The 57,671-nt window shown below is 71.1% G+C and carries 49 protein-coding genes and 1 pseudogene (2 of these 50 only partly in view); 30 read left to right on the top strand and 20 right to left on the bottom strand.

The window, feature by feature from the left end:
• Positions 1-281 carry the 5' portion of a hypothetical protein gene (locus ACFY3C_RS02050; protein ID WP_390769353.1) on the bottom strand. The gene continues 118 nt to the left of window position 1, outside the view, so the window shows 281 of its 399 coding nt (coding positions 1-281); it begins with the start codon at positions 279-281; its stop codon lies off the left edge, out of view.
• Positions 282-688: 407 nt separating this feature from the next.
• Here ACFY3C_RS02050 and ACFY3C_RS02045 point away from each other — a divergent pair, with 407 nt between their 5' ends.
• Both ACFY3C_RS02045 and ACFY3C_RS02040 read left to right on the top strand, forming a co-directional pair.
• Positions 689-862 (top strand): hypothetical protein, encoded by a 174-nt coding sequence (locus ACFY3C_RS02045; RefSeq protein WP_386576849.1) that lies wholly within the window; start codon positions 689-691, stop codon positions 860-862.
• A gap of 57 nt (positions 863-919) precedes the next feature.
• Positions 920-1,423 carry a GNAT family N-acetyltransferase gene (locus tag ACFY3C_RS02040; protein ID WP_390769352.1) on the top strand — a complete coding sequence of 168 codons (504 nt, stop codon included), beginning with the start codon at positions 920-922 and terminating at the stop codon, positions 1,421-1,423.
• Positions 1,424-1,478: 55 nt separating this feature from the next.
• Here ACFY3C_RS02040 and ACFY3C_RS02035 read toward each other — a convergent pair whose 3' ends face one another.
• Both ACFY3C_RS02035 and ACFY3C_RS02030 read right to left on the bottom strand, forming a co-directional pair.
• A complete protein-coding gene (locus ACFY3C_RS02035) occupies positions 1,479-2,831 on the bottom strand; it encodes an amidase (protein ID WP_386576846.1) in 1,353 nt (450 codons plus the stop codon).
• Between the two features lie 107 nt (positions 2,832-2,938).
• Positions 2,939-3,373: an Lrp/AsnC family transcriptional regulator gene (locus tag ACFY3C_RS02030; RefSeq protein WP_390769351.1), complete on the bottom strand. Its 435-nt coding sequence runs from the start codon at positions 3,371-3,373 to the stop codon at positions 2,939-2,941.
• Positions 3,374-3,470: 97 nt separating this feature from the next.
• On the opposite strand from ACFY3C_RS02030, the gene ACFY3C_RS02025 reads away from it, so the two are divergent.
• Both ACFY3C_RS02025 and ACFY3C_RS02020 read left to right on the top strand, forming a co-directional pair.
• On the top strand, positions 3,471-4,403 hold the full coding sequence (locus tag ACFY3C_RS02025) for an SMP-30/gluconolactonase/LRE family protein (protein ID WP_390769350.1): 933 nt from the start codon (positions 3,471-3,473) through the stop codon (positions 4,401-4,403).
• Between the two features lie 103 nt (positions 4,404-4,506).
• Positions 4,507-4,733: pseudogene (locus ACFY3C_RS02020) on the top strand (NAD(+) synthase); the annotation flags it as partial.
• A 73-nt stretch (positions 4,734-4,806) separates the two neighbouring features.
• On the opposite strand, the gene ACFY3C_RS02015 reads toward ACFY3C_RS02020, so the two are convergent.
• Positions 4,807-5,865, bottom strand: coding sequence for a M12 family metallopeptidase (locus ACFY3C_RS02015; protein WP_390769349.1), 1,059 nt, complete (start codon positions 5,863-5,865; stop codon positions 4,807-4,809).
• Between the two features lie 195 nt (positions 5,866-6,060).
• Entirely contained in the window at positions 6,061-7,164 is a 1,104-nt protein-coding gene (locus ACFY3C_RS02010; RefSeq protein WP_390769348.1) for a LacI family DNA-binding transcriptional regulator, read from the bottom strand.
• A gap of 258 nt (positions 7,165-7,422) precedes the next feature.
• Here ACFY3C_RS02010 and ACFY3C_RS02005 point away from each other — a divergent pair, with 258 nt between their 5' ends.
• The 6 genes from ACFY3C_RS02005 to ACFY3C_RS01980 all read left to right on the top strand — a co-directional run bounded on the left by ACFY3C_RS02005 (position 7,423) and on the right by ACFY3C_RS01980 (position 16,951).
• Positions 7,423-8,712, top strand: coding sequence for an ABC transporter substrate-binding protein (locus tag ACFY3C_RS02005; protein WP_390769347.1), 1,290 nt, complete (start codon positions 7,423-7,425; stop codon positions 8,710-8,712).
• Positions 8,713-8,718: 6 nt separating this feature from the next.
• Positions 8,719-9,615, top strand: a complete 897-nt coding sequence (locus tag ACFY3C_RS02000; protein WP_390769346.1) for a carbohydrate ABC transporter permease — start codon at positions 8,719-8,721, stop codon at positions 9,613-9,615.
• Entirely contained in the window at positions 9,612-10,514 is a 903-nt protein-coding gene (locus ACFY3C_RS01995; RefSeq protein ID WP_390769345.1) for a carbohydrate ABC transporter permease, read from the top strand. The genes ACFY3C_RS02000 and ACFY3C_RS01995 overlap by 4 nt, the downstream gene beginning before the upstream one ends.
• 63 nt (positions 10,515-10,577) lie before the next feature.
• Positions 10,578-11,834 carry a glycosyl hydrolase gene (locus tag ACFY3C_RS01990; protein WP_390769344.1) on the top strand — a complete coding sequence of 419 codons (1,257 nt, stop codon included), beginning with the start codon at positions 10,578-10,580 and terminating at the stop codon, positions 11,832-11,834.
• Entirely contained in the window at positions 11,831-13,891 is a 2,061-nt protein-coding gene (locus ACFY3C_RS01985; protein WP_390769343.1) for an endo-beta-N-acetylglucosaminidase, read from the top strand. The genes ACFY3C_RS01990 and ACFY3C_RS01985 overlap by 4 nt, the downstream gene beginning before the upstream one ends.
• A gap of 30 nt (positions 13,892-13,921) precedes the next feature.
• Positions 13,922-16,951, top strand: coding sequence for an alpha-mannosidase (locus ACFY3C_RS01980; protein WP_390769342.1), 3,030 nt, complete (start codon positions 13,922-13,924; stop codon positions 16,949-16,951).
• A 48-nt stretch (positions 16,952-16,999) separates the two neighbouring features.
• Here the strand turns inward: ACFY3C_RS01980 and ACFY3C_RS01975 are convergent, their stop codons facing one another.
• Positions 17,000-17,698, bottom strand: coding sequence for a FadR/GntR family transcriptional regulator (locus tag ACFY3C_RS01975; protein WP_390769341.1), 699 nt, complete (start codon positions 17,696-17,698; stop codon positions 17,000-17,002).
• A gap of 164 nt (positions 17,699-17,862) precedes the next feature.
• Between ACFY3C_RS01975 and ACFY3C_RS01970 the strand changes: the two genes are divergently transcribed.
• Genes ACFY3C_RS01970 through ACFY3C_RS01935 form a run of 8 tightly spaced genes read left to right on the top strand, consistent with a single transcriptional unit; the run spans position 17,863 to position 25,721 of the window.
• Positions 17,863-18,936 (top strand): sugar ABC transporter substrate-binding protein, encoded by a 1,074-nt coding sequence (locus ACFY3C_RS01970; protein ID WP_390769340.1) that lies wholly within the window; start codon positions 17,863-17,865, stop codon positions 18,934-18,936.
• Positions 18,933-20,426 carry a sugar ABC transporter ATP-binding protein gene (locus tag ACFY3C_RS01965; protein ID WP_390769339.1) on the top strand — a complete coding sequence of 498 codons (1,494 nt, stop codon included), beginning with the start codon at positions 18,933-18,935 and terminating at the stop codon, positions 20,424-20,426. Before ACFY3C_RS01970 ends, ACFY3C_RS01965 begins: the two co-directional genes overlap by 4 nt.
• Positions 20,419-21,444 carry an ABC transporter permease gene (locus ACFY3C_RS01960; protein WP_386576832.1) on the top strand — a complete coding sequence of 342 codons (1,026 nt, stop codon included), beginning with the start codon at positions 20,419-20,421 and terminating at the stop codon, positions 21,442-21,444. Before ACFY3C_RS01965 ends, ACFY3C_RS01960 begins: the two co-directional genes overlap by 8 nt.
• Positions 21,445-21,480: 36 nt before the next feature.
• Positions 21,481-22,821 (top strand): L-fuconate dehydratase, encoded by a 1,341-nt coding sequence (locus ACFY3C_RS01955; protein ID WP_390769338.1) that lies wholly within the window; start codon positions 21,481-21,483, stop codon positions 22,819-22,821.
• Positions 22,818-23,573, top strand: a complete 756-nt coding sequence (locus ACFY3C_RS01950; protein ID WP_390769337.1) for an SDR family NAD(P)-dependent oxidoreductase — start codon at positions 22,818-22,820, stop codon at positions 23,571-23,573. The genes ACFY3C_RS01955 and ACFY3C_RS01950 overlap by 4 nt, the downstream gene beginning before the upstream one ends.
• Complete coding sequence (locus ACFY3C_RS01945) at positions 23,570-24,538, top strand: aldo/keto reductase (RefSeq protein WP_390769336.1); 969 nt, start codon at positions 23,570-23,572, stop codon at positions 24,536-24,538. Before ACFY3C_RS01950 ends, ACFY3C_RS01945 begins: the two co-directional genes overlap by 4 nt.
• Entirely contained in the window at positions 24,535-24,885 is a 351-nt protein-coding gene (locus ACFY3C_RS01940) for an L-rhamnose mutarotase (protein WP_390769335.1), read from the top strand. The genes ACFY3C_RS01945 and ACFY3C_RS01940 overlap by 4 nt, the downstream gene beginning before the upstream one ends.
• Positions 24,882-25,721: an amidohydrolase family protein gene (locus ACFY3C_RS01935; RefSeq protein ID WP_390769334.1), complete on the top strand. Its 840-nt coding sequence runs from the start codon at positions 24,882-24,884 to the stop codon at positions 25,719-25,721. The genes ACFY3C_RS01940 and ACFY3C_RS01935 overlap by 4 nt, the downstream gene beginning before the upstream one ends.
• Here ACFY3C_RS01935 and ACFY3C_RS01930 read toward each other — a convergent pair.
• A complete protein-coding gene (locus ACFY3C_RS01930; RefSeq protein ID WP_390769333.1) occupies positions 25,709-27,130 on the bottom strand; it encodes a lipase maturation factor family protein in 1,422 nt (473 codons plus the stop codon). The genes ACFY3C_RS01935 and ACFY3C_RS01930 overlap by 13 nt on opposite strands.
• 151 nt (positions 27,131-27,281) lie before the next feature.
• Here ACFY3C_RS01930 and ACFY3C_RS01925 point away from each other — a divergent pair, with 151 nt between their 5' ends.
• A complete protein-coding gene (locus tag ACFY3C_RS01925; RefSeq protein WP_390769332.1) occupies positions 27,282-29,369 on the top strand; it encodes a SpoIIE family protein phosphatase in 2,088 nt (695 codons plus the stop codon).
• A gap of 31 nt (positions 29,370-29,400) precedes the next feature.
• Positions 29,401-30,264, top strand: a complete 864-nt coding sequence (locus ACFY3C_RS01920; RefSeq protein ID WP_390769331.1) for an Fpg/Nei family DNA glycosylase — start codon at positions 29,401-29,403, stop codon at positions 30,262-30,264.
• Positions 30,265-30,273: 9 nt separating this feature from the next.
• Here ACFY3C_RS01920 and ACFY3C_RS01915 read toward each other — a convergent pair whose 3' ends face one another.
• From ACFY3C_RS01915 to ACFY3C_RS01895, 5 genes are all read right to left on the bottom strand, one after another.
• Positions 30,274-31,977: a caspase domain-containing protein gene (locus ACFY3C_RS01915; protein WP_390769330.1), complete on the bottom strand. Its 1,704-nt coding sequence runs from the start codon at positions 31,975-31,977 to the stop codon at positions 30,274-30,276.
• A gap of 2 nt (positions 31,978-31,979) precedes the next feature.
• The gene (locus ACFY3C_RS01910) at positions 31,980-32,369 is read right to left on the bottom strand and encodes a hypothetical protein (protein ID WP_386576821.1); all 390 of its coding nucleotides are present in this window, start codon (positions 32,367-32,369) and stop codon (positions 31,980-31,982) included.
• 144 nt (positions 32,370-32,513) lie between these two features.
• The gene (locus ACFY3C_RS01905) at positions 32,514-33,167 is read right to left on the bottom strand and encodes a zf-HC2 domain-containing protein (protein ID WP_390769329.1); all 654 of its coding nucleotides are present in this window, start codon (positions 33,165-33,167) and stop codon (positions 32,514-32,516) included.
• A 151-nt stretch (positions 33,168-33,318) separates the two neighbouring features.
• The gene (locus ACFY3C_RS01900) at positions 33,319-33,834 is read right to left on the bottom strand and encodes a hypothetical protein (RefSeq protein ID WP_386576819.1); all 516 of its coding nucleotides are present in this window, start codon (positions 33,832-33,834) and stop codon (positions 33,319-33,321) included.
• 151 nt (positions 33,835-33,985) lie between these two features.
• Positions 33,986-34,534 carry a sigma-70 family RNA polymerase sigma factor gene (locus ACFY3C_RS01895; RefSeq protein ID WP_386576818.1) on the bottom strand — a complete coding sequence of 183 codons (549 nt, stop codon included), beginning with the start codon at positions 34,532-34,534 and terminating at the stop codon, positions 33,986-33,988.
• Positions 34,535-34,779: 245 nt separating this feature from the next.
• On the opposite strand from ACFY3C_RS01895, the gene ACFY3C_RS01890 reads away from it, so the two are divergent.
• Positions 34,780-35,931 (top strand): CapA family protein, encoded by a 1,152-nt coding sequence (locus tag ACFY3C_RS01890; RefSeq protein WP_390769328.1) that lies wholly within the window; start codon positions 34,780-34,782, stop codon positions 35,929-35,931.
• Here the strand turns inward: ACFY3C_RS01890 and ACFY3C_RS01885 are convergent, their stop codons facing one another.
• Both ACFY3C_RS01885 and ACFY3C_RS01880 read right to left on the bottom strand, forming a co-directional pair.
• Positions 35,932-37,356, bottom strand: a complete 1,425-nt coding sequence (locus tag ACFY3C_RS01885) for an APC family permease (RefSeq protein WP_390769327.1) — start codon at positions 37,354-37,356, stop codon at positions 35,932-35,934.
• On the bottom strand, positions 37,334-38,374 hold the full coding sequence (locus ACFY3C_RS01880) for a LysR family transcriptional regulator (protein WP_390769326.1): 1,041 nt from the start codon (positions 38,372-38,374) through the stop codon (positions 37,334-37,336). Before ACFY3C_RS01880 ends, ACFY3C_RS01885 begins: the two co-directional genes overlap by 23 nt.
• Before the next feature lie 102 nt (positions 38,375-38,476).
• Between ACFY3C_RS01880 and ACFY3C_RS01875 the strand changes: the two genes are divergently transcribed.
• Positions 38,477-39,724: an MFS transporter gene (locus ACFY3C_RS01875; protein WP_390769325.1), complete on the top strand. Its 1,248-nt coding sequence runs from the start codon at positions 38,477-38,479 to the stop codon at positions 39,722-39,724.
• On the opposite strand, the gene ACFY3C_RS01870 is transcribed toward ACFY3C_RS01875, so the two are convergent.
• On the bottom strand, positions 39,660-40,130 hold the full coding sequence (locus tag ACFY3C_RS01870) for a universal stress protein (RefSeq protein ID WP_386576813.1): 471 nt from the start codon (positions 40,128-40,130) through the stop codon (positions 39,660-39,662). The two genes, ACFY3C_RS01875 and ACFY3C_RS01870, sit on opposite strands and share 65 nt — an antisense overlap.
• An 89-nt stretch (positions 40,131-40,219) precedes the next feature.
• Between ACFY3C_RS01870 and lysX the strand changes: the two genes are divergently transcribed.
• Positions 40,220-43,498, top strand: a complete 3,279-nt coding sequence (lysX, locus tag ACFY3C_RS01865) for a bifunctional lysylphosphatidylglycerol synthetase/lysine--tRNA ligase LysX (protein WP_390769324.1) — start codon at positions 40,220-40,222, stop codon at positions 43,496-43,498.
• On the opposite strand, the gene ACFY3C_RS01860 is transcribed toward lysX, so the two are convergent.
• Positions 43,443-44,900 (bottom strand): MFS transporter, encoded by a 1,458-nt coding sequence (locus ACFY3C_RS01860; RefSeq protein WP_390769323.1) that lies wholly within the window; start codon positions 44,898-44,900, stop codon positions 43,443-43,445. The genes lysX and ACFY3C_RS01860 overlap by 56 nt on opposite strands.
• Before the next feature lie 199 nt (positions 44,901-45,099).
• Between ACFY3C_RS01860 and ACFY3C_RS01855 the strand changes: the two genes are divergently transcribed.
• Positions 45,100-45,936, top strand: coding sequence for a polysaccharide deacetylase family protein (locus ACFY3C_RS01855; RefSeq protein WP_386576810.1), 837 nt, complete (start codon positions 45,100-45,102; stop codon positions 45,934-45,936).
• A 30-nt stretch (positions 45,937-45,966) separates the two neighbouring features.
• Here ACFY3C_RS01855 and ACFY3C_RS01850 read toward each other — a convergent pair whose 3' ends face one another.
• Positions 45,967-46,644 (bottom strand): class F sortase, encoded by a 678-nt coding sequence (locus ACFY3C_RS01850; RefSeq protein WP_390769538.1) that lies wholly within the window; start codon positions 46,642-46,644, stop codon positions 45,967-45,969.
• A 295-nt stretch (positions 46,645-46,939) separates the two neighbouring features.
• Between ACFY3C_RS01850 and ACFY3C_RS01845 the strand changes: the two genes are divergently transcribed.
• The gene (locus ACFY3C_RS01845) at positions 46,940-47,812 is read left to right on the top strand and encodes a hypothetical protein (RefSeq protein WP_390769322.1); all 873 of its coding nucleotides are present in this window, start codon (positions 46,940-46,942) and stop codon (positions 47,810-47,812) included.
• A 98-nt stretch (positions 47,813-47,910) separates the two neighbouring features.
• Here ACFY3C_RS01845 and ACFY3C_RS01840 read toward each other — a convergent pair whose 3' ends face one another.
• Together ACFY3C_RS01840 and ACFY3C_RS01835 are read right to left on the bottom strand one after the other, a co-directional pair.
• Positions 47,911-48,675 carry a DUF4239 domain-containing protein gene (locus ACFY3C_RS01840; protein ID WP_390769321.1) on the bottom strand — a complete coding sequence of 255 codons (765 nt, stop codon included), beginning with the start codon at positions 48,673-48,675 and terminating at the stop codon, positions 47,911-47,913.
• 31 nt (positions 48,676-48,706) lie between these two features.
• Positions 48,707-48,835, bottom strand: a complete 129-nt coding sequence (locus tag ACFY3C_RS01835) for a hypothetical protein (RefSeq protein ID WP_386576807.1) — start codon at positions 48,833-48,835, stop codon at positions 48,707-48,709.
• 736 nt (positions 48,836-49,571) lie between these two features.
• On the opposite strand from ACFY3C_RS01835, the gene ACFY3C_RS01830 reads away from it, so the two are divergent.
• The 3 genes from ACFY3C_RS01830 (at position 49,572) to ACFY3C_RS01820 (ending at position 53,753) form a co-directional block, all read left to right on the top strand.
• The gene (locus ACFY3C_RS01830) at positions 49,572-50,543 is read left to right on the top strand and encodes an SCO0930 family lipoprotein (RefSeq protein WP_386576805.1); all 972 of its coding nucleotides are present in this window, start codon (positions 49,572-49,574) and stop codon (positions 50,541-50,543) included.
• Between the two features lie 256 nt (positions 50,544-50,799).
• The gene (locus ACFY3C_RS01825; RefSeq protein WP_386576804.1) at positions 50,800-51,612 is read left to right on the top strand and encodes an SAM-dependent methyltransferase; all 813 of its coding nucleotides are present in this window, start codon (positions 50,800-50,802) and stop codon (positions 51,610-51,612) included.
• The gene (locus ACFY3C_RS01820) at positions 51,609-53,753 is read left to right on the top strand and encodes a putative bifunctional diguanylate cyclase/phosphodiesterase (RefSeq protein WP_390769320.1); all 2,145 of its coding nucleotides are present in this window, start codon (positions 51,609-51,611) and stop codon (positions 53,751-53,753) included. Before ACFY3C_RS01825 ends, ACFY3C_RS01820 begins: the two co-directional genes overlap by 4 nt.
• Positions 53,754-54,157: 404 nt before the next feature.
• Here the strand turns inward: ACFY3C_RS01820 and ACFY3C_RS01815 are convergent, their stop codons facing one another.
• Complete coding sequence (locus tag ACFY3C_RS01815) at positions 54,158-55,576, bottom strand: amino acid permease (protein ID WP_390769319.1); 1,419 nt, start codon at positions 55,574-55,576, stop codon at positions 54,158-54,160.
• A gap of 215 nt (positions 55,577-55,791) precedes the next feature.
• Between ACFY3C_RS01815 and ACFY3C_RS01810 the strand changes: the two genes are divergently transcribed.
• Together ACFY3C_RS01810 and ACFY3C_RS01805 are read left to right on the top strand one after the other, a co-directional pair.
• Entirely contained in the window at positions 55,792-56,526 is a 735-nt protein-coding gene (locus ACFY3C_RS01810) for a FadR/GntR family transcriptional regulator (RefSeq protein WP_390769318.1), read from the top strand.
• An 82-nt stretch (positions 56,527-56,608) separates the two neighbouring features.
• On the top strand, positions 56,609-57,671 hold the 5' portion of the coding sequence (locus ACFY3C_RS01805) for an APC family permease (protein WP_386576800.1). Its footprint extends 410 nt past the window's final position; 1,063 of the gene's 1,473 nt are visible here — the first part of the coding sequence; it begins with the start codon at positions 56,609-56,611; its stop codon lies off the right edge, out of view.

Genomic DNA, 57,671 nt, shown 5'->3' with positions numbered 1-57,671 from the left:
AGCAGATCGTCGTCGGCGGGTCCGGTGGGGTGGGAGTACCCGCGCACCAGGCGGAACACCCGCTCGCCGAGCAGCGGGCGCACCGCGGCGGCCGCGCCGCGGGCCCGCCCGGCCTCGTCGCCCGGGCTCGGCACCGGTCCGATGCCGTGCACCAGCCCCGCCACCTGGAGCTCCTTGTCGGCAGGACGGCTGCGGCGCAGCAGCGCGGCGGTTCGCAGCGCGTCCTGGTGCCGGCCGGCGTACAGCAGATCCATCAGCTCCTCGACACTGCGCAGCTCCATGCGTCAGTCCTTCCGGGAGACGGCCGTTGCCCTCCGCCAGCAGATCATGGCGACCTTGCGACCCGGCCAACGGCACCTGAACTGCGCCGCATGTCCGCCGAGTGGGTGAATCCCACCGGCGGGCGGGTGATGCGCGATGTGACAAATAGCGGCATATTGAGGGGCATTGGAGGGCAATCGACTTCCGATAGTTACACCTTGTTTGCACTCCCTATCGAGCGGACCCTCGCTCATTTGGTTAACCTGGAGGGCATGGACAGCAATACGGGGTCCCACCCACACCCCTGGTCCGAACCGGCGCCACCGCGTCCGACTGGCCTTCCATTCAGACCCGAGCGGGCGACGAGCATCGGAGCGCAAGCTGTCCGGTATGCCCCGAGGGTGACCCGACACATAAGGAGTGCGCGGTGACATCGGAGAAGACGAATCGCGACGAACGCCCCAAGGAACGCACGGAGCGCGGCCGCCGGCGGCCCGGAGAACTGGGCAGCCTCGACGTGTGGGCCCGCTCCGCCCCGATCCGCCTCGCGGGTTACGAGGACGACCTCGCCGAACCCCACATCCTGCCCAGCGTCGACTGACCCTCCGGGCCGGTTCGCCGCGATCGCCGCACGCATGGGCGTGGCAGACTCACGCCCATGCTGATCAGAGAAGCCGCGGCCGAGGACTGGCCGCACATCTGGCCTTTCTGGCACCGGATCGTCGCCGCCGCCGAGACCTACGCCTGGGACCCCGACACCTCCGAGCAGGCGGCCCGCGCCCTGTGGATGAGCCCGGCCAAGCGCGTCTACGTGGCCGAGGACCCCACCGGCGCCGTGGTCGGCTCGGCCTACCTCACCCCGAACTACGGCGGCCCCGCCGCGGGCGTCGCCAACGCGGGCTTCATGGTCGACCCCGACCACACCGGCCAGGGCATCGGCCGAGCCCTCGCCGAACACATCCTGGCCGAGGCGAAGACCCACGGCTACCACGCGATGGTCTTCAACGCCGTGGTGGAGACGAACCCCGCGGTCGGCCTGTGGCAGTCCCTCGGCTTCAGCATCCTCGCCACGATCCCGCAGGCGTTCGACCATCCCCGCCGGGGCAGGGTGGGGCTGCACATCATGTACAAGGCGCTCGACCAGCCGGGGAAGCGATCGTGACGCCCGGGCCGGGCGGTGTCATCCTCCGGGACCGCCGCGACGGGCGTGAGGTCCGCTACGCCTGATCCGCCAGGGGTGCCGTCCGCTGCCACGGGTGCAGGCTCTCCAGCTGCTCCGCCAACGTCAGGAGGTCTTCCTCCGTGCCCGGGCGGCCCACCAGTTGGACGGCGCAGGGGGCGCCGGAGGGGAGGGTACCGAGGGGGATCGACATCGCGGGCCAGCCCGTCAGGTTCCAGGGCGGGGTGAAGGGGGAGTAGGCGGAGTTGGCCGCGATGTTGCGCAGCCAGCCGCGCTTGTGCCAGGGGGCGGCCTTGGGGGAGCGGCGGGCCAGGGTCGGCGTGAGCAGGACGTCGTGCTCGGTGAAGAAGGGGGTCAGCCGGGCGCGGAGGCGTTCGCGCTGGTCGCCGGTGCGGACCGAGGCGAGGAAGCGGCGGCCCACGGCCGCGTGCACCCGGGTGCGCCGGGCCAGCCGCGCCGGGTCGAGGCCCTCCGCGTCCACCGCCGTACCCGCCGTCCAGTGCTGGAGCGAAGTGATGCTGAGCGAGAGCGGGTAGGGCGGCTCGGCCCGCCGGACCCGGTGCCCGGCCTTGGCCAGCACTTCGGCCGCCTGCCGGACCGCGGTCGTATACGGCTTGCTCACGCTCACCCCGGCGAGCGGGCTGCGCAGGGCGACGGCGATCCTGAGCGGTGTCCGCTCCTCGCGTCGTACGAACTCGGCGTCCGCGAGGACCGACAGCATCAGCCGCAGATCCTCGACCGTCGTGGCCAGCGGACCGTTCTCCGACATCCCGAACCAGTCGCCGTTGCCGATCCCGGCCGGCACCACGCCGTGCCCCGGCTTCAGCGTGACCAGCCCGCAGTTGGCCGCCGGGATGCGCAGCGAGCCCATCCCGTCGTTGCCGAGCGCGATCGGCACCAGGCCCGCCGCCACCGCGGCCGCGCTGCCGCCGGACGAGCCGCCCGCGCTGCGGGAGGTGTCCCACGGATTGCGGGCGATGCCGAACACGCCCTCGGTGGTGCCGAAGACGCACAGCTCGGGCACGTTCGTCAGACCCACGACCACCGCACCGGCCGCGCGCAGCCGGGCCACCGTCACATGGTCCTCGCCGGCCGGGGTGTCCGGGGTCGCGGCCGAGCCGTCGCGGTGGGACTCGCCGCGCACCGCCAGGTTGTCCTTCACTGCCACCGGCACACCGGCTAGCGGCAGTTCGGCCAGATCGGCACGGGACGCCACCGCGTCCGCCTCCGCGAGCGCGGCCTCCGCCCGTACCTTCCGGAACGCTCCGATCCGGCCGTCCAGCCGCTCGATTCGCGCGAGGTGCTCCGCCACCACCTCCCGTGGCGTGACCTCCTTCGCGCGTACGGCGGCGGCGATCTCGGCGGCGGTCCGGCCGGCCCAGCTGCTCACGGGCGCTCCTCGGCTACTCGTCGGTATCAATCAGCGTGTGTAGGGAGAACTGTGCACGGTCGGGGGCTGCACGTCGAGGGGGCGAAGTCCGCCAGCGGAGTGGCGCCTCACGGGGAGACAGGGCGCTCGAAGAAGGTCTCGAGCACCACGGTGGCCTGCGTGCCGCTGACTCCCTCGATCGCGTAGATACGGCGCAGCACGTCCTGGAGTTGCTGCGTGGTGGAGGTCCTGACCTTGACCAGGACCGAGGCGCTTCCGGCGATCACATGTGCTTCCTCTATCTCCGGAATGGCGGCGAACCGGTCACCGGAGTCGCCCACCCACCGGGTCGAGTCCACCATCACGAAGGCGAGCACGTTCCGCCCGATGGCAGCGGGATCGACCTCGGCGGCCGTCCGGCGGATGACCCCGCGCTCCCGGAGCTTGCGCACGCGTTCGTGGGTGGCCCCCGCGGACAGTCCGACGGCCTCGCCCAGCGCCGTATACGGCCTGGTGGCGTCCTCCTGGAGGAGGGCGAGCAACTGCCGATCGACTTCGTCCACGGCATCTCCTTCGGTAAAGAGCTTGATCTGCCGAACCTCATTCTGCATAGTTCTGATTCGGCAGATCAACATTCGGATCGATGGTGAGGGTGACGGCATGCCCGGCGAGCGACCGCAGTTGTACGAGACCCTCGATGACCGGTTCCGCACGGGCAGGTGTCAGGCGGGCGACTCGAAGCTGGAGGTCCTCTTCGAGGGCTGCCGCTGGGCCGAGGGCCCCGTCTACGTCCCGGCCGGGCGGTACCTGGTCTGGAGCGACATCCCCAACGACCGCCTGCTGCGCTGGGACGAGACCACCGGCAAGGTCGGCGTCTTCCGCTCACCGGCCGGCCACCCCAACGGCAACACCCTGGACAACCAGGGCCGCCTGATCACCTGCGAGCAGGGCAACCGCCGCGTCACCCGCACCGAGCACGACGGCTCGGTCACCGTGATCGCCGACCGCTTCCAGGGCCAGAGGCTCAACAGCCCGAACGACGCCGCGGTGCGCTCCGACGGCTCGATCTGGTTCTCCGACCCCGACTTCGGGATCATCACCGACTACGAGGGCCACCGCGCCGAGAGCGAGATCGGCGCCTGCAACGTCTACCGCGTGGACCCGGGCACCGGCGAGGTACGGCTGGTCGCCGACGGTTTCCGCGGCCCCAACGGCCTCGTCTTCTCGCCGGACGAGCGCCGGCTGTACGTCTCGGACAGCAGGGCCAACCACATCCGCGTCTTCGACGTCCAAGGCGACGGCACCCTGACCGGGGGCGAGGTCTTCGCCGAGTGCGGGATCGGCAACTTCGACAACATCCGCTTCGACGACGCGGGCCGGCTCTGGGCCGCCGCCATGGACGGCGGTGTGCACTGCTACGACCCGGGCGGCACGCTTCTCGGCCGCCTGCTGGTCCCCGACTCCGTCGCCAACATCCGCTTCGGCGGCGCCAAGCGGAACCGCATGTTCATCGCCGCCGACACCGCCCTCTACTCCCTCGTCATGTCGGTCACCGGCACACCACCGCTGCCGACCGCGATCCACGCGTCCTGATCCGCCCCCCTCAGAAGCCGGGAGTAACCGTGACCGGTCCGGCGCCCATATCCCCGTCCGTGCAGCGGGAGATCGCCCGGGACCGATCGAGCGGTGGATGGCCTTCCTCGCCATGCGGCTGCCGTACGGCACCCAGGCCGACGAGCGGGATGCGTGGCCGGCGCTGGAGTCATCCGGCCCGACCGGGTCCTGACCGTCGACGTGAAGCCCGCCGGCGACGCCGCGCTGGAGGCGGTGCCTGCCGGCAGCCTGGTCTTCCGCGACGCGCACCACCGGGACTTCGTGCACGGCAATATCAAGGTCCGGCAGCGCGTGATCGCCCAGGACGCGACCTGAAACGCCGGCAGGCCGCCGCACCGAGCACAAGCGCCGGCTGCCGATCGCTCCCTGAAGGAGCCGCAGCTCACCAATACATGAGCGCGATCGAGCCGCTGCCCCAGGTGGAGTACAGGCGGGCCCGAGCCACGTAGTTGTGGTCCTTGAGGAGTTTGACCGTGAGGCGGCCGTTGCGGTCCTGTCCGCTGTCGTCGTCGGCGGTGACGAACCGAAGCTCGCCGTCGACGCGCTCGAACAGGGCCAGGACGACGTCGCTGTTGCCGAACGTGCCGATCTCGTAGCTGCGGGTCTCCGTCGGAGCGATCTCGAAGTCGGCCTGTTCCCCGGTGGCGAGCTGCAGCGGGGTCGACTGGAACGCCTCGAGCCGGGCCGGCTGGGCGGCGAGCGGCGGGTACCACTGCAGGACGCGCTCCTTGTCCACCGCGGACAGGCTCAGTGTCTCGGGGATGCCGTTGCGGTAGGCCTCGGGGCGCACGATCAGTCCGGGTCCGAAGCTGTACTCCATGATGGAGTGGACATCCCATTCGGAGCCCGTGACCTCGTCCTTCGACAGCTTGCGCAGGATGTTCTCGAACGTGACCTCGTGCGGCCAGTTGTTGGGCGGTCCGCCGAGTTCCTGGTAGACCCCATCCGTGTTCCACTCGATGCCCGCGAACGGGTTCTGGTGCTCGTGGGCGAAGCCGATCGCGTGTCCGGTCTCGTGCAGCGCGGTGGCCTTGCCGTAGGGGGTGGTCAGGTCCCAGCCGAAGGTCATGGTGGCTTCGTTCGTGCCGATGAGCAGATTGTCCCGGCCGACGTACGACGCGGAGCCGTCGCGCTCCCGGAACGCGATACGGATCTCGGACTCGGTGGGATCGGCCACTTCCACGAACTCCAGCCCGATCCCGAGGTGCTTCCAGGCCTGGAAGGCGTGCCGGACCTCCTCCAGCTGCTCCGGGCCTCCGATGTCACCGCCCTGGTCGAGGAAGGCGTAGTGCAGGACCGTGCCGTTGATCCACTTGGCGCGGACCAGCAGGATCGCCCTCGACCGGCCCGGGCTGAGGTCCGGGCGCAACACGGGCTGGGTCTGGGGTGGTTGGACGCAGTAGCGAGGCGTGATCGTCCCGGTCGCGGACGGCGCGTTCATGACGGCTCCCCTTCATGTGCGTGTCTGTCACCACGAGGGCGAACGCGCACCCAGCCGTCGGCCGGCGGCCGGGCGAAGAAGGAGGACGGCGGCAGGATTCCGATCGCCACCACGGTGCTACGGTTCCTGGGGAAAAGCCCGGCCTGGATATCTCCAGCATCTTTCCGAACGCGAAGTTCCGCAAGTGTCGAATGGTTAGATACCGTAGGAAACCGGGCGGTTGAATGGTGAAGCACCGCCCTCTCGTGCCGTGCGCGCACTCCCCGTACTGCCCCGCCCCGTGAGCCGCGGCACCGGCACCCCCACCGCCCGCGCCGCCTCCCCGTCCAGCAGCGCCATCAGCTCGCGTGCCGCCGTGCGCCCGAACTCGGCGCTGTCCCGGGACAGGGCGGACAGCCGGGGAGTGACCATGCGGCACAGAGCCGAGTCCTCCCAGGACACGACCGACACATCCTGCGGGACGCGGAAACCGAGGTCGGCGGCCGCCGCGAGACCGGCCACGGCCATCACGTCGTTGTCGTAGATCAGCGCGGTCGGGGGAGGGGAGCCGCCGAGCCCGCCGAGCACCCGGCGGGTCACGGCGGCGCCCTCCGTGTCGGAGTAGTCGGTGGTCACCGAGCGGACCTCGGTGAGGCCGCGGCGCCCCGCTTCCGCGCGCAGCGTGGCGATACGACGCCGGGTGTGCGCCAGGGTGGGGAGGCCCGCGATGTGGACGATCCGCCGGTGGCCCAGCGCCGTCAGCTCGTCGACCACGGACGCCATCGCGCCGGCGTCGTCCGCCCACACCGTGGACAGGCCGGCGTGGCGCACGTCGGGGGCGCCGCCGATGACCACGGCGGGCAGGCCCAGTTCGTCCAGCAGGTCGGGGCGTGGGTCCTCGGCGCGCGGGTCGACCACCAGGACGCCGTCCACCCGGTGCTCCGCCCACCAGCGCCGATAGACCACGCACTCGTCGGCCACGTCCTGAGCCACCTGGAAAAGCAGGCCCAGATGGCGTTCGGCGAGCACTTCCTGGATGCCGGAGACGAGTTGCAGGAAGAAGGAGTCGACGCCCAGCGTGTCCGCCGGTCGGGCCAGGACGAAGCCGACCGTGGCCGCTCCCTCGCCGGAGAGGGCGCGGGCCGCCGTGCTGGGGCGCCAGCCGAGCTGCTCGGCGACCCGGCGGACCCGGGCGCGGGTGGTCTCGGAGACACCGGAGCGGCCGTTGAGGGCGAAGGAGACCGCGCTCTCGGAGACTCCGGCGCGGCGCGCGATGTCCTTCATCGTCGGTCGGCGCGCGGGTGATCGTTTCTCCGGCAACGCTGGGCCCTCCATTCCGTGCGGTCCGGTCCCGGCCAACTGCTAATGCGCTTGAGCGCACTTACCCTAAAGCGCATTAGCGACCGGCGGCAATAGGTCCAACGCACCGCTGTGAGCAGGGGTTTTGAGTCACTAATGACTTTAGCTGGGTCGAATCCATTGACTCCTCACGGAATCGCTGGGCACAGTCTGGCCCGGCACCTTCGGCCCCATCCCCCTGCATCCCGCTGCATCCCCCTGCAAAGGAGCCCAGCCGCCGTGCGCATCTCCCGCAGAACCTTCGCCGCCGCTGCCGTCGCCCTCGTCCTGCCGCTGAGTGCCTGCGGCTCGGGAGGGGACGACGGCGGCTCGACCGACGCCTCGGGCAAGGTCGAGGGCGACATCACCTTCCAGACCTGGAACCTGCGCGCCAACTTCAAGCCGTACTTCGAGGGCTTGATCGCGGACTTCGAGAAGAAGTACCCCGGCACCCATGTGAAGTGGATCGACCAGCCCGCCGAGGGCTACGCCGACAAGATCAGCGCCGACGCGGCCGGCGGCACCCTGCCGGACGTCGTCAACGTCTCCCCGGACCTGGTCGCCCCGCTCGCCAAGGCGGGCCTCGCCCTCGACCTCGACAAGGCTGCGGGCAAGTACACATCCGAATACCTGGACGGGGCCTGGGCCAGCCACCAGGTCCCGGGCCTGAACGGCACCTTCGCCTTCCCGTGGTACCTGAACACCGGCCCGCTCTTCTACAACAAGTCCCTGTTCGAGAAGGCCGGACTCGACCCCAGCACCCCGCCGAAGACCTACGACGAACTCTTCGCCGACGCCCTGCAGATGGCGAAGAAGAGCGACGGCAAGGTCGCCACGCTCGCCAACGTGCCCACCGTCGAGGACTTCGGCCGGTACGGTGTCCAGCTGATGAACAAGGAGGGGACCGGGTTCGCCTTCAACGACACCAAGGGAGTCGAACTTCTCAGCAAGTACAAGGAGTTGTACGACGCCAAGGCCCTCGACCCGCAGGCCCTGACCGCCACTCCGGAATCCTCCGGCAAGAAGTTCCTCACCGAGGCCGTCGCCATGAACCCCGGCAGCGCACTCGACCTCGGCAACTTCAAGAAGCAGGCCCCGAACCTGTACAAGAACATCGGCATCACCGACCAGATCACCAGCACCGGGCACGTCAACATGTACGTGATGGGCGTGATGGTCAACTCCCGCACCAAGCACACCCCGGCCGCGGTCGCCTTCGCGCACTTCGTCACCGACGCGCAGAACCAGATGTCCTTCGCCAAGAAGGTCGCCATCTTCCCGAGCACCGCGGGCTCCCTCGACGACCCGTACTTCATCAAGGAGGACGGCACCGACGAGACACGCGTCCGCATCGCCGCCGCCAAGTCCCTGAAGAACGCGGTCAATTACACGCCGGTGCTGTTCAGCGAGCAGATGAAGACCGCGCTGCGCAACGAGGTCGCCAAGGCCCTACAGGGCAAGGAGAGCCCCAAGACGGCTCTTGACAACGCTGTCAAGGCCTGCGACCAGCTCCTGAAGCAGCAGGGCTGAACCGGTATGGCCACTCCCACCGCGCCGCCCCGGGTGCGGCGGCAACTGCCCACCAGCCCCTGGCTGCTCGCCGCCCCGGGACTGCTCGTCACGGGCGCCTTCGTGCTGTACCCGTTCGTGTCCACCGTGGTGAACTCCTTCACCGACCGCCGCACCCTGATCCCGGGCCGTTTCGTCGGACTCGCCAACTTCCGCGAGCTGCTCCACGACGACATGTTCTGGACCGGCCTGCGCAACAGCACGCTGTACGTCGTCGGGGTCGTACCGGCCCTGGTGGTCCTGCCGCTGCTGCTCGCGCTGCTGGTGCAGAAGAACATCCCCGGCATCACCTTCTTCCGGTCCGCCTTCTACACCCCGGTCGTCGCCTCCATCGTGGTCGTCGGGCTGATCTGGGTGTGGCTGCTGGACGAACGCGGCCTGGTCAACTCCCTGCTGGAGACGGTGGGGATCGGGCGGGTCGGCTTCCTGAGTGACCAGTGGCTGCTCCTGCTGAGCGCCATGGCCGTGACGGTGTGGAAGGGCCTCGGCTACTACATGATCATTTATCTGGCCGCGCTGGCGAACGTACCGCGCGAGCTGCACGAGGCCGCAGCCGTGGACGGCGCCGGACCGGTCCGCCGCTTCCTCACGGTCACCGTGCCCGCCGTGCGCTCCACCATGGTGCTGGTCGCCGCGCTCTCCTCGGTCGCCGCGTTCAAGGTGTTCTCCGAGGTGTACCTGATGGCCGGCCCGAGCGGCGGCCCGGCCGGCGAGGACACCACCCTCGTCATGCTCGTCCAGCGCACCGGCACCGGCCTGACCGGCCGCGTCGGCTACGCCTCCGCCCTCTCCGTCGTCGTGTTCGTCGTCACCGTCGCCCTGATGCTGCTCGTCCTGCGCGCCGACCGGAGGGAGGAGACATGAGCGTCCTGGAGAAGGTACGACCCCGCCAGGAGCCCGCCGTCCGCGAGCCGCGCGTCACCGACGAGCACGGCCGCCGCATCCGGGCGTGGGAACTGGTCCTGCGCTACGCGCTGCTGCTCGCCGTGCTGGCGCTCACCGTCGGCCCGTTCCTGTGGCAGCTGTCCACGTCCCTCAAGGGCCCCACCGAGGACATCTTCAGCTCGCCGCCGAAGTTCCTGCCCGGCCGTCCCACCCTGCACAACTACGAGCGGGTCTCCCGCACCATCCCCGTGTGGGACTACGCCCTGAACTCGCTGAAGGTCGCGAGCGCGAGCGTGGTGACCAACTGCGTGGGCTCGGCACTCGCCGGGTACGCCCTGGCCCGGCTGCGCTACCGCGGCCGGGGCGTGGCCACGCTGGCCTTCGTGCTGGCGATGCTCGTGCCCGTGGAGGGCATCATCATCGCCCAGTTCACGACCATGCGGGAACTCGGCCTGAACAACACGCTCATCGGCGTCGTCCTGCCCGGTTCCATCGGAGCCATGAACGTGCTGCTGATGCGCAACGCCTTCCGGAACCTGCCGTACGAGATCGAGGAGGCCGCCTACGTCGACGGCGCCGACGTCTGGCAGCGGTTCTGGCGCATCGCGCTGCCGTCGGTGAAGGGCACCCTCGCCGTCGTCGCGATCTTCGCCTTCATGGGCGCCTGGGACGACTTCCTGTGGCCGCTGATCGTGCTCAGCGACCCCGACAAGTTCACCCTGACCATCGGCCTCAATTATCTGCACGGCACCTTCGCGGGCGACGAACGCCTGGTCGCCGCCGGCACCGTCATCGCCGTGGCCCCGCTCATCGCCCTCTTCGCCTGCCTCCAGCGGTACTTCTTCCGCGGGGTCGGCGAGGGCGCCGTCAAGGGCTGAGTCACGTACCCGGCCGAGTCCCGTATCCCTGCCGAGTCCCGTACCCCCGCAAGGACACACCGCATGCCTCCTGCCGTGCGCTTCGGCGTCAACTACACGCCCAGCGAAGGGTGGTTCCATCACTGGCTCGACTTCGACCTCGACTCCGTACGCGCCGACCTCGACGCGATCGCCGCCCTCGGCCTGGACCACATCCGGGTCTTCCCGCTGTGGCCCTACTTCCAGCCGAACCGCACCCTGATCCGCCCGCGCGCCGTGGAGGACCTGGTACGACTGGTCGACGCGGCGGGCGAACGCGGCCTTGACGTCAACGTGGACGGGCTGCAAGGGCACTTGAGCAGCTTCGACTTCCTGCCCGCCTGGACCCGCACCTGGCACCGGCGCAACCTCTTCACCGACCCGGACGTCGTCGACGGCCAGGCCGCCTACCTGCGCATCCTCGCCACCGCCCTCGCCGACCGGCCCCACTTCATCGGCATGACCATCGGCAACGAGGTCAACCAGTTCGCCGCCCCACCCCACCCCGACCCCGACCGGATCACGGCCGAGGACGCCGAGCGCTGGCTGACCCGGCTGCTCGCCGCCTGCGCCGAGGGCGCCCCGGACCGGCCGCACCTGCACGCCTCGTACGACGCCGCCTGGTACCAGGACGACCAGCCCTTCACCCCCGGCCACTCGGCCCGCCTCGGCGCCCTCACCGCCGTGCACTCCTGGGTGTTCAACGGCACCGCCCAGCGCCACGGCCGTACCTCCGTACCGGCCGAGCACCACGCGGCCTACCTGGTCGAGTTGAGCAAGGCCTGGGCCGCGGAACCGCACCGGCCCGTGTGGCTCCAGGAGGTCGGCGCACCGGCGCCCCTCGTCCCCGCCGAGCACGCGGCCGCCTTCACCGAGGCGACCGTGGAGAACGTGCTGGACTGCCCCGACCTGTGGGGCGTCACCTGGTGGTGCTCGTACGACGTCTCCCGCGAACTGGCCGACTTTCCCGAACTCGAATACGGCCTCGGGCTGTTCACCAACGACCGGCGGCCCAAGGACACCGCGCGCGTACTGGCCGACGCGGCACGTGCCCACCGTGCGCCCCCCGCCGTGCGCGGTACCGCCCTCGTCGTGCCCGACGACCCGGCCCACCGCTCCCGCTGCGCCCCCGGCGGGCCCGTCTTCGACGCCTTCTTCCGGCTCGTCGCCGACGGAGCCCGCCCCACCACCGTCCTGGACACCCGCGCGGACGACAAGGAACACCTCGCCGCCCGCGGCATCACCGAAGTCGTCAGTCCCGACCAGGTACTCCCCACCCCACAAGGAGGAACTTGCTCGTGAACCCCACCAGACGCACCGTCCTGATCGCCGGGGCCGCCGCGGCCCTGTTGCCCACGCCCGCCCTTGCGGTCCCTCGTCCCAAGGCGGCCGCCACCCCGCCGTACGCCTCGTACTGGTACCCGGACTCCCTGCCCTCGGGCAGCCCCGGCGCCGGTATCACCTGGCGGAGCCTGAAGGCCTGGCGTGCGGCCGACGATCCCGATCTCGCCTTCAACGCGGCGTCCGTGCCGCTCGCCGCCCGCTTCACCCCGACCCCGGCGAACACCACCGCCCGCTCGGGCCAGGCCCGCATCCAGTCCCTGGTCTCCTTCGGGCCGACCTCCAGCAACCCCTCGCAGGGATCGGCCACCGCCGACTACTACGCCCTCACCCACTGGGCCTACGTCGACGAGCTGGTGTTCTGGGGCGGCTCGGCGGGCGAGGGGCTGATCCTGGCGCCGAACGCGCCGATCGTGGACGCGGCCCACCGGCACGGCGTGCCCGTCCTCGGCAATATCTTCCTGCCGCCCACGGCCTATGGCGGCCGGCTGCAGTGGACCCGCGACCTCGTCCAGAAGGACTCCTCCGGGCACTACCCGCTCGCCGCGCAACTCGTCGCGGTGGCGGCGGCGTACGGCTTCGACGGCTGGTTCGTGAATGCCGAGACCGGCGGCGGGAACACCGCGCTCGGCACCGCCATGCTCGGGTTCGTGAAGGAGCTGAAGGCGCTCGCGGCGGCCAAGGGGCAGCGGATGACCTGGTACGACGCGATGACCGTGAACGGGACGGTCAGCTGGCAGGGCGCGCTGAACAGCCAGAACGAGGCCTTCTTCCAGACCGCCGACGACATGTTCGTCGACTTCCGGTGGAGCGCGGCGACCCTGGCCTCCTCGGGGACCAAGGCGGTTCAACTGGGCCGTAGCCGCTACGAGTTGTGGGCGGGTGTCGACGTCGAGTCGAACGGGTCCGGCTCGTCGGTGAACTGGGACGCCATCGTGCCGACCGGGAAGGCACACGTCACCTCGATCGGCTTCTACCGGCCCGAATGGACCCGCAACCACCTGCCCGCCGGGCAACGCGCCCCGGAGGACTTCCACGCGGCCGACGACCGGTTCTGGACCGGGCGGTCGCTCGATCCGGCGCGGCCGGACGGGACGGATCCGTGGCGGGCACCCGCGGTGTCGGTGGCGGACCGGTCGACGGTGTCGTCGATGCCGTTCGCCAGCGTGTTCAACACCGGGCACGGGCTGCGGTGGTACGAGGAGGGGGCCGTCACCTCGGACGCGCCCTGGAACCACCTCGGGCTGCAGGACCGGCTGCCGTCGCGGCGGTGGGTCGTGCGGACGGCGGGGCGGCGGCCGGCGGTGTCCTTCGACTTCGCGGACGCGTGGCGGGGCGGGAGCAGCCTGCTGGTCGCTGGTGAACCGGATCAACCAGTGGTGGTGGATCTGTACGCGACCCGGCTGGCGATCGGTGTTGACACGGTTGTCGAGCTGACGCATCGGACCGACGCCGGAAGTGTGAACGTCGAGCTGGCCGTCGCCACCGCCGAACCGAGCGGCGCCGGTGCGACACCGCCGTACACCTATCTGCCGGTGAACTCGGTCAACACCGAGGGAAGCCCGGCTGTGAACTCGGTCAACACCTGGCAGACCTCGACCGTACGGCTCACCGGGCTGTCCGGCACGATCCACGCCCTCGGCGTCCGCCTCACCGCACCCGACGGCGGCGCCGTGCGCTGGCGGTTGGGCGGCCTGGCCGTACACGACACCACCCCGGCCCCGGCCGCCCCCGCCGGCCTGCGGATCACCGCGGCCTCCGGAGGCGACCTGCGCTTCGCCTGGAGCGCCGCACCCGCCCCCGTCAACGAAGCAATGGCGTCAGCCACACGCCACTACGAACTGCACCGCGTCCTGCCCGACGGCACCCGCCGCTTCCTCGGCGGTACCTGCCAGCGCGCCTACTTCGTCGCCGGCCTGCAACCCGCACCGGGAGAGGCGGCCGCACGATTCGAACTGCGCTCGGTGGGGGAGCTGTACAACGCCTCGACTCCCGTGACCGTCACCCACACCTGGTAATCACCCGGAACCCAGCAGGGAGCACCCCGCATGCATGACGACCGCAACCTGGTCGAAGCCCGCCTCCGGCGCGTCCTCGACGAACGCATCCGTCCCGCCGTGTACCCCGAGTCCGTGCCGCTGCAGGTCGCGGTCTGGCACGCGCCGGGCGAGCCCGTGCCGGTCGCGGAGGGACTGGCGGCCGAGCCCGCGCCGATCGAGGTGGGCGCCCGGTGGGGTGCTCCGTGGGGGACCAGCTGGTTCCGGGTGACCGGGACCGTGCCCGAGGCCTGGGCGGGCCGGACCGTCGAGGCCCTGCTCGACCTGGGCTTCGACGAGAACATGCCCGGCTTCCAGTGCGAGGGCCTGGTCTACCGGCCCGACGGCACCCCGGTGAAGGGCCTCAACCCGCGCAACCAGTGGGTGCGCATCGGGGCGCCCGTCGAGGGCGGCGAGGAGGTGCGCCTGCACATCGAGGCCGCCTCCAACCCGGTCATCCTCGACTACCACCCCTTCCGGCCCACCCGGCTCGGCGACAAGGACACCGCCGGGCACGAGCCGCAGTACACACTCACCCGCATGGACCTCGCCGTCCTCGACGAGACCGTGTGGCAGCTGGTGCTGGACCTCGAGGTGCTGGGCGAGCTGATGGCCGAGCTGCCGGTGGACTCCGCGCGCCGCTGGGACATCCTGCGCGCCGTCGACCGGGCTCTCGACGCCATTGACCTGCAGGATGTGGGCGGCACGGCGGCCGGGGCCCGTGCCCGGCTCACCGAGGTGCTGGCCGCCCCCGCCGTGCCGTCCGCGCACCGGATCAGCGCGGTCGGGCACGCACACATCGACTCGGCCTGGCTGTGGCCGCTGCGCGAGACCGTGCGCAAGGTGGCCCGTACGACGTCCAACATGACCGCGCTCATCGAGGACGAGCCGGAGTTCGTCTTCGCCATGTCGCAGGCGCAGCAGTGGGCGTGGGTGAAGGAGCACCGACCCGAGGTGTGGGCACGGGTGAAGAAGGCCGTGGCGGAGGGGCGGTTCGTGCCGGCCGGCGGGATGTGGGTGGAGTCGGACACCAACATGCCCGGCTCGGAGGCGATGGCCCGTCAGTTCGTGCACGGCAAGCGGTTCTTCCTCGACGAGTTCGGCATCGAGAACGAGGAGGCCTGGCTGCCCGACACCTTCGGCTTCGCGGCCGGGCTCCCGCAGATCATCAGGGCGGCCGGCTCCAAGTGGCTGCTCACCCAGAAGATCTCCTGGTCGCAGACGAACAAGTTCCCGCACCACACCTTCCAGTGGGAGGGCATCGACGGCACCCGGATCTTCACCCACTTCCCGCCCGTCGACACCTACAACTGCTCGATGAGGGGCAGCGAGATCGCCCACGCGGCACGGAACTTCAAGGACAAGGGCAGGGCCCGGCACTCGCTCGCGCCCAGCGGCTGGGGCGACGGAGGCGGCGGCACCACCCGCGAGATGGTCGCCAAGGCGGCCCGGCTCCGCGACCTCGAAGGCTCCGCGACCGTCGTCTGGGAGACACCCCGGGCGTTCTTCGAGAAGGCCGAGGCCGAATACCCCGAACCTCCCGTCTGGGTCGGCGAGCTGTACCTCGAACTGCACCGCGCCACCCTCACCAGCCAGGCCAGGACCAAGCAGGGCAACCGCCGCAGCGAACACCTCCTGCGCGAGGCCGAACTCTGGGCCGCCACGGCAGCCGTGCGCACCGGATTCCCCTACCCCTACGAGGAGTTGGACCGGATCTGGAAGACGGTCCTGCTGCACCAGTTCCACGACATCCTGCCCGGCTCGTCCATCGCCTGGGTGCACCGTGAGGCCCGGGCGACGTACGAGCGGGTCGCCGCGGAGCTGAACAGCATCGTCGAGGCGGCCCAGCGCGCGCTCGCGGGCGAGGGGGAGACGCCCCTGGTGTTCAACGCCGCCCCGCACCCGCGCGCCGGCGTCCCGGCCGGAGGCGCGGCGACGCCATGCACGAACGGCGCGACCACGCTCGCACCGCGCCCGGAGGGCGGCCACGTCCTGGACAACGGCCTGCTGCGGATCGAGATCGACGCCCAGGGCCTTGTCGTCTCCGCGTACGACATCGACGCCGACCGCGAGACCGTCGCCCCCGGCGCCGCCGCGAACCTCCTCCAGCTCCACCCCGACTTCCCGAACATGTGGGACGCCTGGGACGTGGACGAGTTCTACCGCAACACCGTCACCGACCTCATGGACGCCGACTCGGTCACGGCGGGCGAGGACGGCGCATCGGTGCGGATCGTCCGCTCCTTCGGCACCTCCCGCGTCACCCAGGTGCTCACGCTGCCGCCCCGGGAGCGGCGCCTGGTGCTGGACACCGAGGTCGACTGGCACGAGACGGAGAAGTTCCTGAAGCTGGCCTTCCCGCTCGACCTGCACGCCGAACGGTACGCGTCGGAAACCCAGTTCGGGCACTTCCACCGCCCCACCCACACCAACACCTCTTGGGAAGTGGCCAAGTTCGAGGCCTGCAACCACCGTTTCGTCCATCTGACGGAGCCGGACTGGGGCGTCGCCGTCGTCAACGACTCGACGTACGGCCACGACGTGACCCGCACGGTCCGCACCGACGCCGACCGCGGTACGACCACCACGGTGCGGGTCTCTCTCCTGCGTGCACCGCGCTTCCCCGACCCCGAGACCGACCAGGGCGTCCACCGCTTCCGGCACGCCCTGATCCCCGGCGCCCGCATCGCCGACGCGGTCCGCGAGGGCTGGCGGATCAACCTGCCCGAGCGGCGCACGACCGGTGCGGGTGAGGTCGCCCCGCTGGTCACCGTGGACAACGAGGCGGTCGTCATCACTGCCGTGAAGCTGGCCGACGACGGCACCGGCGACGTGGTGATCCGCTTCCACGAGGCCCACGGCGGCCGGGCCCGGGCAACCCTGACCGCCGCCTTCCCGTACACCGACCTCACCGTGACGGACCTGCTGGAACGGCCGGGCGGGGAGTGCGAGCCACCGGTGCGGGACGGTGACCGGATCACCGTACGGCTGCGGCCGTTCGAGCTGATGACGCTGAGGTTGCACAGGCTGCGTGACCGGTAAGCACGGCACCGAGGTGCGTGACCCGCCTGACTGCGGCGATGCCGACGGCTAACCGATCTGCGCCCGCAACCACTCCTCCACCTCACCCACATGCGCGGCCGCCGCCGCTCGCGCCGCCTCCGGGTCGCGGGCGGCCAGGGCGCGGTGGATGGCGGCGTGTTCGCGGCGGGTCCGGGTGAAGGCGCCCTCCTCCTGGTAGCCGCGCCAGACGCGGGCGCGGAAGGTGCGGGAGGACAGGCCCTCAAGGATGGCGGCCATCGTCTCGTTGCCGGCGGCGGCCGCGATCTCGCGGTGGAAGGCCAGGTCGTGGGCGAGGATCTCATCGGGGTCGTCGGTGGCGTTCATCGCCGCCAGGTGTTTCTCCACCTCGGCGAGCCGGTCGTCGGAGATGCGGGCCGCGGCGAGTGCGGTCGCCGTGGATTCCAGGATGCGGCGCACCTCCAGGAGTTCCACCAGTTGAGGGCCCCGGGACAGGTCCGCGACCACGCCGAAGGTTTCCAGCAGGTCGCCGGCGTCCAGCGCGGTGACGTAGATGCCGGAACCGTGCCGGGCCTCCAGGACGCCCATGACCGTCAGCGCGCGGATCGCTTCGCGCATCGAGCTGCGGGAGATGCCCAGCCGGGCCGCCAGATCGCGCTCGGTGGGCAGGCGTTGCCCCGGCTCCAGGCGGCCCTCGGCGATCATCGCCTTGATCTGCTCGATGGCGCGCTGGGTCACCGTGCCCTTCTGCGGGGCTTCCTCGTCCACGCCGCTCCTCCCGTCGCAGGGTGCGTCGCAGTCTAACCAGGGGAGTGGTCCGACCACTATGCGTCGGAGGGCGGAAAACTTGGCGCCAGAGGGTGTTCCGGCGTCCGAGTGGTCTGATAAGTATCCAGGCATCTGCTCGAACACCCTCGACGAGGAGCCGCGAGATGCCCGTCAGAACAGCGAGGAAGCAGAACAGGTCACGGATCACCGGCGTGGCGGCCCTGGCCGCCTGCGCCTCGCTGCTGCTCACCGCGTGCGGCAGCACCAAGGACACCGGCGCGTCCGGCGCGGGAGGCGGAGGCGGCTCCGGCCGGGTCGGGGTGATCCTGCCCCTGCTGACCTCGCCGTTCTGGCAGTCGTACAACGACTACGTGCCCAAGATGGCGAAGTCCGAGGGTGTCGACGCGCTGAAGACGGTCAACTCCAACAGCGATCCCTCGCAGCAGATCACCGACATCAACAACGAGCTGAACCAGGGCGTGAAGGGACTCGTCGTCGCGCCCCTGGACAGCGCCGCCATCCAGGCCGGACTCGACCAGGCCGAACGCAAGGGCGTGCCGGTCGTCGCCGTGGACGTCGCGCCCGACAAGGGCAAGGTCGCCATGGTGGTGCGCGCCGACAACGTCGCCTACGGCGAGAAGGCCTGCGACTACCTCGGACAGCACGTCACCAGCGGCAAGGTCGTGCAGATCATGGGCGACCTCGCCTCGGTCAACGGCCGCGACCGCTCCGAGGCCTTCCGGGCCTGCGTGAAGAAGAAGTACCCGAAGCTCAAGGTGCTGGAGATCCCCGCCAAGTGGGAGTCCGACACCGCGGCCGCCAAGCTGGACACGCTGCTGGGCGCCAACCCCGACATCAAGGGCATCTACATGCAGGCCGGTGGCGTGTACCTCGCGCCGACCCTGCAGACCCTGAAGTCGAAGAACATGCTGAAGACGGCGGGCCGGAAGGGCCACATCGTCATCGTCTCCAACGACGGCATCCCGCAGGAGTTCGACGCCATCCGCAAGGGCCGGATCGACGCCACCGTCTCCCAACCGGCCGACGCCTACGCCCAGTACGGCATGTACTACATCAAGGCGGCGATGGCGGGGAAGACGTTCGAGCCCGGTCCCACCGACCACGGCTCGACCATCGTGAAGCTGCCCAGCGGCATCCTGGAGGACCAGCTGCCCGCGCCGCTGGTCACCAAGGAGAACGTCGACGACCCCAAGCTCTGGGGCAACACGGTCAAATGAACGCACCTCTCGTTGAAGCCGAGGGCATCGTCAAGCGGTACGGCCCCACGGTCGCCCTCGCCGACGGCCGGCTCACCGTCCACCCCGGCGAGTCCCACGCACTGGTCGGCCGCAACGGCGCGGGCAAGTCCACGCTCGTCAACGTCCTCACCGGACTCCAGGCCCCGGACGAGGGCACCGTACGCTTCGCCGGCGCGCCCGCACCCGCGCTCGCCGACCGGGACGCCTGGCGCCGGAAGGTCGCCTGCGTGTACCAGAAGCCCACGGTCGTACCGGAGTTGACGGTCGCCGAGAACCTGTTCATCAATCGGCAGCCGCTCCAGAGAGGCTTCATCAGCTGGCGTCGGCTCCGGCGCGCGGCCGCCGACCTGCTCGCCACCTGGGACGTGCACGTCGACCCCGAGGCCCGCACCACCGACCTCAGGGTCGAGGACCGCCAAATGGTGGAGATCGCCCGGGCGTTGAGCTTCGGCGCGCGGTTCATCGTCCTGGACGAGCCGACCGCCCAGCTCGACAACCGGGAGATCGATCGGCTGTTCAGCCGGATGCGCTCACTGCAGGACTCCGGGGTCACCTTCCTGTTCATTTCGCACCATCTCCAGGAGGTGTACGAGGTCTGCCAGACGGTGACCGTCTTGCGCGACGCCCGCTGGATCACCACCGCGCCGGTCGCCGAACTGCCGCGCGCCGCCCTGGTGGAGGCCATGGCCGGGGAGACCGTTGTCGAGCGGGCGGCGACCGTGCGGGACACGGTGGCCTTCGACGCGCCGGTCGCCCTGGAAGCGCACGGACTGTCGTCGGAGTCGTACCGGGACATCGACCTCACCGTCCGCCACGGCGAGGTCGTCGGACTCGCCGGCTCCAGCGGCAGCGGGAAGATCGAGCTGGCCGAGTCCCTCGCCGGACTGCACACCCCGACCGGCGGCACGGCCCGGCTCGACGGCGGACGGCTCCCGTTCGGCGACGTCCAGGCCGCGCTCGGGGCCGGTGTCGCCTGCGTACCCCGCGACCGGCACGAACAGGGACTCGTGACCGGGATGACCATCGGCGACAACGCCACCCTGAGCGTCCTCGGCCGCCTGGGCCGGTACGGCTTCGTCGGCACCCGGCGCAGACGCGGCGTCGCCACCGACCTCATCGAACGCCTCGACATCCACGCCGAGGGCCCCGACCAGCCGGTCTCCGACCTCTCCGGCGGCAACGCGCAGAAGGTCGTCATGGCCCGCGCCCTGGCGTCCGAACCGCGGCTGCTCGTCCTGATCAACCCCACCGCGGGTGTCGACGTGAAGTCCAAGGAGTCCCTGCTCGCCCGGATGGACAGCGCCCGCGAGGACGGCACCGCCGTGCTCGTCGTCTCCGACGAACTCGACGACCTGCGGCGCTGCGACCGGGTCCTCGTCCTCTTCCACGGCCGGATCGTCGCCGAGCACCCGGCGGGCTGGCACGACCACGAGCTGATCGCCTCCATCGAAGGAGTGGACCATGGCTGACACCAAGGCCCCGCCGCTCACGCCCGTCAAGGTCCAGGGCCCCCGCTCGGCCAAGGCCGTCCTGCTCCGCCGCGCCCGCGAACTCGCCCTGGTTCCCGCGCTGTTGCTGCTGATGGTGCTGGGCGCGTTCGTCAACGACTCCTTCCTCACCGAGCGCAACATCATCTCGATCCTCGGCGCCTCCGCGGCCCTCGCCATGGTGGTGCTCGCCGAGTCGCTCGTCCTGATCACCGGCAAGTTCGACCTGTCGCTCGAATCGGTGGTCGGCATCGCGCCCGCCGTGGGCGCCCTGCTCGTCCTGCCCTCGGCCCAGTCCGGCTGGGGCACCGAGTGGCCCACCGCGCTCGCCCTCGTCACGATCCTCGTCGTCGGCGCGGCGATCGGCGCCCTCAACGGCATCCTCGTGGTGAAGTTCCGGCTCAACGCCTTCATCGTCACCCTGGCGATGCTGATCATCCTGCGCGGGCTGCTGGTCGGCGCCACCAAGGGCAAGACGCTGTTCGGGATGCCCGACGCGTTCTTCACCCTCGCCACCACGACCTTCCTGCGCGTCCCGATGTCCGTGTGGCTGGCGGCGCTCTCTTTCGCGGTCACCGGCCTCCTCCTGCGCTACCACCGCGTCGGCCGCGCCCTGTACGCCATAGGCGGCAACGCGGACGCGGCCCGCGCGGCCGGTATCCGGGTCGAGCGAGTGATGCTCGGGGTGTTCGTCGTCGCCGGTGTCCTCGCCTCCGTCGGCGGCCTCCTGCAGACCGGGTACGTCGGCGCGATCAGCGCCAACCAGGGCAACAACATGATCTTCACCGTGTTCGCGGCGGCCGTGATCGGCGGCATCAGCCTGGACGGCGGCAGGGGCACCATGGCCGGCGCCCTCACCGGCGTCCTCCTGCTGGGCGTCGTACAGAACCTGCTGACCCTCGCGCAGGTGCCGTCGTTCTGGATCCAGGCCATCTACGGCGGGATCATCCTCGTCGCCCTGATGATCGCCCGCGTGACGACGGGCCGGGCCCAGGACTGACCCCGCCCCAACTACCCCCTGACCGAAAGGACTTCAGTGTCCGAGGCCCCCGCCCGCATCACCGGCGTCGACACCCACGACATCCGTTTCCCCACCTCGCGCGAGCTGGACGGCTCCGACGCGATGAACCCGGACCCCGACTACTCGGCGGCCTATGTCGTCCTGCGCACGGACGCCGCCGACGGACACGAGGGGCACGGGTTCACCTTCACCATCGGGCGGGGCAACGACGTCCAGGTCGCCGCGATCGACGCGCTGCGGGGCCATGTGCTCGGCCGCCCGGTCGAGGAGGTCTGCGCCGACCCCGGCTCGCTCTTCCGGGACCTGATCGCCGACAGCCAGCTGCGCTGGCTCGGCCCCGAGAAGGGCGTGATGCACATGGCGATCGGGGCCGTCGTCAACGCCGTCTGGGACCTCGCCGCCCGCCGGGCCGGCAAGCCGCTGTGGCAGCTGCTCGCCGACGCCGAACCGGAGTGGCTGGTCAGCCAGATCGACTTCCGCTACATCACCGACGCCCTCACCCCCGAGGAAGCCCTCCACCTGCTCGGACGCGGCAGCCAGGGTGCCCAGGACCGCCGGGCCCGGCTGCTGGAGCGCGGCTTCCCCGCCTACACGACCTCACCCGGCTGGCTCGGCTACGACGACGACAAACTCACCCGGCTCGCCGCCCGGGCCGTCGCCGACGGCTTCCGGCAGATCAAGCTCAAGGTGGGCGCCGACCTGGCGGACGACGTACGGCGCTGCCGGGTCGCCCGCGCCGTCGTCGGACCGGACGTCCGCCTCGCCGTCGACGCCAACCAGCGCTGGAACGTGGACGAGGCGATCGCCTGGACCAAGGCGCTCGCCGAGTTCGACCCGTACTGGATCGAGGAGCCCACCAGCCCCGACGACGTCCTCGGCCACGCGGCCATCCGCCGTGCGGTGACACCTGTCAAGGTCGCCACCGGCGAGCACGTTCACAACCGCATCGTGTTCAAGCAGATGCTGCAGGCCGGCGCCCTCGACATCGTGCAGATCGACGCGGCCCGTGTCGGCGGGGTCAACGAGAACCTCGCCATCCTGCTGCTCGCCGCCAAGTTCGGCGTCCCCGTCTGCCCGCACGCCGGCGGGGTCGGCTTGTGCGAACTCGTCCAGCACCTGTCGATGTTCGACTACCTGGCGCTCTCCGGCACCACCGAGGACCGGGTCATCGAGTACGTCGACCACCTCCACGAGCACTTCCTCACCCCCGTGGTGATCCGCGACGGCCACTACACGGCCCCCACCACGCCCGGCTTCTCGGCGGCCATGCGCCCCGAGTCCATCGCGCGGTACACCTACCCCGGCGGCACCTTCTGGGCCGCCGACCCCGACACACAGAAGGGACAGGCGGCATGAGCGACTTCGCGGGCCTCAGGGCCCTGGTCACCGGGGGCGCCTCCGGGATCGGCCGGGCCACGGCCGACCTCCTCGCCGAACGCGGCGCCCAGGTCGCCGTGCTCGACCTGGACCCGTCCTCGGTGGACAAGCCCCTCCTCGCCTACCGGGCCGACGTCAGCGACGACACCTCGGTGCGTACCGCCGTCGAGCAGGCCGCCGAAGCCCTCGGCGGTCTCGACGTCCTGGTCAGCAACGCCGGCATCGGCGCCCAGGGCACCGTCGAGGACAACGACGACGAGGAGTGGCGGCGCGTCTTCGACGTCAACGTCCTCGGCATGGTCCGCGCCGCCCGCGCCGCCCTCCCGTATCTGCGCCGCTCCCGGCACGCCGCGATCGTCAACACCTGCTCCGTCGCGGCCACCGCGGGCCTGCCGCAGCGCGCCCTCTACAGCGCCACCAAGGGCGCGGTGTACTCCCTGACCCTGGCCATGGCCGCCGACCACGTCCGCGAGGGCATCCGCGTCAACTGCGTCAACCCCGGTACGGCGGACACCCCGTGGGTCGGCCGACTGCTGGACGCGGCCCCCGACCCCGCCGCCGAGCGCGCCGCCCTGGAGGCCCGCCAGCCCGCCGGCCGGCTCGTCTCGGCGGCCGAGGTCGCGGGCGCCATCGCCTACTTGGCCAGCCCCCTCTCCGGTGCCACCACCGGCACCGCCCTCGCCGTCGACGGCGGTATGCAGGGCCTCAGGCTGCGCCCGGCGGGCCGGTGAACCGCCTGGGCCGCAGCGGGGTCGAGGTCAGTCCGCTGGGCTTCGGCGCCGCCGGGATCGGCAACCTGTACACCCCCATGGACGACGAGCAGGCGTACGAGGCCGTGCGCGCCGCCTGGGAGCGGGGCGTCCGTTACTTCGACACCGCGCCCCACTACGGCCTCGGCCGGTCCGAACGGCGCCTGGGCGCGGCCCTGCGGGCGTACGACCGCGCCGCGTACACGGTCTCCACGAAGGTCGGCCGCCGCCTGGAACCCGCCGACGGCGCCGGAGACGACCTGCCGAACGGCTTCGCCGTCCCCGCCGACCACCGGCGCGTCTGGGACTTCGGCGCCGACGGCATCCGCCGCACCCTGGAGGCGAGCCTGGACCGGCTCGGCCTCGACCGGGTCGACGTCGTCTACCTCCACGACCCCGACGACCACGCCGAGCAGGCCTTCCGCGAGGGCTATCCCGCCCTGGAGAAGCTCCGCTCGGAGGGCGTCGTGGGCGCGATCGGCGCGGGCATGAACCAGGCGGAGATGCTCACCCGGTTCGTCCGTGACACGGACGTGGACGTGGTGCTCTGCGCGGGCCGGTACACCCTGCTCGACCAGAGCGCTGCGGCCGAGCTGCTGCCCGAGGCCGCGTCGCGGGGGGTGTCGGTCGTCATCGGCGGCGCCTTCAACTCGGGCCTGCTGGCGGACCCGACCCCCGGGTCGACGTACAACTACACCCGTGCCCCACAGGAGTTGCTGGACCGCGCCCTGCGCCTGAAGGCGGTCGCCGCCCGGCACGACATCACCCTGCGCGCCGCCGCCCTGGCCTTCTGCGCCGCGCACCCGACCGTCGCGAGCGTCCTGGCCGGGGCCCGCTCCGCAGCCGAACTGCACGACTGCGCCGAGCAGTTCGCCACCCCCGTGCCGCCCGCCTTCTGGCAGGAACTGCGCGACACCGGTCTGCTGCCGTCCGAGGAGCCGTCATGAGAGTCGCCCTGCACACCAAGGTCCGTGCCCACCGCATCGCCGACTACGAGGCGGCCCACCGCGAGGTCCCGAAGGAACTCACCGACGCCATCCGCGCCGCCGGAGCCACCTCCTGGACCATCTGGCGGTGGGGGTCCCCCCGCGCGAGCGAAGCCGAGCGTGGGGGAGGCACCGACCTCTTCCACCTCCTGGAGTGCGAGGACTACGGCCGCCTCCTCGCCGCACTCGAAGAGCTGCCGGTCAACGTCGCCCGGCAGGCCCGGATGGCCGAGCTGCTCGACGTCGTGCACGACTACTCGCAGGGCGGCGCTGACGCCGGGCTGCCCGTCGTCTGGGAGCTGCCGTGACCGTCGACGCCCACCACCACGTCTGGGACCTGTCGGTCCGCGACCAGGACTGGATCCAGGGCCCCGAACTCCAGCGGCTGAGAAGGAACTTCACCCTCGCCGACCTGGAACCCGAGGCGCGGGCGGCCGGAGTGGACCGCACCGTCCTCGTCCAGACGGTCACCGTCCCCGAGGAGACCCCCGAGTTCCTGGCCCTGGCCGCCGGACACGAGCTCGTCGCGGGCGTGGTCGGCTGGAGTGACCTCACCCGCCCCGACCTCGCCGACGAACTGGCCCGCCTGCGCGAACTCCCCGGCGGCCCGTATCTGAAGGGCATCCGCCACCAGGTCCAGGGCGAGCACGACCCGCAGTGGCTGCTGCGGGACGACGTACGGCGCGGCCTGGCCGCCGTGGCCGAAGCGGGCCTGGTCTACGACCTCGTGGTCCTGCCCCATCAGCTCCCGGCCTGCACCAAGGCGGCCGCAGACCTGCCCCAACTCACCTTCGTGCTCGACCACTTGGGCAAGCCGCCCATCGCCTCGGGCGAACGCGAACCCTGGGCCACGGCCCTGCGTGCCCTGGCCTCCCTCCCCAACACCGTCGCCAAACTCTCCGGCCTGGTCACGGAGGCCGCCCCCGCCTCCTGGGCGACCGTGGACCTGCGCCCGTACGCGGAGACCGCCCTGGAGGCCTTCGGCCCCGACCGCCTCATGTTCGGCTCCGACTGGCCGGTGTGCACGCTCGCGGCCACCTACGCACAAATCATCGACACAGCAGGTGAGTTGACGTCAGGTCTCAGCGCGGCCGAGCGCACCGCCCTGTACGAGGGCACCGCCGGCCGGGTCTACGACCTCTGAGCCATCCGGGCCAGCCGCGTGGGCGGCAGCCAGTCCCGCACGTACACCCGTTCCCAGCACGCTCCCGTCTCCCGCAGCTCCTGCCAGGTGGTGTAGCGGTACCGGAAGAGGCGGGCGCGGATGAAGCGGGGCGGGGTGTCCGGCGGGAAGGGGGAGCGGCGCAGCAGCTTCAGGGTGTCGCGGTCGTTCTCCAGCAGCCGCTCCACCAGGCCGCCGAACCATTCGCCGGCGTAGGCGGGGGACAGCGCGGCGAACCACATCAGCCAGTCCAGGCGCAGATGGTAGGGCGCGAACTGGCGTGGCCAGTGCCGGGGATCGCCGGGCTTCCCCTTGAACTCGTACTCCCGCCACTCCGAGTCCTCCCGCGGCATGTCGTCCAGCGTGCCCTCGACCACCACCTCGTGACGGATCCGGCTGACGCTGCCGAACGCGCCGTAGGTGTTCACCAGGTGCAGCGGGTCGAAGGAGCGGTTCATGACCTGGCGCCGGGAGATCATGTTCGTCACCGGGTGGTAGCTCAGGCAGACCAGCAGCGCGGCGACCGCGAGCACCACGATCTCGTACCAGAGCGGTGCCGCGGGCACGGACGGTGCCGTGGCGGGCAGCCGCAGCGCGGACAGGGCCACGACGATGGTGATCCAGTTCAGCCAGGAGAAGTTGCCCGACAGCACCAGCCACAGCTGGGTGACGATCATCAGCGCGGCGGCGGCCGTGGCGATCGGCTGGGGGGTGAACAGCAGCACGGGTACGACCAGCTGGGTGAAGTGGTTCGCGGCGACCTCCACCCGGTGCAGCGGCTTCGGCAGGTGGTGGAAGAACCAGCTCAGCGGGCCCGGCATCGGCTGCGTCTCGTGGTGGTAGTACAGGCACGTCAGCTTCCGCCAGCACGCGTCGCCCCGGAGCTTGATCAGCCCGGCGCCGAACTCGACCCGGAACAGGATCCAGCGCAGTAGGAACAGGACGACGAGCGGCGGCGCGACCTCGTCGTTGCCCAGGAAAGCGGCCAGGAAGCCGACCTCCAGCAGCAGCGACTCCCAGCCGAACGCGTACCAGGTCTGGCCCACGTTGACGATCGACAGGTACAGCGCCCACGGCACCAGCCACAGCAGGATGCCGCTCCACAGCGGCAGCAGCGAGTCCGCGCCGGCCAGCAGGGCCGCCGACACCGCGCAGCCCGCCCAGGCGCAGGCCGCGAAGAAGCGGTCCGAGTAGTGCAGGTGGAACAGGCTCGGGGCGCGTCTGAAGCGGATCCGCGCCGTGTAGCGGGGGATCGGCAGCATGCCGCGTTCGCCCAGCAGGGCCCGGAACTGCAGGGCGGCCACCAGGAACGCGACGAGGTACAGACCGGCCAGGGCCCGCTGGAAGACCAGCCGGCTCAGCCAGTAGTCGGGGGTGGTGAACCAGTCCACGTCGGTGCGCTCCTGCCTCCATTGTGGCCGCCGCGTCGAGGGTGCCCCAGCGGTGCTCGTCACTCCAGGTACCGCGCTTCTTCGTGTGCGTAACCGCCGCAGCTGGGACCCAGCGGTCGAAGAATCGGACAAACCCTGGCAAGGTGGCCCCATGGCTGATCGGGGGGCGAGTGCCCTATCACTCCCGCAGGACTGGCCCGCCCACCCGGATCCGATCCTGGCGCTCAACCGGATGGGCAGCTTCGACTGGGATCTGGACACCGGTCTGTTCAGCATGGACGCCCAGGCGCACGAGATCTTCGACCTGCGCCCCGACGAGTACGACGGTCACCCGGAGACCCTGTCCGTACGGGTGCCCGCCGCGGAGAGCCACCGCCTCGACCTCCTGGTGGCCCAGGCCATCAAGGACGGCCGGGAGAACTACGGCGCGTACTTCCGAGTCCGGCGCCGCGACGGCACCCTGCGCTGGACCCACACCCAGGGCTACATACGGCGCGACGAGACGGGCCGCCCGCGCCGGATCATCGGGATCGTCCGGGACGCCACCGACGAGCTGAGCGAACGCGTGGTCCGCAAGGACGTGTCCGCGCAGGCCGCCGCCCGGCGCGACCAGACAAACGTTGTCCAGATCGCCACGGCCGCCCTCGCCCACGCCCGCACGGTCCAGGACGTCATCGACGTCGTCACGGACGCCCAGGGCCTGACCCTGCTCGGCTCCACCAGCCTGGTCCTCGGCCTGGTCGAGGCCGGCCGCATCCGGCTGGTTGCCGAGGGCCCTGCGGGCACCTACGTGCCCGGCACCCGCATCACCCGGATCGACGAGCCCTACCCGATGGGCGAGGCGGTGCGGACCCTCAGCCCGTGCTTCATCGAGTCGGCGGACGAGTTCTCCGAGCGCTTTCCCATCCTGTGGCCGCACATCACGGACATGCACATCACCTCCGCCGCCTATCTGCCGCTGATCGCCCAGGCCCGCCCGATCGGCGCGATGGGCCTGCTCTACAACGACCGCAGCGGCTTCTCGCCCGAGGAGCGCAACGTTCTCGTCGCCCTCGGCAGCAGCATCGCGCAGAGCCTGCAGCGGGCCATGCTCTACGAGCAGGAGAAGGACCTCGCCCAGGGCCTCCAGCAGGCGATGCTGCCCCGCACCATCCCGAGCGTGCGCGGTGCCGACGTCGCCGTCCGCTACCGCGCCGCCACCGCCGGGGGCACCCTCGGCCGGGACATCGGCGGCGACTGGTACGACCTGATACCGCTGCCCGGCGGCCGGGTCGGCGCGGTCATCGGCGACGTACAGGGCCACGACACGCACGCGGCGGCCGTGATGGGCCAGCTGCGCATCGTGCTGCGCGCCTACGCGGCCGAGGGACACACCCCGGCCACCGTGATGGCCCGCGCCTCCGTGTTCCTGCACGAACTCGACACCGACCGCTTCGCCACCTGCCTGTACGCGGAAGCGGACCTGTCCACCGGGGTCGTCCAGGTGGTCCGCGCCGGCCACATCGACCCGCTGGTCCGGCACGCCGACGGCAGCTGCCACCGGATCCCGGTCGAGGGCGGCCTGCCGCTCGGCCTCTCCGCCGAGTTCGGCCGGCTCGAGTACCCCGTCTCCACCCTCGAACTCGACCCCGGCCACACCCTGCTGCTGTGCACCGACGGGCTGGTCGAGCAGCCCGGCTCCGACCTCGACGACGGGCTGGAGGCCCTCGCGAACCTCATCACCAAGGGCCCGGACGAGGTGCGCGACCTCGCCACCCGGCTGATCGAGGTGGCCGAGGAGCGGGGCGGCGACGACGACGTGGCCCTGCTCCTGCTGCGCCGCCGCGTCCCGGAGGCCCCGCGGCCCGGCGGCCGGCTCCAGCAGCACGTGGCACCCGGCGACCCCGAGGCCCTCATCCAGGCCCGGCACATGATCTGCGCCGCCGTCCGCTCCTGGGGTGCCCGGGACCGGGCCGACGAGATCGAGCTGGTCGCCGACGAACTCATCACCAACGTCCTGATGCACACCGAGGGCTCGGCGATCGTCACCCTGCGGGCCCTCGAAGGCAGCGGTCGCCGGCTGCGCGTCGAGGTCGAGGACTCCTCCAGCGCCCTGCCGCGCCGCCGCGACGCCGGGGAGGACGGGGTCTCCGGGCGCGGACTGCTCCTCGTCGACCGGCTCGCCGACGTGTGGGGCGTGGAGGCGCGCGGCGGCGGCAAGTGCGTGTGGTGCGAGTTCCTGGTGCACGAGCACACCTGACCACAGGGGCCCCGGATGGCACTCTGGACGTATGCCGGAACTCCCCGAGGTGGAAGCCCTCAAGGACTTCCTGACCGAGAACCTGGTCGGCCACGAGGTCGTACGGGTGCTGCCCGTCGCGATCAGCGTCCTGAAGACGTACGACCCTCCGGTCGGCGCGTTCGAGGGCAGCGAGGTCACCGCCGTGCACCGGCACGGGAAGTTCCTCGACATCGAGGGCGGCACCGGCCTGCACTTCGTCACCCATCTGGCCCGCGCAGGCTGGCTGCAGTGGAAGGACCGGCTCCCGGACGGCCCGCCGCGCCCCGGAAAGGGCCCCCTCGCCCTGCGCGCAGCCCTGGAGACCGGCGCAGGATTCGACCTCACCGAGGCCGGCACCCAGAAGAAGCTCGCCGTGTACATCGTCCGTGACCCGCGAGAGGTGCCCGGCGTGGCCCGCCTCGGCCCGGACCCGCTCGCCGCCGACTTCGACGAGGACCGCTTCGCCGCCCTGCTGAAGGGCGAACGGCGCCAGATCAAGGGCGCCCTGCGCGACCAGAGCCTGATCGCCGGGGTGGGCAACGCCTACAGCGACGAGATCCTCCACGCGGCGAAGATGTCCCCGTTCAAACTCGCCGCGTCCCTGACCACGGAGGAGACCGAGCGGCTCTACGCGGCGCTGCGCACCACCCTCACCGAGGCGGTCGAACGCTCCCGGGGCCTTGCCGCGGGACGCCTGAAGGCGGAGAAGAAGACCGGCCTGCGCGTGCACGGCCGCACCGGCGAGCCCTGCCCGGTCTGCCGCGACACCATCCGCGAGGTCTCCTTCAGCGACTCCTCGCTCCAGTACTGCCCGACCTGCCAGACGGGGGGCAAGCCGCTGGCGGACCGGAGGATGTCGCGGCTGCTGAAGTAGCCGGCGCGTTCACAGGAATCGGGTCACGATGGTGTAGGCGATGCCCATGAGCACGGTCAGGACGAAGACCGGCATCGCACAGCGCTTCGCCGCCAAGGTCATGGAACGCGTGGCACTCTTCGCCCCCGGGGTGTAGCGCTTGCGCCGCGCGCTGAGATCGCGCCGGGCGAACGCACCGAGGACGAGCGCCGCCGTCGCGGTGATCAGGGCGGTGATGAGGGCTGGGATCACTCCGTGGTGGCGGGCGGACGCCGCGAATGTCTCTTCCGGTCCCACCCTGAGGCCTTCCTCGGCGTACATCACCGCCACGATTGCCACGACCCAAGTGATCACCGAGGTGACGGCGAGGGCCAGGGCTGCCGCCGCCAACGCGGGGGCGAGCAGGAGTCTGGACTCGGGCCGGTGTGTGAGGCCCGGCTCCTTCCCCTCGCTGCCCGTGGGCTTCGTGTCGGGCGGTGGCGGCACCACCTCGGCCTCGACATGGACCACGGCATCGTCGGCGACCCCTTTCAGCGCGATGTCGCCGGTCAGACGCCCTTCGGCGGACGTGTCGACACCGACGGCCAGGCCTTCGTCGGACTCCTCGACCTGCAGCCATTTGCCCGTGGCGTGGGCCACGCAGTGGCGGGCCAGGGGTGTGCCGTGCAGGGACACGGACTGCCGCGGCACGGCGGTGCCCCGGTGCACCCGGCCGAAGTCCAGGCGGGCCGGGGAGGGTTTGAGGCAGGCATCGCTCAAGGCGCGGCGCGCCTTGTCCGCCACCTGCTGGGTGTCGTCGCGGGCCACGGCCTCCAGAGCCTGGCGTGCCCCTTCGGCCATGGAGAGGTTCGGGCTCTCCATCCGGGATCTCACCTCGTCGACGGCACCGAGGCGAGTGAATTCGTTTCTGCTCCGAAGGGCCTCCTGCACACGACGTGGCAGGGGTTCGGCCTCGATCCGGATACGGCGGTGGCGGCTGTGGGCCAGCTGCATGCTGCCCTGCATCTGGGCGGTCTTGCTCGGGGTCTGATTCGGGTTCCGCTCCTTCACGCGGTCGAAGACATACTCGTACAGATCGTCCAGCAGGACCTCGCCGCGTCCTTTGAGGTCGGCGTCACCGGTTTCCAGGCCCTCCACCACCGCGTGGGTGAACACGGACGGTTTCGCGGTGCTGCCCTCGGTGAGCTTGGCGTCCTCGAAGGCGTACTCCATGGAGTTCGACGCCGTGATGACGGCCCAGCCGCGCCCTCCGCTCGGCTTCTCGCCCGTGAAGGCGTCGAGGACGTGCATGTCCCGGGAGGCGCGCACGGACGCCCCGCGGGAGAAGGCTCCTCCGTAGCAGCAGTCGAGGAACAGTGCGGTGCAGCCCGCCCGGGTACCGGACATGCACCCGTAGACGAACTGGGCGGGTACCGCCGTGGCGTTGAGCAGCCTGGTCTGGGTGTCGCGGGCGGCGAAGTACAGATCGCCGGACTCGTTCTTGATCCCGTGGCAGGAGAAGTGCAGCACGAGCTTGTCGTCACGGCGGCGGTCGGAGAAGAAGGCTTCGATGCTCGTCCGCATGTCCTGGGCCGACGCGTTCCTGACGACTTCCACATCGAAGTCGCCGATCTGCGGATCGCCCAGGACTTCGCAGAGGGCTTCGGCATCGTGCCCGGGCGCTCTCAGCTGCTTGAGGCCCTGATCCTCGTAGGTGTCGTTGGCGATGATCAGCGCATGCCGGGACTCGCCCATGTCTAGGTCCCCACTGCGGAGTGCTTCGCAAGGAAGATCTTCACCGCCTCGGCCACCTGCTCGTCCGTCGCCGCCGAAAGCTCCAGGGTGTCTCCGTCCAGCGTCAAAGTCAGCGACGGGCGGGTGCCCCCGAACCGGCCCAGCCAGTCACGGAGCACACCCACCACCTGGCTCAGCCCGGTGAGGGATGTGCCCAGACCCAGCAGCAGGGAGCCGACCAGGGCGACGTCCACGCATCGTGCGCCGGGTGGCGTCTCTTCCGCGGGGACCGCACGGACATCGTCCGCCACGCCGGCCGAGAGCAGTTCCTGACGCAGATAGCCGGTCAGCTGCTCCACACGCTCGGGTTCCGCCCCCTCTTCGCAGAGGCGGATCAGCACTTGGTTCTCCACCGGCTCAGCCCCTTCGTCCGAACTCCTAGGGGCGGCGCAGAGCGGACCGTCGGTGGCTCCACGTCTTCGTTTTCAGTCTCCGCCCCTGCCCGTGAGGCGGCAAATCCGTTGCCGCGCAACGTGATTGACGCTTCAACGAGGCACTCAGTCGGCGTCGAGCGACACCAGCGGCTGTCCGTCCGCGGTGCGCACCTCGTAGCGGGCGATCTCGGCGGGATGCATGGCGGAGCCCGCCGCGGCCGTGGTCGTCCCGGTGTCGTGGGCGTCCACCTTCCAGCCGCTGACGACCTGCTCCGAGCCGTCCTTTCCGATGACGACCAGCTGGCAGGAGTGCGGCCCGGAGCCGTCCTTCACCTCCAGCCGCATCCGGCTGCCGGAGTATCCGTCCTCGGTGGTGACCTGCGCCCACACACCCGTCTTCGGGTCGGTCGCAGCGGTGACCCGGGCCGCGGGCTCCTCGTGCCCGGCGTAGACCATGAGGCCCGGTCCGGCCACGGCCAGCACCACGGAGGCGGCCAGGCCGTACAGGAAGTGGCGGCGCCGTGCCCGGTGCCGGTGTGCCAGTTCGCCCATCAGCCGGTCGAGCAGTCGGGGACCGGGCTGGGCCATGGGGTGCACGAAGCGCGGCGTGGAGCGGCGGTACAGCATCAACTGCCGTGCCGTGGGACCGAATTCGGTCACCTGTGCCGCGCACTGAGGGCACTCCATGAGGTGGTCCTCGAAGCGGAAGGCCTCCGCCTCGTCCAGCACGCCGAGCGCGTACGCGCCGACGTCGCGATGCCTTTCCAGGGACCTCATGCCGAATCCTCGTGCCTATGGGTGTGGGTGGGGTTACTCCTTGCTCCCATCCGTACGCAGCGGACAACCGAATCACTCAAGACACACACCGAATCGTGACCAAGAGATTCGGAGCCGCCCGGCCCGCGGATTGGTCTGAATTCGAGACGACTCAGAAAAGATGGATCGCCAGGTGTCCGAGGGGCAGTCCGAGCCGCCAGGCCGGGGTCCACACCTTCGGCCCGTCGTCCTCGCCGAACACCGCACCGCCGCCCGGCACCGCGTCCAGGTCGGGCGCCAGCAGCTCGGTCTCCTCCAGCCAGCGCCAGGCCTCGGCCGCCAGCGCCAGGTCCGGCGACGGCGCGGCGGCCGAGGCCTCCTCGCCGGCCAGCTGGGCCATCCGCTCGCGCACCCACTCCTGCCACGGCTGGTCGTAAGCCGTCAGCGACAGCCAGTTCTCCAGCTGCGAGATCACCCGGATCCCGGACAGCTCGCCGTCGGTGTCGGAGAGGAAGACGGTCAGCGCCAGCGCGTCCCGGCCGGCCCGGAACTCGAAGGACGTCGGCGGCATCAGGTCGCCGGTGCGCAGCAGCTCGTCGGCGATGTACTCGGCGTACAACCAGGCCATGGGAACGGCCAGTTCGCCGCCGCCGGTGCCGTCCGTGCTCTCGTGCCCTCTGTGCAGCATCCCTTCCTGCCTTCCTCCGGTGCGTGCGTGTCGCCCGAGACCCTGGACCCGGTGCGGGCGGTCCCCGTCCGGAACCCGGATGAGGACAGCTGATTGCCCGAACGGGGGTCTCAGCAAGGCGCTTTACCGAGGTTTGACCCAGTCTTCGGTTTCACCGCAGGTCGGCCGCATAACCCGGTAGGACCCGGCGCAGGGCGCGCAGCGCGTAGTACGCGCGAGACTTCACGGTACCGGGTGGAATCCCAAGGGTTTGCGCCGCTTCCGCCACACTGGCCCCGCGGAAGTACACGAGTATCAGGACGTCACGGTGCTCCGGCGTGAGTGTCTTCACAGCCTCCCGGACATCGAGCATCGCGGCGGCCCGCTCGGCGTGGTCGGCGGTCACCCGCGCGTTCTCGGGCACCTCGTCGCCGACCTCGGGCGGCCGCGCCTGCCGGGCCCGCCGCGCGTCGATCGCGAGGCGCCGGGCGACGGTCAGCAGCCAGGGGCGTACCGAGTCGAAGTCCTCGGCGTGCAGGGCCTCGGGGTGCTGCCAGGCGCGCAGCAGGGTCTCCTGTACGAGGTCCTCGGCGCGCTGCCGGTCCCCGTCGCTCAGCCTGAGCAGCAGCGCGAACAAGGGGCCGCCGTGCTCGCGCTGGAGTGCGGCCAGCTCGTGCTCGGCGGTCGTCGTCCCGTGGGTGAGTGAGGTTACGGCCGTCATGGCCGTATGGCAGCGCAGGGCGCCGCCGGGGGGACAGGAGGCGTACACGGCTCTGCGACGGACGGTCGATCGTGTCGGCGAACGGTAGGGCGAGGGGTGCTCCGTGAGCGCGCGGGGCGGCTCCGGATGGGCTAATTCAGGCGCCCGGACTGTTTGCGTGAAGGGTTGGATTCATACCCATATGCCCGTAAAAGCTTTGTCTGTAAATACGACGTCTGCAGATACGACGATCCCGGGGTGAGCTGATGATCGGACGCAGAAAGCAGGTTGCGCTGGCCCTGACCGCCCTCCTCGCCGCGGCTGCCGCCTGTCAGAACCACGAGCGGCAGGAGCTCGCGGGCGCAGGCCGCCCGGCGCCGTCCGCCGACCGCGGCTTCACCCTCGTCGCCTCGGGCGACGTGCTGCCGCACACCTCCGTCATCGAGCGGGCGCGCTACGACGCCGACGGCGACGGCTACGACTTCCGCCCGATGCTCTCCGGCGTCGAGTCCGTGGTCGGCGGCGCCGATCTGGCGCTGTGTCACATGGGGACCGTGTACGGCGCCGACGGCGACTACAGCGGGTACCCCGTCTTCAAGTCCCCGCCGCAGATCGCCCAGGGCCTCGCCGCGACCGGCTACGACGGCTGCTCCACCGCCTCCGAGCACGCCCTGGACGACGGCGCCCCCGGCATGCGGCGCACCCTGGACGCCATGGACCGGGCCGGCCTGCGGCACGCCGGGACCGCCCGCACCGAGGACGAGGCCCGCTCGGTCACGATGCTCCGGGCGGGCGGGGCCCGGGTCGCGCACCTGTCGTACACGTACGGCACCGACGACCGCCCGCTGCCGCCCGGACAACCCTGGGCCGTCGGCCTGATCGACCGGAACCGGATGATCGCCGACGCCCGAGCCGCCCGGAAGGCGGGCGCCGACGTGGTCGTCGTCTCCGTGCACTGGGGCACCGAGTGGCAGGACGACCCGGACCGGCTGCAGCTCGCCCTCGCCGACCAGCTGACGGCCTCGAAGACGAACGGCCGCCCGGACATCGACCTGATCCTCGGCACCCACGCCCATGTCCCGCAGGCGTACGAGAAGGTCAACGGCACCTGGGTGGTCTACGGCCTGGGCGACCAGATCGCCGGCGAGATGTACAACGACAAGGGCGTGCAGGACTCGCGCGGCAACGACTCCACCCTCGGCCGCTTCACCTTCGCCCCGCCCGCCCGTCCCGGCGACCGCTGGCAGGTCACCAGGGCCGAATTCATCCCGCAGATGTACGACCTCGACTCCGGCCGGGTCCGCGACCTCAACCAGGCGATCTCCGACGGCGCCGAGCTGGAGGGGGTGCGCGACCGGATCAGGGAGGTCGTCCTCAGCCGCGGTGCCGCCGACGACGGGCTGGTCATGGGGGAGTGATCACTCGGCGGACTGCGGCCGGGCCAGCGCGGAACGGCGGTAGGAGTAGCCGAAGTAGACCACGCAGCCGATCACGAACCAGACCGCGAACCGCACCCAGGTCTGCCACCGCAGAAACGTGATCAGCCAGATCGAGAAGACGACACCCAGCGCGGGCACGAACGGCATCCACGGGGTCCGGAAGGTGCGCGGCAGGTCCGGCTGCCGGTAGCGCAGCACGATCACCGCGGCGCACACCACCACGAACGCCAGCAGGATGCCGATGTTGGTCAGCTCGGCCGCCTCGCCGATCGGCAGGAACCCGGCGATGAGGGCCGAGACCGCCCCGACGATCCACGTCACCCGGGTCGGCACGTGCCGCGTCGGGTGCGTCTTGGCGAACCAGATCGGCAGCAGCCCGTCCCGGCTCATGCTGAACCACACCCGGGTCACGCCCAGCATGAACGTGAACATCACCGTGAGGATGCCGATGATCGCGCCCACCGCGATCACGTCGGCGAGCTTGTTCAGCCCCACGGACTTGAACGCCGACGAGAAGCCGCTCTCCGGGTCGATCTCCGTGTAGTTCTGCATGCCCGTCAGCACCAGGCAGGCCGCCACGTACAGCACCATCGAGATCGCCAGCGAGTAGATGATCGCCTTCGGCATGTGCCGCTGCGCGTCCTTCGACTCCTCCGCCGCGGTCGACATGGCGTCGTAGCCGAACACCGCGAAGAACACGGTCGCCGCACCGGTGAACGCCCCGCTGATGCCGAACGGGAAGAACGGATGGTAGTTCGCGCTGTTGATGTGGAACACGCCCACCGCGATCACCACCAGCACCACCAGCACCTTCAGGGCGACCACGAACGTCTCGAAGCGGGCCGCGGTGCGGATGCCCAGGTTGAGCAGCCAGGCGATCAGCAGACACAGCGCGGCCGCGAACAGGTCGACCCGGTGCCCGTGCCCGGTGCCGGGCGCGCCCAGCATCCAGTCGGGCAGGTTCGCGCCCGTCTCCTCGACCAGGAAACCGAAGTATCCGGAGATGCCGATGGCGACGACGGCCACGATCGCCGTGTACTCCAGCAGCAGGTCCCAGCCGATGAACCAGCCCGCGAACTCGCCGAGCACCGCGTAGCCGTACGTGTACGCCGATCCCGCCTTCGGGATCAGCCCGGCGAACTCGGCGTACGACAGCGCCGCGCAGGCGCTCGCCAGGCCGGCGATGAGGAACGACACCAGCACCGCGGGCCCGGCCGTCTCGTGGGCCACCGTGCCGGCCAGCGTGAAGATGCCCGCCCCGATGATGCCGCCGATACCGATCGCCGTGAGCTGCCACAGCCCGAGCGACCGGTCCAGCCGGGGCCCCTCGCTGATCTCGGTGTCCTCGATGTGCTCGATGGGTTTGCGGCGGAGAATTCCCTCACCCATACGGAGCTTGGCCATGAGCCTCACCTCTTCGCCGGTGGCAAACGGCTGACGGCGGATCATGATGGCTCAGGGCGATCCCGTACGGAAGACGCCACGCACGGGCGGAGGGCTCGGTCCAGTCCGGCGTCCAGGTGCGGCCCTCAGGCCGGGCGGGGCGCCGGTCGGCGAGGTGGGTGCGCAGGGCGGTGAGCGCCGGGTGCGGGTTGGCGGTGACCCACAGCAGGGAGTGCGGGTAGACGGGTGTCGGGTCGAGGAGCGGGATACGGCGCAGATCGTGGCCGGCCGGCCAGACCAGCCGGGTCTGCTCGCTGACCAGGGTCGCCAGGGTGCTGTCGGCGGCGACCGCGTCCTGCACCGCCCCGGTGAAGTTGGCGCCCGAGGAGTCGATGGTGAGCCCGAACTCGGCGGCGAGCGAGGCGTAGTACGCGGCCCACTCGGTGCCGTCCACGATGCCCGGCATCCAGATCCGGTGCCCGGCCAGCTCCCCGGGCGAGACCGAGCGGCGGCCGGCCAGGGCGTGCCCCGGGCCGGTGAGCAGCTGGATCGGTTCGTCGAGGACGCGCGCGGCCTCGACGCCCCTGGGCAGCGGCCGCCCGGGCATGGCGACGGCACGGAAGGACGCGTCGACCGTCCCGGAGCGCAGGGCGGTGAGCGCCGAGTCCACGTCGAAGAGCGTGACCACGTCCAGGGCCACCTCCGGGTGCGCCTCGTGGAAGTCGCGCAGCAGCGCCGCGGGGGCGAGTCGCGGGCCGATCACATCGACCCGCAGAGCGCGCCGCCCGGGCCCTACGGCGGAGGTGGCCCGCTCCTCGGCCAGCAGCAGCTCGTGGGCGTGCGGCAGGAAGGCCCGGCCGTCGACGGTGAGGACGGCGCCCCGGGCGGTACGGGTGAACAGCCGCACGCCCAGCTCCTTCTCCAGCGCGGCGATCCGCTTGGAGACGGCCTGCTGGGTGACCGCCAGCACGGCGGCAGCCTCCTGGAACTGTCCCGAGCCGGCCACGGTGACGAAGGTGCGCACTGCCTTGAGGTCCACTTCGCCACCGTACAACCGATGGTTGTGACGCCTGATCCGGAAGTTGTTTGCTTCGGCGCCCGGCGCCCGATTTCATGTCCCGGGTCAACGGGGAGGTTGTGCGTGGGACGGCGGTTCGGGTGGCTGTGGGCCGCGTACTCGGCGAGTGCGATCGGCACGTATCTCGCCTTCGACGCGTTCTCGGTGATCGCGGTCCTCGTGCTGCACGCCGGACCGGCCGAGGTGGCACTGCTCGCCGCGACCGGGCCCGCCGTGGGCGCCGTGGCGGCCGTGCCGCTCGGGCCGTGGGTGGAGTTCCGGCGCAAGCGGCCGGTGATGATGGCCATGGACCTGGCCAGGTTCGCCGCGCTGCTCACCGTCCCCGCCGCCTACGCGCTCGGTGGCCTCGGCCTGGGTCAGCTGCTGCTGGTGTCGGTGATCGTCGCGGCGGCCGACATCACCTTCAACGCGGCCTCCGGCGCCTTCCTGAAGACGCTCGTCCCGGCCGACCGGCTGCTCACGGCGAACTCCCGGTTCGAGTCCACGAACTGGACCGCCCTCGTCCTCGGACCGCCCCTCGGCGGCGCCGCGATCGGCCTGTTCGGCCCGGTCGCGACGGTCGTGGCGAACGCGGTCAGCTTTCTGCTGTCGGCGCTGGGCATCCGGGCCGTGGGCGGCGGCGAGCCCCGCCCCGAGCGCACCGGCGTGCAGCGCCTGCGGGCCGCCGACCTGCTCGACGGCTGGCGGTACATCCTCACCAGCGAGGCCCTGCGGCCGCTGTTCTTCAACAACCTCGCGGTCAACGCCCTGATCATGGTCGCCGTACCGCCGCTGGCCGTCCTCATGCTCGGCCCGCTCGGCTTCGCCCCCTGGCAGTACGGCCTCGCCTTCGCCGTGCCCTGCCTCGGTGGACTCCTCGGCTCCCGGCTGGCCCGCCCGCTGGTCGCCCGCTACGGGCAGCGGCGGATACTGCGCACCGCGGGCGCCCTGCGCGCCGTCTGGCCCCTCGGGCTGGCCTTCGTCGGGCCCGGCGTGCCCGGACTGCTGCTGGTGATGGCCGTGGAGTTCGGGGTGATCACCAGCTCGGGCGTCTACAACCCCGTGTACGCCACCCGCCGCCTGGAATGCACCCCGGACGACCGGGTCGCCCGCACCCTGTCCGCCTGGTCCATCACCGGCAAGGCCACCACGGCCGCCCTGACCGCCCTGTGGGGCCTGCTGGCGAGCCTCACCGGCCCGCGCGCCGCCATCGCCCTGGCCGGCGTCCTGCTCCTTGCGACCCTGCCGCTGCTCCGGAAGGAGACGGCTACGGTACGACCGTCACCGGCCACCGTCCCGCCTTCACCAGCCGGACCGCCACCGACCCGATGATCCGGTGCCCCGCCTGCTCGGAGGCGCCCACCACGACCGCGTCCGCCTTCAGCTCGTCCGCCGCCTTCACCAGGCCGTTGTAGGCGTCGCCACGGAAGGTGTGGAACTCCCAGCGCACGTCGAATATCCCCTTGACGCGCTCCGCCGCCTCCCGGATCTGGGCGATCAGCTCCTCGGCGATCTCGTCGGTCGTCTCCGCAACCGGAGCCCCGAGAGCCGCCCCCGCCGCGAGCACCGGCTGCACGTACACCACCGCCAGCAGCGCGTGCTGCCGCCTGGCCAGACCGCCCGCGTAGGCCGCGGCCCGCATCGAGGAATCGGAGCCGTCCACCCCGACCACGATGACCTTGGGCCCGTCCGTGCCCCGCTCGAACTGGTGCGCGTGCTGTTCGTGCTGCTCCGTCACATCCCGAGGTTATCGGACCCGGTGCTTCCCGCCGCGGCCCGGCCCCGCTCGACGGGCGCGCCGCGCCGCCCCTTCCTACAGTCGGAACCATGACTGCCACCGCCGGGCCGGCCGCACGGAGGGATGCCACGGGCCCGGTACGCCAGCCCGCCGCCGGACGCCTCGGCTGGGTGCCCGAGGCCTTCGCCACCCTCTTCGCCGCGCTCGGCCTGCTGTGCGCCCTGCTCGCGATCTTCGCCCCGCTGCGCCGCCTGCTGCGCCCGCTCGTCCGCGCCCTCGACCTGCTCCTGGTCCCGATCAGCGCCAACCTCGCCTACGCCGTCTTCCTGTTCCTGCTGGCCGCCGCCACCGGCGCCCGCAAGAAGGTCGCCTGGTGGCTGGTCGTCGTCTATCTGGGCCTGGTCGTGGCCGGCGACATCCTCGGCGTGGCCCTCGGCCAGTACACCGAGTCGGTGCCGTCCCTCGTGCTGTGCGGCCTGCTGCTGCTCCTGCTGGTGACGGCCCGCAAGGAGTTCTACGCCGCCTCCCGCCGCGGTGCCGTGTGGCGGGCCCTCGGCGTACTGCTGGCCGGCCTCGCCGTGGCGATCCTGGCCGGCTGGGGCCTGGTCGCGCTGTTCCCGGGCACCCTGCCGCAGAGCCAGCACCTGGCCTGGGCCGCCGACCGGGTGTGCGGCGGGCTGGTGTCCAACAGCGCCTTCGACGGCCGCCCGCCCCGCAGGGTCACCTTCCTGCTCGGCCTGTTCGGCGCGCTCGCCCTGCTGAACGCGGCCGCCACGCTGTTCCGTTCGCAGCGCCTGGAGGCGGCCCTGCACGGCGACGAGGAGGCCCGCATCCGCGCCCTGCTCGGGGCCTACGGCGACCGGGACTCGCTCGGCTACTTCGCCACCCGCCGCGACAAGGCCGTCGTCTTCTCCCCCAGCGGCAAGGCCGCCGTCACCTACCGCGTCGAGGCCGGCGTCTGCCTCGCCAGCGGCGACCCCGTCGGAGACCCTGAAGCCTGGCCGCACGCCATCGAGGCCTGGCTGGACATGGCCCGCCGGCACGCCTGGGCACCCGCCGTGATGGGCGCCTCCGAGGACGGCGCCCGCGCCTACGCCCGGGCCGGACTAGGCGCCCTCCAACTCGGCGACGAGGCCATCCTGCACGTGCCCGGGTTCGACCTGGACGGCCGGGACATGCGCGTCACCCGCCAGGCCGTGCACCGCGTCCGCCGCACCGGCGCCACCTGCCGCATCCGCCGCCACGCCACCCTCACCGACCACGAGATGGAGGAGATCGTCGACAAGGCCGACGCCTGGCGGGACACCGAGACCGAACGCGGCTTCTCCATGGCCCTGGACCGGCTGGGCGACCCCGCCGACGGCGACTGCCTCCTCGTGGAGGCTCTCAGCGACGACGGCCTGCTCCTCGCGCTGCTCTCCTTCGTGCCCTGGGGCCGCGACGGCGTCTCCCTGGACCTGATGCGCCGTGACCGCGCCGCCCCCAACGGGGTCATGGAGTTCATGGTCGCCGAACTGTGCGCGGCCGCACCGAAAATCGGCGTGCACCGGATCTCGCTGAACTTCGCCGTCTTCCGGTCCGTCTTCGAGGAGGGCGCCCGCATCGGCGCCGGCCCCGTCCTCCGACTCTGGCGCCGGATGCTGCTGTTCTTCTCCCGCTGGTGGCAGCTGGAGGCCCTCTACCGCTCCAACGCCAAGTTCCAGCCCGAGTGGTACCCGCGCTTCATCTGCTACGGCGAGACCGCCTCCCTCGCCCGGATCGGCCTCGCCTCCGGCATCGCCGAGGGGTTCGTCTCCGTACCGTCCCTGCGCAAACTCTGGGGAAAGGGGCACCCGAAGACGGGGCAGCGGCCCGCCACCACCGAGGGCCTGCCGTCCCTGACGGTGCTCGGCCTCGAAGGAGGGGGCGAGTCCGGGCCCGCCGCCCCGGACTCGGGCCTGCCCGACCAGGTCCGCGTCCGGCACCGCACGCTCGACCGCCTGCGCGCCTCCGGCACCGACCCGTACCCGGTCGGCGTGCCCGCCCCCACCCACGCCCTCGCCGACGTCCCGCTGGGCCAGGACGTCACCGTGGCCGGCCGCGTCATGCTGGTCCGCGACTTCGGCGGCATCGTCTTCGTCGTCCTGCGCGACTGGTCCGGGGACCACCAACTCGCCCTCACCCGCGACCGCTCCAAAGCCGCCCTGGACCGCTTCCGGTCCGACACCGACATCGGCGACCACATCACCGCCATCGGCCGCGCGGGCCGCAGCGACAAGGGCGAGCCCACCGTCTTCGTCACCTCCTGGCAGCTGACCGGCAAGTGCCTGCACCCGCTGCCCGACAAGCGCCGCGGGCTCGCCGACCCCGAGGCCAAGGTCCGCCGCCGCTACCTCGACCTGGTCACCAGCCCCGACGCCCGCCGGGTGATCCGGGCCCGCTCCACCGCCGTACAGGCCCTGCGCCAGGGCCTGCTGGATCGCGGCTTCCTCGAGGTAGAGACCCCGATGCTGCAGCAGATCCACGGCGGCGCCAACGCCCGCCCCTTCACCACCCACATCAACGCCTACGACCTCGACCTGTACCTGCGCATCGCCCCCGAGCTGTACCTGAAGCGGCTGTGCGTCGGCGGCTTGGAGAAGGTCTTCGAGCTGGGCCGCACCTTCCGCAACGAGGGCGTCTCCTACAAGCACAACCCCGAGTTCACGATGCTGGAGGCCTACCAGGCGCACGCCGACTACGACGTGATGCTCGACCTGACCCGCGAGCTGATCCAGGGCGCCGCCACCGCCGCCTTCGGCTCCCCGGTCGCCCGCAAGGACGGCCGGGAGTACGACATCTCGGGACCGTGGCCGGTGAAGACCGTGTACGGGGCACTGTCCGAGGTGCTGGACGAGGAGATCGGCCCCGGCACCGAACTGCTCAGACTGCACCGGCAGTGCGACCGGACCGGTGTGCCGTACACCGCCGACGACGGCCCCGGTGACGTGGTCCTGGAGATGTACGAGCGGCTGATCGAGGTACGCACCCAGCTGCCCACCTTCTACAAGGACTTCCCGACCGAGGTCTCCCCGCTCACCCGGCAGCACCGCACCGACCCGCGGCTCGCCGAGCGCTGGGACCTCGTCGCCTTCGGCACCGAACTCGGCACCGCCTACTCCGAGCTGACCGACCCCGTCGAACAGCGCCGCCGGCTCACCGCGCAGTCCCTGCTGGCCGCGGGCGGCGACCCCGAGGCCATGGAACTGGACGAGGACTTCCTCGACGCCCTCGAATACGCGATGCCGCCGACCGGCGGGCTCGGCATCGGCGTCGACCGGCTCGTCATGTTCCTCACGGGCCTGACGATCCGGGAGACCCTGCCGTTCCCGCTGGTGCGCCGGCGCTAGCGCCCGGATCCGGGGCGGTGGTCCGCAGGCCCTGCCAGGGCAGGGTCAGCAGCGCGACCGCCGCGGCGGTGAGGGCCAGCGCGATGCCGAGTTCGAAGCACTCGGGAAAACGGGCCGCCAGGGCGGCGTCGTATTCCTTGCGGCTGTGGAACCCGCTGGACGGCATCCCCACCACGACGACCGTGACGACCCCGCTGAACAGCGACGCCCCCAGTCCGGCTCCCAACTGCCGGGAGGAGTTCAGCGCCCGGGGCAGCGCACCGCTCCCGGACCGCGCGAAACTCACCGGTAGGGCGAGCACACCGCAGCCGTAGGCGATCAGCAGCAGCGGCGGCAGGACGTCGGCGAGGTGGTAGCCGGTGCCCTCCCGGCTCAGCAGGACGAACCCGGCCGCCGCCACACCACAGGCCATGGCCACCGTGCCGGCGAGGCCGACGCGTGCCGCGAGCAGGGGCAGGGTCAGCCAGCCCAGCACCAGCCCGGCGACGGCGGGCAACAGGGCCCAGCCCACCGACTCGGGGGAGAGACCGCCCACCATCTGAAGTGCGAGCGTGAGGACGAACCCGGCACCGGTCAGACAGGCCGCCAGCAGCGCCACCACGGTGTACGCGCCGAGTGCGGCACGCTCCCGGTACAGCCGGGTGAGCAGGGACGGCTCCTGCCCGCGTCGGCCGAGCCAGCTCAGCGAGGACGGCGTCAGGGCCCCGCCCGCCGCGACGGCGATGATCGTGGTCGGGGACACGCTGTGGTCCCCGAGCCAGTCGGCGAACCAGGCGAGAAGGCCCAGCGGGAGGACGGCCGCCGCGGCGCGGCCCAACCGGGACCGGGCCTCGGGGCCGGTCGCGGACTCGGTGAGCGTCACCGGGACCAGCAGCAGGAGCAGTACGCCGACGACGGCCTGGGCCCAGAAGACCGCCGCACCCGACTCCACCGTGTTCAGCAGCATGGTGGACGGCAGCACCACCGCCGGTCCGGCCGCCGCGACCACCACGAAGTGCACGCTCAGCGCCCGGTCACGGCCCCGGCCCTCCGGATGCGTGGACTCGATCAGCGCCACCGCACCGGCCGTGATCGCCGCCGCGGCCACCCCCTGTACCGCCCGCGAGGTCAGCAGCACGTCGGCGTCCTGCGACACCGCGGACGCCGCGGCGGCGGCACTCGACAGCACGAGTCCGCCCATCAGCACCCGCCGCTGCCCGAACGCCTCACCGAGCGCCACCGCGAGCACCGGCAGCGCGGCGAAACACACGCTGTACATGGTGATCAGCCACGTCAGCCCGTCGATGGACATGTGCGACCGCGCCGAAATCCACGGCAGCGCCATCGCGAAGGCCGTCGTGTCGAAGACGACCAGCACCTGGGCGGCGCCCAGCAGCACCACCGCCAACCGCCTGCGCGACACTCCATTTGTTCCCCCGTGCACGACCAAACCGGCTCGACCTCCATCTGCAACACCGGTGACTTCCAAGCGGACTGAGCGATTATCAAAAACCCGGTCGGCGGATCACAAGTCCGCCCGGGCTGCGCCGACCGGATGAATTCCTGCCGCCGCACCGGTGTCGTTGTGGTGCGCCGGAGGCCCGCGGGGCGAGTGATGAGTCATGCAGAAGGATCAGTTGTTCACCCGGCGCCGGATGCTTCTCGCCTCGGCCGTCGCTCTGGGAGCCGCGAGCACCGCCGGAATCGTCATGGCGGAGGGCGACGACGAGGTGGCCCGCATCGCCGCACCGGTCGCCGGCCCACCGGCCGTCCAGGCGCTCAAGCCCTCCGCGTACCGCCTCCAGCCGCTCACCGGATACGGCCCGCCGCACGCCGCGCCACGCAAGCTCAAGGAACGGCACGAGCCCATCCTGCAGATCTCCGGACGCGGCCGGCACATGATGCTGACCTTCGACGACGGACCCGACCGTCGCTACACCCCGTATATTCTCGACACCCTCGCCAAGTACGACGTACGGGCCATGTTCTTCGTGTGCGGGGAGATGGCCGTCATCAACAAGGAATTGCTGGCCAGGATGGCCGACGAGGGGCATGTCGTCGGCAACCACACCTACACGCACCCGCTGCTGACCACCCTCGACCGCCGGGAGATCCGCTCGGAGATGGAGCGGACCAGCGACGTCATCGAGGACGCCTACGGGGAGCGCCCCCAGTGGTTCCGCGCACCCTACGGCGCCTGGAACCGTGCGGCCTTCCAACTGGGCGCCGACATGGGCATGGAGCCGATGGCGTGGACCGTCGACACCACCGACTGGGAGACGCCCGGCACGGGCACCATCGTCGACCGGGTGGAGAGCGGCGCCGCCCCCGGTGTCGTGGTGCTCTCCCACGACGCCGGGGGCGACCGGTCGCAGACCGTCCACGCGATCCGCGAATACCTGCCCTATCTGCTCGACTCGGGCTATCACCTCACCGTGCCGCCCCGCCGTCTCTCGTGACCGGGCGCTCGCCCGCCCGGTCACCACGGCTCACTCGACCGAGGCCAGGCGGGCGAACACGACGACGTTCCCGTCGTAGCCGTTCTGCTTCGAGAAACCGCCGCCGCAGGTGATCACCCGCAGTTCCGCCGTGCCCTTGGAGCCGTACACCCGGTCGCTCGGGAAGCTGTTCTTCGCGAAGACCTCGACTCCGTAGACCTCGAACACCGCGGTCCTTCCGTCCTTGCGCACGACGTCGACACGACTGCCCTTCTGCAGGGCCCCGAGTCCGTAGAACACGGCGGGGCCCTTCGTGTTGTCGACGTGCCCGACGACCACCGAGGTGCCCTTCTCGCCGGGCGAGACCGAACCGGTGAACCAGCCCGCCAGGTTGGATTCCTCCGGCGGCGGAGCGCCGATCCAGCCCTGGGCGTCCAGACCGACTTGCGTGACGGGCGCGTCGACCCGGATCGAGGGGATCCGGATCCGGTCGGCGGCGGCGAAGGGCAGGGCGGCGGGGCCGCTCGCGAACGGGCTCGGGGCAACGCCGCCGTCCGCTGTCGCCGCCGCTGCCGAGGCAGGCTGCGGTGGCCCGACGTCGAATTCTCCGGAGCCATTCCGAATGAGCGCCAGGCCGGACAGCAGAACGAGCGCGATCACGCCCCATGGGGCGCGCTTTCGCCGCAGCTCCTCCTCTTCGGCCAGCTCGGCCAGCACGGACGCAGACATTCGCATGGGAAAAAGCTAAGTCCCGTACGAGCGGCGGGGCGACGGGGCGACGGGCGAACGGGTGGTCCGTCACCCTGTTGGTGCGCCATACGAGTTGCAGCCGAAAGGATTTTTCTGACGGTCCGTGACCTGCGGCAATATCCGATTGTGTGCTTTTCCTGTGGCGTGTCCGCTCACCAGGACGGACCATTCTCGACATGCGGGCGTGTTCCGGGCGTCCGAGGGTTCTGTCGGGAGGTGCCTTCTCGCCGATAGTCCGGGTACGGGACCCGGAGTGCCTCCCGCGGAGGTTCACATGCGAAACCAACGTGCCCTGGCGGCCGCGTGCGCGGCGGTCGCCGTGCTGGGGCCGGCCGCCCCCGTGGCCGTAGCGGACGGCATGGGCGGCGGAGGCGGCTCGAACACCGTCATCACCATCCCGGGCAACGGCAACATCGGGAACGGCTTCGGAAACGGGCTCGGGAACAACAACGGCAACTTCTGCCAGGGGAACAACAACGGTCGGGGCGACGACAACTTCGGCCGCTGCGACAACAACGGCCGGGGCAACAACAACGGCCGGGGCGACAACAACGGCCGGGGCGACAACAACGGCCGGGGCGACAACAACGGCCGGGGCGACAACAACGGCCGGGGCGACGAGAACGACCAGGAAAAACACCACGGCGACGGCAACCCGCGCAACATCGTCGTCTCCCCGAACGTGCTCCGCGTGCTCCCCCCAGACGGCGGCCGTCTGGCCATCACCGTGGACAACTGCCGGGGCGGTACCGCTTCCTCGCCTGAGCATGTCTTCCCCACCGTCGAGCTGTCGCCGATCGGCAACGACACCGCGCGAGGCGTCGCCACGATCCCCTCCGATACCCCGTCCGGCACCTACGAGATCATCGTCAACTGCAACGGCCGCACCCTGAGCCTCCCGGATGCCTTCACGGTGGGCAGCGGCGGCAAGGCCGGTTCCGGTGGCGGCAAGGCCGGCCTCAGCGGCAGCCAGACCACTCTCGGCCGCAGCCAGACCGCTCTCGGCGCCGTCCAGGCCGGTTTCGGCGGCAGCGTCACCAGCGGCGCCACGCCGACCGACATGGCCATCGGCGGAGGTCTGGTGGCCTCTGCGGTCATCGGAGGCGGCATGTCCTTGATGCGCCGCCGCCCGGAGAGGCGGTTCTGACCGGGGCCCGGATCCCGTTCTGCCGAGCGCACCGCACGCAAGACGGGCCTTCGCCCGGGTTCCCGCAGGGGGACCGGGGCGAAGGCGCCCGTCCGCGGTCAACCCCTGACGTGCGGGAACAGGTTCAGGAACGGGTCGGCGCTCGCCGTGATGCCCCGGCTGTAGGGGGCGTCGAAGTCCCAGATGAGGAAGAGCATGAAGGCGATGGTCGCGGAGAAGAACCCGGCCAGGACCAACTCGCGCCGGGTGCGCCGGATCTGCAGCGCGAAGACCATGCAGACGGTGATGACCGCCCCGGCGAGCAGCCCGAACCACACCACGCCCGGCATCGTCGCCCCGGTCGAGTCGGCGCGCGCGTTGCGCGCCTGGTCGGCGGCGGCCATCTGGTCCAGCAGCGGCTGGTAGGCCTGCGCCTCGAAGTCGTTCTTCGGCTGGTAGTCCGTCACGTCGTGGCGGAGCGCCGCCAGCAGCTGCGTACCGCGCTCGGTGACGCGCCCGCGGTCGGTCATCGCCTTCCACTCGGTGGTCACCACGTACTGGACATAGGTGTCGGCGTCGCCCCGGATGCGGTCACGGATGTCCGGCGGATAGACCCGCACCCGCTCCGAGATCTCGTGCAGCGCCTGGGCCTCGGCCTGCACATGGTCCTGGGCGCTGCTGCGCGCCTCCCACACGCCCGCGATGGCGAGGCCCAGGACGATGGCGTACACGACGCCGATCCACATCGTCATGTACTCGATGACGTCGGGGGTCTCGCTGGGGTCCTCGTCGTCGGGAGCCCTCTTGTGCCGTACGAGGGTGATGACGACCACGACGGCACAGGCCCCCAGCATCGCGAGGACGAGAACAAGCCAATCCGACAACGGATGCCTCCAGAAGTGAGCGGCCGGCGCGTCAGCGCGGGCGCAGCGCCGCGACGGCGACGATCGCGGGAACGGTGATGAGCAGGACGTAGGTGACCGGTGACGTGTGGTCGGGCGCCTGGCGGCTGCTGGGCCGGGGGTGGTACGCCGGGTAGCTCACCGGGGTCACGGAGGGCCGCGGGCGGGCCCTGGGCGACGGCGCGGGCCGCGGCTTCGGGTCGGGCCGGGGCGTCGGGGTCGGCGTCGGCCGGGGCACGGGTGGCGCCGGGGCGGGCGGCCGTGGCTTCGGTTTCGGCGGGGCTTTCGGAGTGGGCGTCGGACGCGGCGTGGGCGTCGGCTTCGGCTTCGGCGACGGGGTCGGCGTGGGCGTAGGCGTGGGGGTCGGCGTGGGCTTCGGGCACGGCGGGGGCGTCGGCCAGCGGTCGCCGCCTCCCGCCACGGCCACCGCCACCGTGCCGTCCGGGCCCGTCGAGGCGGACGCGCAGGCGTCGGCCGACGCGGTCCCGACCGGGCAGCCCACCAGGGTCCAGGTCAGTGCCAGAAGGGCCAACACCCGTGTGGCGGGCGCACATCGGGTCACTTCGGGTCCATGCACGACGGAGATCATGAGGCGCCGAGCGCCGTCGTACTCCGGAGTACGACCGGATTTGATCCGAAGGGGTGACAAATCACGATTGATGGTTTGAATACCCGAAGCTGACCGACTGGCCCGATATGCGCGCTCGTGCGACTCCCCACGATTCCCCGCGCGCGGGACGCGTCACGGGACGCGTCACAGGATCCGAAAAGAATTTTCGCGCCCCCGTTGAACACTCCGGCCCCTTTGCTGCGTACCCATGGCCGTGCGGCGGCGCAGCAGGGCGCTGCAATATCCAGGCGAATTTGGGGAGTTGGCGATGAAGACCTCCTGGCGGACCGCCTCACTGGTGGCCACGGCCGCTTCGGTGCTGGTGCTGACGACGGCGTGCGGTCAGGACAACAGCACCACGCCGGCATCGGCGGCCCAGAACGTCGGGGCCACGGCCGCGGCGGGCGACTACGGCAACCCGGGCGGCGGAGCCGCCACGGGTACCGGTGCGGGCAACGGGTACGGCGCCGACGGCAACCAGAGCTCCAGCTCCCCGAGCCCGGCCGCCCCCGCGGGCAACCTGAGCGTGGCCCGCAACCCCGACCTGGGCAAGGTGCTGACCGACGGCTCCGGCCTGACCCTCTACCGGTTCGACAAGGACACCGCCAATCCGCCCAAGTCGAACTGTGACGGCGACTGCGCCACCACCTGGCCGCCGGTGCCCGCCGACGACGCCACCGCCGGCGAGGGCATCGACAAGGCGCTGCTCGGCGAGGTCACCCGCGCCGACGGCAGCAAGCAGCTGACCATCGGCGGCTGGCCCGCCTACCGCTACGTCAAGGACGTCAACTCCGGTGACGTCAACGGCCAGGGCGTGGGCGGCAAGTGGTTCGCCCTCGCGCCCAACGGCAAGAAGGCCTCGCTGGCCTCCCTGCCCGGTCTGTCCGTCCGCAAGGACCCCAAGCTGGGCGACGTCATCGTGGACAAGAACGGCATGACGGTCTACCGCTTCCTGAAGGACAAGGCGTGGCCGAAGGTCGTCTCGAACTGCACCGGCGCCTGCCTGGAGAAGTGGCCCGCGGTCGCCCCGGTCAAGCCCGAGGACACCAAGGGTGTCCAGAAGAAGGGCCTGATGGGCTTCACCCGGCCCGACGGGGAGAAGCAGATGACCGTCAACTGCTGGCCCATCTACACCTTCTCCGGTGACAAGGCTCCCGGTGACACCAACGGTCAGGGCGTGGGCGGCACTTGGTACGCCGTCTCGCCCGACGGCAAGCCGGTCGGCGCGCCGGGCAAGTAGAGATCACCTCCCCAGGGTCGATCGCCCTGCCCACCGGCGCCCGATCGAAGGTCCGCCCCCTCCGCACCGCACGGAGGGGGCGGACCGTTGTTCGGTACGGCTGTCACACAGCGGGGTCACCTGCGCACTTGCCGCAGGCAGTGACCGGGAACGGACGGTCAATTTCCGGTTCGGGTCGCTCCTTTGGCGGGCGATCAGTAGCCTCAGCTCGAACACCGGATCGCCTCGACCTGTCGCCTACGCCTTGGAGAGATACATGGAGCGTCCCGCCTGGGCCCCACGGAGCATCGACATCTCGGTGCCGAGCGTTTCGCGTATCTACGACTTCTACCTGGGCGGTTCGCACAACTTCGAGGTCGACCGGGAGGCGGCCCGCAAGGCGATGGAGTTCATGCCGGGGCTGCCGAAGGTCATGCAGGCCAACCGGGCGTTCATGCGCCGGGCCGTGCGCTTCGCGGCCGACGAGGGCATCACCCAGTTCCTCGACATCGGCTCCGGCATCCCGACCTTCGGCAACGTCCACGAGGTGGCCCAGGCGGCCGCACCGGGCGCTCGCGTCGTCTACGTGGACCACGATCCGGTGGCGGTGGCGCACAGCCAGGCGGTGCTGGCGGGCAACACCGACGCCGACGTGATCGCCGCCGACCTGCGCAAGCCCCAGGAGATCCTCTCCAGCCCCCAACTGGACCGCCTGATCGACCTGAATCGGCCAGTGGCGCTCCTTCTCGTTGCCATACTGCACTTCGTGGAAGACGTGGACGACCCGTACGGTGCGGTGGCCGAGCTGCGCGAGGTGCTCGCGCCCGGCAGCCTGCTGATCCTCACCCATGCCTCGTACGAGGGAATCCCGTTGCCGGCGGAGCGGGCCGAGGGCGCGGTGGACGTATACAAGGACATTCGCAACCCGCTGATCATGCGCTCGCGCGAGGAGATCGCGCGGTTCTTCGAGGGGTACGACATGGTGGAACCCGGACTGGTGCAGATGCCGCTCTGGCGCCCGGAGTCGGCGCCGGAGGACGAGGATCCGTACGCCTTCTCCGGATTCGCCGGCGTGGGGCGCACGGCGTGAGCGCGGAGCCGGACGGGCCGGAAGACAGACTGCGCCGGCTGACGACGATCTGGAGCCGGGCGGTCTTCCCGGTCACTTCCACGTCGCTGACCCGCGCGGAGTTCGCGGAACAACTCCTTCCGCTCGCACGCAGGTTGAGCGGCCTGCTGCGGGCCCGCAGCTTCGACTCGGAGGAGGCCAAGGCGGTCGGCGCCGCACTCGTCGAGGCGCACTGCACCGACCCCGAGGCGCTCACCCGCACCCTGGACTGCGTCGACGCCTACCTGGTCCTCTACTGCGGTGAGGACGGCCCCCAGGACGAACTGCGCATGCGCTCCTCGCGGTTGCAGCACGCGATGGCCGCCGGGTACGCGCAGGCCCTGCGCGAGCGCACCCTCGCCGAGCAGGAGGCCATCGCCCAGGCCGCGTTGCAGGCCCAGGGCGTCGTGGCCCAGGCCCTGCACGCCAGCGAGGCCCGCTTCCGGGCGGTCTTCGAGGGCGCGGCCATAGGTATCGGCATCGCCGACCTGGAGGGCAACGTGCTCCAGGTCAACGAGGCGCTGATGCGCATGTTCGGCGGCTCCGAGACGGCCGTGCGCGGGCGCAACGTCATGGAGTGGACGCACCCCGAGGACGCGCCCCAGATCTGGAAGCTGTACGACGAACTCGTCCGCGGGGAGCGCGAGCACTACCACGTCGAGAAGGCGTTCAACCGCTCCGACGGCACGGTCCTGTGGACCAACCTCACGGTCTCCCTGCTGCGCGACGCCGACGGCGACCCGCAGTACCAACTGGCCCTCATGGAGGACACCACCGAGCGCCGCCTGCTCAACCTCCGGCTGCGCTACGAGGCCACGCACGACGCGCTCACCGGCCTGCCCAACCGCACCCTGTTCTTCGAGCGCCTGGAGAAGGCCCTGGGCGCCGGCCAGGGCCAGCGCTTCGGCCTGTGCTACCTCGACCTGGACGGCTTCAAGACCGTCAACGACAGCCTCGGCCACGCGGCCGGCGACCGGCTGCTGGTGGAGGTCGCCGACCGGCTGCAGTCCTGCGCGACCGCGCCCGGCGAGATGGTCGCCCGGCTCGGCGGCGACGAGTTCGTGGCCCTGACCACAGGCCCCGGCACCGAGCGGGGCGTCGACGAACTCGCCGAACGCATCATGAACGCGCTCATCACGCCCATCAGCATCGACGGGCGTGACCTGCTGGTACGCGGCAGCCTCGGCATCGTGGAGGGCCCGGCGGGCGAGCGCACCGCGGCGGAGGTCCTGCGCAGCGCGGACATCACCATGTACCGGGCGAAGTCGGCGGGCGGCAACCGCTCCGAGCTGGCCGACCCGGAGGCCGACGCCCGCGCGATCACCCGCCACGGCCTGACCACGGCGCTGCCCACGGCCCTGGAACGCGGCGAGTTCTTCATCGAGTACCAGCCCCTGGTCCACCTCGGCGACGGCAGCGTCCGCGGCGCCGAGGCGCTCGTCCGCTGGCTGCACCCGCAGCACGGCGTCCTCGGCCCCGACCGCTTCATCCCGCTCGCCGAGCACACGGGCCTGATCGTGCCGCTCGGCCGCTGGGTCCTGGAGGAGTCCATCCGCCAGGCCCGCGAATGGCGCGAACGATACGGCGAGGAGACGGCCGCCGGCCCCCTGCGCATCAACGTCAACCTCTCCCCGTGCCAGCTGAGCCATCCCGGCCTGGTCCAGGACACGGTGGAGATCCTCGAACGCGCGGGCGTCGCCCCGGACGCCCTCTGCCTGGAGGTCACCGAGTCGGCACTGATCGGCGCCGACGACGACCTCCTCAAACCCCTGCGCCGACTCGCGGAGATGGGCGTCGACATCGCCCTCGACGACTTCGGCACCGGCTACTCCAACCTCGCCAACCTGCGCCGCCTCCCGGTGAGCATCCTCAAACTGGACCGCTCCTTCACCCAGGGCATGCAGCAGTTCCCGGCCGACCCCGTCGACCTCAAGATCGTCGAAGGCATCGTCTCCCTGGCCCACAGCCTCGACCTCGCGGTCACCGTAGAGGGCGTGGAGACCGGCGCCCAGGCCGAACAACTCCGCATACTGGGCTGCGACACGGCCCAGGGCTGGTACTACGCGAGGCCGGGCCCACCGGAGAGACTGCACGAACTGGCGCTGGTGGACGCGACGGGGTGAGCCCGTCCCGGCCGGGGCCTCATCGGGACGGAAGCGAGCACAGGCAGTGGTGTGTCCGGTCCTCGGCGACAATGTGTCGCGCGTCGCCGCCCGGCACCACGAGGGCGGGGTGTTCGCCGTCCCTCGTCCGTGGACAGGGCCCGGAGTGCGCGGCCGGTTGCGGGGACGCCCCGGGTGACGTCACCGCTCGCCCGGGGCCGTGCGGCTGCAGCCCCACGAGCCCGCGGGAGCGGGTGGCGCAGACGACCTGATGGGGCGTCGCGCCACTACGGTCACCTCGCGCATCTGCCGTCGCGGTCGCATCCTCACCCCCCCGCATGGGATGGCGCTCCATGCCAGGGGTGCACCGGACAGGACAGTCCGACCCGTCACCGGATCGGACTGTCCAAACCGCGCGATATCGACTACACCGTGTCCAGTGCCTCGTTCCTGCCGGCCAGCCGCTGCCGCAGCAGTGCGAAGACCACCACGCCCACGGCCACCAGAGTGGACAGGATCACCTGGTCGCGGCCGCCGCCCTCGCTCGTGTCGGTGAGCATGTAGCCCAGCACGAAGGTGATCAGGGCGATGGTGGCCCAGGTCAGGTACGGGTAGAGCCACATCTTGACGACCAGCTTCTCCGGGGCCTCCCGCTGGATGATCCTGCGCATGCGCAGCTGGGAGAAGCAGATCACCAGCCAGACGAACAGGGCGATCGCGCCGGAGGAGTTGAGGAGGAACTGGAAGACCGTGTCCGGCCACAGGTAGTTGAAGGCGACCGCGACGAAGCCGAAGACCACCGAGGCCAGGATGGCCGACTGGGGAACACCGCGATCCGTGGTCCGCGCGAAGGCTGCCGGGGCGTCATTGCGCCCACCGAGCGAGAACGCCATCCGTGACGCCGTGTACAAGCCGGAGTTGAGACAGGAGAGCACGGAGGTCAGCACGATGGCGTTCATGATCTGTGCCGCGTGCGGGATGCCGATGGAGCTGAGGGCGGCCACGTACGAGCCGTCCTTGAGGATCGCCGGGTCGTTCCAGCGCAGCAGAGACACGACGATCAGGATCGAGCCCAGGTAGAAGACGGCGATCCGCCAGATCACGCTGTTGGTCGCCTTGGTGACCGCGGCCCGGGGGTCCGCGGTCTCACCCGCTGCCAGCGTGACGATCTCGCTGCCCATGAACGAGAAGACCACCATCAGGACGCCGGTGAGGATCGCGCCGGGGCCGTTGGGGAGGAAACCGCCGTGCGCGGTGAGGTTGGAGAAGCCGGATGCCGGGTGGTCCGAGCCGGGCAGCAGGCCGAAGAGGGCGAGGCCACCGATCACGATGAACGCGGCGATGGCGACGACCTTGATGCCGGCGAACCAGAACTCGAACTCGCCGTAGGAGCCGACCGAGGCCAGGTTGGTGGCGGTGAGGACGACCATGACGATCAGGGCCCAGCCCCACTGCGGGACGGCCGGGATCCAGCCCGCGAGGATCTTCGCCCCGGCGGTCGCCTCGACGGCGAGCACCACGACCCAGAAGAACCAGTACAGCCAGCCGATCGTGAAGCCGGCCCAGCGGCCGAGGGCGCGGTCGGCGTACGCCGAGAACGAGCCGGACGTGGGGTTCGCCGCGGCCATCTCGCCCAGCATGCGCATCACGAGCACGACGAGGGCGCCGACGAGCGCGTAGGAGATGAGGATGCCGGGGCCCGCGGCGGCGATGCCGGAGCCGGAGCCGACGAACAGGCCGGCGCCGATGACCCCGCCGATCGCGATCATCGACAGGTGGCGGCTCTTGAGGCCGGGCTTCAGACCGGACTCGCTGGGCGGGCTCTGAGGGAGGGTTGTGGTCATCTCGCCATCCATGGAGGGGGTGCGGACCAGGGCGGCACGAAAATTAGTTCAGTACGATCTAAAAAAACAGTCTTGTTTAAATGTTCACGGTGCTCTATTTTCCGTTCAGCGCTGAGCCGCATCCTCGGGTGCCGCCACCGCCCCGTCCCTCGCATACCGGCTCTCAGGGGAGCTCATGCACGAACCAGCAGCGTGGTCGCCGTTAGGGTGTCGTCGTGGTGAACACAGCGGGCAAGTTCGGTCCCTACAGCCAGCCAGGTCCCGCGCGGCCCGCGCCGGGTGCCGGGGCACTGGACACCCGTGTCCTGCCCGGCAGGGGCCTGACGGGATCGGAACTCGTCCGTTCACGGATCGCCCTGCGGGTCCGCCTGAGGTCGGCGGCGCCGGGGGACCGGCTGCCCGACGCCGGCGTGCTCGCCGAGGAACTGGGGATCAGCGAGATCACCGTGCGCCGCGCGCTGGAGGGCATGTGCCAGGACGGCCTGCTCGACCGTCGGCGGGGCAGAGCGGGCGGCACGTTCGTCGCCCAGGAATGGGACACGGTCGTCGCCGTGCTGCACGATCCCGACGAGGCGGCTTCGCTGGACGCCGTCCACGTCCTCCTGGAGTGCGGTCTGGTCTCCCACGCCGTTGGCGAGGTCCCGGAGGGCCGGCTCGACGGGCTGCGGGCGCTGGTCGACGAGATGGACCGGACCGACGCACCGGCACGGCTGCTCGAACTGGAGACCCGCTTCCACCTCGACCTCGCGGAGGCGCTCGGCGGCCCCGGGATCCGCGAGTTCGCCGCCGATCTGCTGGGCCGCCAGTGCCTGCTGGTGCCCGCTCCGGCACCCGAGGTCGTCCGGGCGTGCAACCGCCACCACGCCGACCTGCTCGACGAACTGGCCCGCGGCGCGATGGCCCCGGCGGTGGCCGCGGTCAAGGCGCACCGGGACACCACACCGGCCTGACACCGGGCCACACCGCCCGGTCCGTGGCGACGTACCCGAGAGTCATCGCACCGACACCACCCCCGCAGAAGGAGCAGGCGCCATGCCCGACCCCGGAGCCGTCGGCCCGCTGCCGACACCGGGCCCTGCCAGCGGCACGCCGCAGCGTCTGCGCGGCGGCGTCCTCGGCATGGCGGACATCGCCGCCGCCACCATGGCCAACGTCGGCCCGGCCATGAGCTTCTTCTTCGGTTTCGCGTTCCTGGCCACCACCGCGGGCGTCGCGTCCCCGCTGACCATCGCTGCCGCGGGCGTCGCCGTCGCGCTGCTCGGCAACACGCTCGCCGAGTTCTCCCGGGCACATCCCTCGGCGGGCAGCTTCATCACCTTCGTCGGCAAGACCTTCGGGCCGGTCAGCGCCGTGACCACCGCCCTGCTGGCCGGGCTGGGCTACATCATCGCGATGGCCTCCGTCATCGCGATCTCGGGCGGGTTCGTGCAGATCACCCTGCACCACTACACCGGCCTCGACGTCCCGTGGATCATCTGGACGCTGCTGCTGACCGGGCTGTCGGTCGTGCTGATGCTGCGCGGGATCGTCGTCTCCACCAAGTGGGCCGGCTACTTCTTCGCCGTGGAGATGCTGGTCCTCGTCGTGGTCTCGGTGGCGGCGCTCGTCGAGCACCGCGGCAGCCTCTCCGCCGCCCCCTTCGTCCCCGGCCACATCACGCACGGTCTCAAGGGGCTGGCGGCGGGCTTTCCGCTCGCCGTCTACCTGTTCGTCGGCTGGGAGAACTCGGCGGCGCTCGCCGAGGAGACGGAGAACCCGCGGCGCAACGTCGGCCGTGCGGTGTTCTCCTCCGTGGCGATCATGACGGTGAGCTACATCCTCTTCTCCTACGCCACCGTGACCGGCTTCGGCTACGACGTCCAGCGGCTCGGCGACTCGCCCATCCCTTTCATCGACGTCGCCGACGACACCCTCGGGGCACTGTCCTTCCTCGCCTACGTCGGCGGCCTGACCTCCACCCTCGGTGTGCTGATCGCGGGCATCAACTCCCAGGCCCGGCTGGTGTTCAACGCCGGACGGGAGGGACTGCTGCCGTCCTTCTTCGGCTACGTCCACCCCCTCCGCCGTACGCCCAACAACGCGATCGTCACCTTCG

Source organism: Streptomyces sp. NPDC001410 (genome assembly GCF_042895235.1).
In the GTDB taxonomy this organism is placed as follows: domain Bacteria; phylum Actinomycetota; class Actinomycetes; order Streptomycetales; family Streptomycetaceae; genus Streptomyces.
The sequence above is the reverse complement of the archived record's forward strand: the minus strand, read 5'-3'. Positions and strand labels throughout refer to the sequence as shown.

Bases quoted from the DNA above. Each gene is read 5' to 3' on its own strand.
- ACFY3C_RS01940 (WP_390769335.1), top strand. From the start codon at position 24,535: ATGAGAGTCGCCCTGCACACCAAGGTCCGTGCCCACCGCATCGCCGAC.
- lysX (WP_390769324.1), top strand. From the start codon at position 40,220: ATGACTGCCACCGCCGGGCCGGCCGCACGGAGGGATGCCACGGGCCCG.
- ACFY3C_RS01855 (WP_386576810.1), top strand. From the start codon at position 45,100: ATGCAGAAGGATCAGTTGTTCACCCGGCGCCGGATGCTTCTCGCCTCG.
- ACFY3C_RS01965 (WP_390769339.1), top strand. From the start codon at position 18,933: ATGAACGCACCTCTCGTTGAAGCCGAGGGCATCGTCAAGCGGTACGGC.
- ACFY3C_RS01845 (WP_390769322.1), top strand. From the start codon at position 46,940: ATGCGAAACCAACGTGCCCTGGCGGCCGCGTGCGCGGCGGTCGCCGTG.
- ACFY3C_RS01950 (WP_390769337.1), top strand. From the start codon at position 22,818: ATGAGCGACTTCGCGGGCCTCAGGGCCCTGGTCACCGGGGGCGCCTCC.
- ACFY3C_RS01890 (WP_390769328.1), top strand. From the start codon at position 34,780: ATGATCGGACGCAGAAAGCAGGTTGCGCTGGCCCTGACCGCCCTCCTC.
- ACFY3C_RS01830 (WP_386576805.1), top strand. From the start codon at position 49,572: ATGAAGACCTCCTGGCGGACCGCCTCACTGGTGGCCACGGCCGCTTCG.
- ACFY3C_RS01970 (WP_390769340.1), top strand. From the start codon at position 17,863: ATGCCCGTCAGAACAGCGAGGAAGCAGAACAGGTCACGGATCACCGGC.
- ACFY3C_RS01990 (WP_390769344.1), top strand. From the start codon at position 10,578: ATGCCTCCTGCCGTGCGCTTCGGCGTCAACTACACGCCCAGCGAAGGG.
- ACFY3C_RS01915 (WP_390769330.1), bottom strand. From the start codon at position 31,977: ATGGGCGAGTCCCGGCATGCGCTGATCATCGCCAACGACACCTACGAG.
- ACFY3C_RS02015 (WP_390769349.1), bottom strand. From the start codon at position 5,865: ATGAACGCGCCGTCCGCGACCGGGACGATCACGCCTCGCTACTGCGTC.
- ACFY3C_RS01920 (WP_390769331.1), top strand. From the start codon at position 29,401: ATGCCGGAACTCCCCGAGGTGGAAGCCCTCAAGGACTTCCTGACCGAG.
- ACFY3C_RS01815 (WP_390769319.1), bottom strand. From the start codon at position 55,576: ATGACCACAACCCTCCCTCAGAGCCCGCCCAGCGAGTCCGGTCTGAAG.
- ACFY3C_RS01995 (WP_390769345.1), top strand. From the start codon at position 9,612: ATGAGCGTCCTGGAGAAGGTACGACCCCGCCAGGAGCCCGCCGTCCGC.
- ACFY3C_RS01850 (WP_390769538.1), bottom strand. From the start codon at position 46,644: ATGTCTGCGTCCGTGCTGGCCGAGCTGGCCGAAGAGGAGGAGCTGCGG.
- ACFY3C_RS02040 (WP_390769352.1), top strand. From the start codon at position 920: ATGCTGATCAGAGAAGCCGCGGCCGAGGACTGGCCGCACATCTGGCCT.
- ACFY3C_RS01980 (WP_390769342.1), top strand. From the start codon at position 13,922: ATGCATGACGACCGCAACCTGGTCGAAGCCCGCCTCCGGCGCGTCCTC.
- ACFY3C_RS01960 (WP_386576832.1), top strand. From the start codon at position 20,419: ATGGCTGACACCAAGGCCCCGCCGCTCACGCCCGTCAAGGTCCAGGGC.
- ACFY3C_RS02025 (WP_390769350.1), top strand. From the start codon at position 3,471: ATGCCCGGCGAGCGACCGCAGTTGTACGAGACCCTCGATGACCGGTTC.
- ACFY3C_RS01925 (WP_390769332.1), top strand. From the start codon at position 27,282: ATGGCTGATCGGGGGGCGAGTGCCCTATCACTCCCGCAGGACTGGCCC.
- ACFY3C_RS01825 (WP_386576804.1), top strand. From the start codon at position 50,800: ATGGAGCGTCCCGCCTGGGCCCCACGGAGCATCGACATCTCGGTGCCG.
- ACFY3C_RS01905 (WP_390769329.1), bottom strand. From the start codon at position 33,167: ATGAGGTCCCTGGAAAGGCATCGCGACGTCGGCGCGTACGCGCTCGGC.
- ACFY3C_RS01885 (WP_390769327.1), bottom strand. From the start codon at position 37,356: ATGGCCAAGCTCCGTATGGGTGAGGGAATTCTCCGCCGCAAACCCATC.
- ACFY3C_RS01900 (WP_386576819.1), bottom strand. From the start codon at position 33,834: ATGCTGCACAGAGGGCACGAGAGCACGGACGGCACCGGCGGCGGCGAA.
- ACFY3C_RS02000 (WP_390769346.1), top strand. From the start codon at position 8,719: ATGGCCACTCCCACCGCGCCGCCCCGGGTGCGGCGGCAACTGCCCACC.
- ACFY3C_RS01895 (WP_386576818.1), bottom strand. From the start codon at position 34,534: ATGACGGCCGTAACCTCACTCACCCACGGGACGACGACCGCCGAGCAC.